Raw genomic sequence first — 57,671 nt, forward strand, 5'->3', positions numbered from 1 at the left:
TGTTTGCGGTGCAAAATGAAGTCTAAACAAGCTCTGAGTTTCAGGAGGGAGTACAACATGAAAGGAACCCTGGAAATGAAGAAAATCTATAAAATTGACATCTTCCTGATTGCGCTGGGATTGGCTACGTTAGTGGTGCAGCGGTTCTTCCTGAACCCAGATCCTGCCAAGGCCGAGTACCGGCAAGGACAAAGGGCCACCAAGGTCATGGCCTCGGCCCCCATCCGCGGCGAAGTACTTCCGGAACCGGAGTGGGAACTTACGTTCCCGGCCGGGTCTATTTACGAAAACCTCCCGCCTCCCGCCGGGCTAACCCCCAATCCGTTTCTGGAGGTGCAGCGCCTTGTAAAGGCCAATGGGCCGGTGCGGGACTACGCCGGTAAAGACACAGACATGCGGCAGTTGCTGTTGGCGCACGCGGGCAAAGACTACTTGTTTGTGCTGCAACAGCAGGCCGCCAATGAAATGCTTCGGCATGAACTGTTCCCGCATTTTTACATGGATCCTACGCAGCCCAATATGCTGGAGGCAATTGGCTTTTACACCGGGCAATTACTGGAGGCCAAGTCTGAAGACGCCAAGTTGCTATATATGTGCCTGCGGGCCCTCAAAGATTACTGGCCCAAGGAACAAATTGCCCAGGCGGCCCTCTCTACCGCCAAACGGGTGCAGAAAAGAAAAATACAATCTCCGGGAGATACGGCTACGGTCAGCGGGTATCACCGGCAGGTGTATGCGCGGGAGTTGAAAAAGATGGCTGGCCGCTTAGAAACGAAGAGCAACAAGCCTGCTGGAAAGCTGATAGACAGCTAAGGGGATAACGCGTTGACAAAAAATCTCGCCTATTTGCTTTCGGTAACTTATGTAAAGTATTACTTTAGGAGCGGAAGGTGCGTTTGCTGTATAGCCGCTGTCTTATTGTCATAGTTTAAAACCAATTCATGAATTTTTCATTTGCCAACCGTGCCGTGTGGGCACTAGTGATTTGTAGTGTGGTAAGCCTTGCGTCCTGTGAGAAGATGGGCCCCAAAACGTCATCTGACCAGCAGCAACAAGCCGCAGATTCATCGGCTACAACGGCTGACACTGCCAGCACCAAGGCCAAAGAGCCGGAATATGAGATGACCTTCCCGCAGGGATCTAAATACGTGGGGCTCACCCCGCCCGCGGGAGTTAAAAAGAATCCGTTTGAAGAGATTCCCGGCATTATAAAACTCCACGCAGATAAAGCCAACTGGGCAGACAAGCACGCCGATATAAAAGGGGTTTTGCTGCAAAACATGAAGAAGGACTATCTGTTTGTCTTGCAGCAGCAGGGAGCCAATGAAATGTTGCGCCATGAGTTGTTCCCGCATTATTACCAAGACATGGGCAACGCCAATGTGCTCAATACCATTGGCTATTATACAGAGCAGTTGATAGAAGCCAAATCTGAAGACTCTGAGTTGATCTACAAGTGCCTGCGCGCCTTGAAAGGGCATTGGAGTGACCAGCAGATTGCCCAGGTGGCACTTGCTACGGCCAAACGGGTACAGGCCCGTCCCGTTGTTTCCGCCGCAGACACCACCTCCCGCCACGGAAGCTACCGCCAGATATACGCCCGCGAGCTGAAGAAAATGGCGCAGAAGTTAACCGGCAACGCCTAACCATTCAAGGCAACTTTACTGGGTTGGTTTTTGTATTATAAGGGAGAATTGCTTTTTGCGAGCGGCTTATAACTGTTCAATAATCAGTAGCTTGCAGGAGCATTTTCTTTGGTGCTAATATGCTAGATAGAACATGACGGAGAATACAGAGCAAAAGAAAGTAGATAACTCTTTGTTTCAGGTGCGCTTGCCATTATTTCTGGGGTTGGCGGTGGCGGTAGGTATTTTGGTAGGGGCTACTCTGTTCCAGCCTAGTTCCAGCAATCCGCAGGGTACCGCGCGCGGATATCTTAAGTTCAGGGAAGTCCTGAGCTACATTGACCGCGAATACGTGGACACCGTGAACACCGAACAGCTTTCTGAGTTTGCCATCAATGAGATGCTGCAGAAGCTAGACCCGCACTCCTCCTACATTCCGGCCAAAGACCTGACCATGGCCCGCTCTTACCTGGAGAGTGATTTTGACGGCATTGGGGTGGAGTTCAACATCTTCCGTGATACGCTGTACGTGATTGCGCCGCTGAGCGGAGGGCCTTCTGAGCAAGTGGGCATTCAGGCGGGCGACAAAATCCTGAAAGTGAACGGCGAAGCCATTGCCGGGGTCAATATCTCCAATGAAACCGTGTTCAAGAAACTGCGCGGCCCCAGAGGCTCCAAGGTCAATCTTACCGTGTTGCGGCCGAAGGAAACGAAACCAATGCAGTTTACCGTAACCCGGCGTAAAATCCCGTCGGTGTCCGTAGATGCGGGGTACATGGTTGACAACAGAACAGGCTACATCAAAGTAAGCCGCTTCTCCAACGGTACCTATGAGGAGTTCAAAGACAAATTGACGGCCTTGAAAAAACAAGGTTTGCAGCGCCTGATTCTGGATTTACGCGATAACCCCGGCGGATATCTAGACCACGCCACCCGCATGGCCGACGAGTTTATCTCCGGAAACAAGAAACTGGTCTACACCGATGGCAAAGGCTCTAAGTACGATGCCAACTACTACGCCAAGGTGAAAGGCGACTTTGAAACCGGTGAGCTGATTGTGCTGATCAACGAAGGAAGCGCCTCGGCGTCTGAGATTCTGGCCGGGGCCTTGCAAGACCATGACCGCGCGCTTGTGGTGGGCCGTCGCTCCTTCGGGAAAGGTTTGGTGCAGGTGCCAATCTCCTTGTCAGATGGCGGTGAGCTTCGGTTGACTATCTCCCGGTACTACACCCCCAGCGGCCGTTCCATCCAGAAACCGTATGACCCTGAATCAACGGAGGAATACGAAATGGATTTGATGAACCGCTACAAGCACGGGGAGCTTTTCAGCCAGGACAGCATCAAGTTCAATGATTCGCTCAAGTATAAAACCAGCCGCGGGCGTATTGTGTACGGCGGCGGCGGTATTATGCCAGACGTATTTGTGCCGCGTGACACCACAGACAACACCAACCTGTTAACCGAACTGTACCGCAAGAACGTGCTGCGCGAATATGCCCTAACATACTTCCGGGAGCACAAGGCACAGTTAGAGAACACGACGCTGGCCCAGTTCCAGGAAAACTTTCAGGTAACGGATGCCATGTTGCAGGGATTGTTGAAAGAGGCCAGACGCGTTGACATCAAAGTAGACCCTAAAGAGCTGAAGCGCTCAGAGAAAACCATCCGGAACAACCTGAAAGCATTTGTGGCCCGCAGTCGGTTTGAAGCCGCAGGGTTCTACCCGGTATTGAACGAGATTGACCCAGATTTCCAGAAGGCGCTAGGGCTTTTTGACCGAGCCAAACAAATCAGTTTAGGGAGATAAACGCCTCTTTTTAGGAAAATAGGGCAAAAGCGCGGCTGGATTTTCCGGTCGCGCTTTTTGCTTTCTGGGGAGGATGTCTTAACTTAAAGACTGTTTGGAGTTTTTCATTAACCAGCCTTTAAAGCAATTCCTCTGGTGCAAGCATCCGCTTTGGCCATTGTTTTTAGTCTATTTTTATGAAAACAGGCCAAAAGCAAGAGGTTTATCTGTACACTGCCGCAAGCATCCGCTTGTAACCCGTTTGCGGGCTACTTTTAGGAAAACAGGCATAAAACAACAGCTCTTTATTCACTCCTTCATCAAATCACTCCTTCACTCATTGAACAGGCATGGCATACTATCACAGGTTAGGTTCTATTCCCCGCAAGCGGCACACGCAGTTTAGGCAACCAGACGGCAGTCTGTACCATGAGCAATTAGTGGGCACCCTGGGTTTCTCTGGTGTGTCTTCCTTGCTCTACCATCGGCACGCGCCCACCAGAATCACCAAAATAGGGGAGCCGGTGCCGTACGGGCCGGTAAGGTCAGACGTGCCGTTGGCGCCGTACCACATCCGGCCGTTCAAAGGGGAAGCCACCGGCGAAGATTACCTGAGTGCCCGCAAAACGCTCCTGATGAACAAAGACTGCACCATCTCCATCTGCCTTCCGCGGGAGCGCACCATGACCTACTTCTACAAAAATGCGCTGGCAGACGAGATTGTGTTCATCCATGCAGGCTCCGGCGAATTGCACTCGCAGATGGGACGGTTGGAAGTGGAGGCGGGTGATTACGTGGTCATTCCGCGCACCATCATCCACCAATGGAAATGGAACGAAGGGCCGGTGCGCCTGCTCATTACCGAAAGCTTCAGCCCCGTGGAGACCGTGCGCCGCTACCGCAACCACTTTGGGCAGTTGCTGGAGCATTCGCCCTACTGTGAGCGGGACATACGCCCGCCGCATGAGTTATTGGTGGATGATGCTCCCGGCAACTATCTGGTGCAGATTAAGAAAGAAGGTTTTCTGCACCAATACCATTATGACTTCTCGCCACTGGACGTGGTGGGCTGGGATGGCTACTTTTATCCGTACGCCTTCTCTATCCATGATTTTGAGCCCATTACCGGCCGCGTGCACCAGCCGCCGCCCGTACACCAGACCTTTGAGACGCAAGGCTTCGTGGTATGTTCCTTCGTTCCTAGGTTGTTTGATTACCACCCGCTGGCCATTCCGGCCCCGTACAACCACTCCAACGTAGATTCAGACGAGATTCTGTATTACGTGGCCGGTAACTTCATGAGCAGAAAAGGAATTGACATCGCTTCGTTTACCATCCACCCCAGCGGCCTTCCGCACGGGCCGCATCCCGGCACCGTGGAAGCCAGCATCGGCAAGAAAGAGACGCATGAACTGGCCGTGATGATAGACACCTTCAAGCCTCTGTATTTAACGGTTGATGCGCTGGAACTGGTAGACCAGAATTACCCCATGAGTTGGAACCCAGCCGCCGCGCCGCAAGCCCCACGTCCCGCAGACATGATGGATTGATATTCTGTGAGCCCAGGGGCATAGCAAGCCTTGGCTGCCGCATCGCTCTTCAAAAGGAGCGCATGTAGTGGCCAAGGCTTGTCTTTTGTAATGCAAATACCGGTGGGCTCAATCAAACAAATGACCAATGGCTCTTTTGCCGTTTAAAAGGCTGTAGTTTTAGCCTTTTAAAGGATGGATGTAATGTTTGATTATTACTATTAAAGATGAATTAAGAATCCTGTTAAAGCGCAGGCTTTAGGTTTTTAGCTAACAGACTTATGTAAAGCTGAAAATAAGTAATTGATATTATGTGTAATTGTTGAATTGTTGTATTTATCTTTGTGTATAGGTGGTATCTGGTGGGTAATTATTGGGTTTATCTTAGTTTTGTTGAGTAGTATTCTTCTTGTTAAAGAAAACCTTTGCCCGCCCCAATGCTAAACATTCCAAAAACGCAAAGATGATGCGGAAGATATTGGTGTTTCTGTGTATCTCTATAGTTTCATGCCTGTTTGCGCCGGTTCAGGCGCAGGTAAAGACGATGGGGAAAACACCGGTACCCCCGGCAACTGTAGAGGGCAGGGTTGACTCCTTGAACCAGCTTGGCTTTGAGGTAAAGCGCCAGGACATAGACCAGGCCCTGAATCTCCTGCATGGTGCGCTGTTGCTCGCCCAAAAGCACGCGTACAAAAAGGGTGAAGCCATTTCTTATCTGTATGAAGCCGGTATCTACCAGCAAAACGGCTACGCCAAAAGAGCGCTGTCCCTTTACTACAAATCGCTTCAGATCAGTCAGGTTGCCAAAGACACGTTCAACATAGCCCGCGCAAAGCAGCAGATTGCCACGGCCTTGAAAGATGCCCAGAAATTGGCAGAGGCTGAGGAACTGTATGAAGAAACGTTGGAGAACTACATCGCCCTTCAGCAATGGAATGATGTGGTGAATGTGAAGAATAACCTTGGGCTGGTAGAACTGGCCGAAAAGGAATTCGCGGATGCGGAGGCGTATTTTACCCAGGCCTTGCAGGAAAGCCAGAAAAGAAACTACCAGTACGGGTATAAGAAATCGCACTTTAACCTGGGTTTGCTGTATCTGGAGACGGGCAAGCTATCTAAAGCAAAGCAGCATTTCACCAAAGCCTTAGCACTAGACCAAGCGACAAACGACCGATACGGCATTTCCCTGGCCCAAAGTCAGCTTGCCTTGATCGCCAGCCACGAAGGAAAGCACCAAGAAGCCGTTTATCTAGCCATAACCGCATTACAGGCCGCCCGCTCCATCAATGCGTCGCAGCTTGAAATTGAGGCGATGGAAAATCTGGCCATTATCTACAAAGGGCAGAGAAACTACCTGCTGGTAGCCGCGTGGCAAGATACCCTCTTGCAGAAGCAGCGGCAACTGTTTGACCTGGAAAGAACCTACGCCATCAATTTCCTGGATATTCTCAAGGAGAAGCAGGACGAGCAATTAGCCTATGAGAAAGAGGCGGTGCTGGCCAGCCAGAAAGCTGAGATCACGTATTACGCGCTGGGCATGGCCCTTGTGATCTTGCTGGCGCTTTCCATTATCACCTACCTATGGTACCGGAATTACCTGAAGGCGCGTAACGCCAACAAAGAACTGGCCATCAAGAACGAAGTCATTGAAAAGCATTCTTTGGCAATGGAGGCCCTCAACAAAGCCATCACCCGGCAGAATGAGAGTTTGGAAGAGGCCAACCTGATGAAAGATAAGCTGCTCTCCATCCTGTCGCATGACCTGCGGGGCCCCTTGGCCAACACCAAAGGCATTCTGCAGCTAATCAACAACGGACTCTTAAGCGCAGAACAATATAAACCTCTGTTGAAGGAGCTGGAGAAGCAGTATGTAAGATCCCTGTCGCTGCTGGAGAACCTTCTTTTCTGGATTAAAAGCCAAATGAAAGGCGACCCCATTGTGCCCGAGGAAATCAACCTGAAATCATTGCTGGACAAACTCATAGACGAGCAGGAGGCTTCTTTGCAAAACAAGGGAATCACCGTGTCCAATGACGTAGCGCCAGAGCTAAGCGTAGTAGGCGACCATGAAATGCTGAAAGTGATTTTCCGTAATCTGCTGTCCAATTCGGTTAAGTTTACCAGAAAGGAAGGCAAGGTGGCCGTTTCTGCGGCAACAGAAAATGAGATCTTGGTGAAGATAAAAGACCAGGGCATAGGCATAAGTGAAGCGACCCTGAAGAAAATAAGACGCAAGAAATATTTCTCCACCAACGGCACCGAGAATGAGTCGGGGAGCGGCTTTGGGCTGATGATTTGCGAGGAGCTCATCAGCCGGCACGGCGGCGAGCTTATTGTGGAAAGCCAGGTAAATGAAGGCTCCCTGTTTGCGGTGAAGCTTCCGGCCCAGGTGGTTGCCTAAGATATAAAACGCGCGGGCCCAATGGTGGGGTTGCATCGTGTTCCTTGCGTTTTACGCCTCTTTTTCTGGAAGCAGGGGTAAAACAGAGGCAAGCTCATCGGCTTTGCCGTAAGCGGGAAAGATTGCCGTTGCCAACAACCTGTCTGCCGCTTTATCTTTGCCGCTTCACCTTACTTTACCCGTATGCGCCACAATGCACCCGCCAGTAAATTGCAGAAATTGATTGTAGTAGGAGACCGGTTGCTCATTAAGCCGAAGAGTACGAAAGAACAGACCAAAAGTGGGCTGTTCCTGCCGCCCGGCGTGCAGGAGAAAGAGAAAGTGCAGGAAGGGTACGTGATGCGCGTTGGCCCCGGGTACCCCATTCCGGCCGATTACGGGCTGGATGACGAAATCTGGAACCAGGACGAGAAAGAGCAGGTGCGTTACCTTCCGCTACAGGCCCGCGAAGGTGATCTGGCCATCTACCTCCAGCGCGATGCCGTTGAAATCAATTACCTGGGCGACAAATACTTCATCGTTCCGCAGTCATCAGTGCTGCTGTTGGAGCGGGAAGAGGAGTAGCCCATTCTTGGTAAGCCATTTTTTTATGTTTTTAGCCTGTTTTAGCTGAAATAAGCCAAAAACGGTTCCTGATAATGTCCGCTTCCGAATATTTGTTGTTCGGAAGCGGACAATTTTATTTTAAAGTGATTAAGTTAATTCTTTGGTAATCAGTGGATTGATTTATTGGCATGGCACTTGTCACTAGGAGGGAAGAAGACTTTTTCTGAGGCGTATGCAACCACCCAAAGCAAAGGTTGTCTTTAGCATAAGGAACAGGTTATCAGCACTAGTGAGACATTCCATTAAAAGGCTACACCATGCGTTCATTTGTACTTTCCTCTTTCCTGGTGCTGGGTTGCCTTCATCAAGTGTTGCCCGTCAGTGCCCATACGTCCAGCGACAGCACCGGGGCTGACTGCGGGAAAGCCAAACGGCTCTGCCAAGTAGTGCCCCAGCTATGCCAAGAAAATAAAAAAATAAAAGAAGCGTATTCCCTGGCGGCTAAAACCGAGGGTTCTAAATATGAATACGAAAAGATAATGGCGGCTTATTAAGAGCCGCTATCATGTTGGTTGTTTTAGTGAGCCGGCCCTTTTAGGGCCGTTTCCTTTTTAGGGCCGCGCGGGATCTTGTTTCTGGCTTGTTTTTAAGAAAAACGGGCAAAAACAAGATTCCGGCGGGGAGACCCAGGACAAGTAAACTGATGAAGATCATCCCCCGGTATGACCAAACTGCCTTCCAGAGAGCTGGTGGGTGCCTACTTTTGTGTCATGGAAACTAGCCTTACTACCAGCACTCCCCCGGCGCATTTAGTGAAGAAATACAACGTGCCGGTTCCGCGTTACACCAGCTACCCCACCGTGCCTTTCTGGGGGAACGATTTGCCCGCCGTGCCACAGTGGCAGGAGGCGCTGCTATCCACGTTTTCGGCCTCTAACCAGAAAGAAGGCATCAGCCTGTACCTTCACCTGCCGTTCTGCGAGAGCCTGTGCACTTACTGCGGTTGCAACAAACGCATCACCAAAAACCACGGCGTAGAGCCCATCTACCTGAAAGCCGTGCTGCAGGAGTGGAGCAAATACCTGGCGCTGTTTCCAGAGAAACCCATCATCCGTGAGATCCACTTAGGCGGCGGCACACCCACGTTCTTCAGCCCCGAGAATCTGCAATACCTCATCAACGGTCTCCTGGCCCAGGCCGAAGTGCATCCTGCGCACGAATTCAGCTTTGAGGGGCACCCTAACAATACCACCGCCCGGCACTTGCAGGCGCTGTATGACGTGGGGTTCAGGAGGGTAAGCTACGGCGTGCAAGACCTGTCTGAAAAAGTGCAGAAAGCCATTAACCGCATTCAGCCGCTGGAGAACCTGGTGCAGGCCACAGATCTGGCCCGGCAGATAGGCTACACCTCCGTCAACTATGACCTTATCTACGGCTTGCCTTTCCAGACCCAGGAAAGCATAGAAGCTACCTTCCGGCAAGTCATCGGCTTAAAGCCCGACCGGATTGCCTATTACTCCTACGCCCACGTGCCGTGGAAAGAAAAGTCCCAACGCCACTACTCAGACGCCGATTTACCCTCTGATTCTGAAAAACTGGCGCTTTACACCTTGGGCCAGGCCATGTTGCTGGAGGCCGGGTACGAAGACGTGGGAATGGATCATTTCGCGTTTCCGGAGGAAGAGCTTTGCGTGGCCCAGCGCGAAGGCCGTTTGCACCGCAACTTCATGGGGTACACCACCAACCAAACCCAGTTGATGATCGGGTTGGGCGTGTCTTCCATCAGTGATCTGTACCGGGGCTACCTGCAGAACGTGAAAACGGTAGAGGAATACTACGCCCTGCTGGCCATGGGCGAGTGGCCGCTGTTCAAGGGCTACTTGCTTTCCGAAACCGACGTGCAGATGCGCCGCCATATTCTGGACATCGCCTGCGGCGGAAAAACCAATTGGCAGAACAGCCCGGTGGCACCATTGATCCAGGAACAAGTGCAGCCCGCTTTGCAGGATCTGGCCGCCGATGGATTGATAGAACTGAAAGAAGAGCAACTGGCTTTAACCACCACCGGACGCCGCTTTCTGCGCTCTGTCTGCGCCGCCTTTGACTTGTACTTGAAAAAAGGGGCCGGTGATGCCACGGCAAAGCCGATGTTCAGCAAAGCAGTGTAGCGGTTGTTCTTTCCTATAAAGCGTTTGGGGCCTGGTTTTGGGAAATCAGGCCCCAAACGCTTTGTGCTTTCGTGTCTTCGGGGAAGGATCTGGGTTGCTTTCTGCGTTTTAGCTTCTGCCTGGTATTTGCTTCTCTTGGAGTGATTGGTAGGGACACGCAATCTGCTGTTCCCTCGGCTTGTCTGTTTTTTGCGTGGGTGCACGTGCTGTATTGTTTCATCTTTGCCGGTATGCGCTCACAGCCGCGAGGCCCCGTCTTCCCCTCTCGCACTGCCCTTTCGGCCTGGAAAGTCCTCTTTTCTTAGCTCATGTTTATCCAGGGCCAAAAGCGAGGCGCGCTCGGGGAAGACTGGAACTGGGGGAAATAGCTAATGTAGCAGCAGGTGGTTATACCAACTAGTATTTACCTACTCTCATCGGAGGGGCAGGTTCTGGCGCTCCGCCATCTTCTAAGGCGGGCCAATCATGCCATGGTGGTATAAGTGCTTTTCTGGTTTGCCCACAAGATACTTCTCGCATGAATTACGGGCGGTCTTAGGCTTTTCTGATCTTTCGGTAAACCATGATGGCGACCATTAAGAGGACGGATAACCCGATGAAGCCCAGAACGCCCCAGGTGGCATCCAGTCCGTTTTTAAGAACCACTAAGAACACAATGCTTACCAGGAAAAGCGTGGCTACCTCGTTCCAGATGCGGAGGGTGGTGGAGCTTTGCTTTATTTCGCCGCGCTGGTGCTGTTTGTAAATACGGTGGCAGTAGAGATGGTACGCCAGCAGGCCGGCCACAAAACCCAGCTTGATCCAGAGCCACGTAGGAATTGGCGTGTAATAGTGCAGCAAACTCAGGCCCATAAGAACCGTGATCACCGCCGAGGGCCACGTGATGCCGTACCACAGCCGTTTCTGCATGAGCGCGAACTGGGTCTGTAGAATGCTTTTTTCGGGCTCTGGTTTTTGGGCCGTTTCTGAATAATACACAAATAACCGCACAATGTAGAACAGGCCCGCAAACCAGGTAACCACGAAAATAATGTGCAATGATTTCAGGTAATTATAGTCCATAGCAAAATAGCAAGAGGAAAGCTGTAAAGGCGAAGCTGCTGCAAAAATGCGGGTTTGTGGCCTGTAAACCTAAACCCGCCCTTACAGAATAGTTTCCGTGGAGAGCCGGTTTTGGGGCTGTTTTGTGAAAACAGGCCTAAAACGGCGGTCATAGAGAAACGCGCGCACCAATAGCCAGGTTTAGAATATCGGGGATGGAGATGCCTTTGTTTCGGGATTCGTCTACAGTTATGGCCTCAGAAGGGTCTGTTTTCTATAAAGCTTGCCGCTAGTTACTTACAAGAACATGGCAGGTGGGTGGGATTCAGGAAGTCAGACAAACATAGAGAAAGCTTAATGGTTCTTCTATACCTAAAACAGAGCGCAGGGTGGTTGGTTTTGAGGATATGGCTCAGTTGTGAACGTTCTCTAGGGGTTTGTATGCATTCTGGCCCGCTTTTCAGAGCTTGTTTACATTCTGGCCGTGTAAGCGAAACGGCAAGAGTAAGGTTCTGCGGAAGCTTATTTCAGTGCCTGGTGGCAGTGCTACGCAGGGCATGAAAGCGTAAGCTTAGAGGTTCTGGCTAGGGGCATTTGCAGCACGTATCACAAAGTTCAACCCTGTGCTTAAGATATTGCCAGTAAGGTGCTAAAAGCCTGATCTTTGTAAGTATATTTGTTTCATGCGCCCGGCTTCTTTGAGAGGAAATACACTGCTTGTACTGCCAACACTTTTGCTGGTGATGGGGTTTGCCTGTAAACGAGTGCCTGAATCAGAATCTTCGGTTGAAAATGAAAAGCCAGTGTCTTCTTCAAAACTCAGTACCATCAAGGGAACACCCCCTGTTCCAGAGCGAAAGCCCCTTGCGCCCAGCCATGCCCGGGTGGTGTTGCAGGTGGTGAAGGTGTTTCCCAAGTTAGAGACTGCCGGTAACGGGCCTTGTAGCAAGGCCCCCTGCCAGACCGAAGTAAAGATATTGCAGGTGATGGGCTATGGTGCCGGCTTCATCCAGCCCTTAGCAGAAGGCCAGCAAGTGCAGGCTTATTTCCCCATGACCGTGCAAGCGGTTGGCGGAAGGCCGGGGGTGGCCGCCGGAAAGAGAATAACGGCCGAACTCCAAAGCTCCATAGGTGATACCGGTCGCCTGGTTGTCTATTCTTATGCCTTGTTAGATTAACCATCTTGCAGAGGCTCTTTTGCCGCCGGCCTTATAACTTTATAGTACTTCCCATTAAAAACTTAGCTAGATTTAGTACATGGAACGTGTAACCCCGCAACGCCACTTTTGGCTTTCTGGTGCCTTTTTACTGCTATTTGGGGCCTTGCTGCATTTCGCGTCTTTTATTCCGGTAGGGCGGTATGAGGGAACTCATTTTTCTGCCGAAGGAGTAGCCCAGATTGGCCGTATTGCAAAGGCTGAACGCCTGCACAAAAAGGGCTCGGCCGGAACCAAGGAAAATCCATTTGCCCGCTTTCAGTACGAGTTAGACCGGTTAAAAGACCCGGCTACCGGTCGTATCCCCGAAGGGATAAGAGCAAAAGAGCTCGCCTACGCCGCTACCATTCCCAGCGTGGAACAACTGCAGCACATGATGAACCCTTACGCCCAGTTGGTGACTTCGGCCTGGAGCAACCGGGGGCCTTATAACGTGGGGGGCCGTACCAGGGCTTTGGCGCTGGATGTTGCCAATGAGAACATTATTCTGGCGGGAGGGGTGTCTGGAGGCATGTGGCGCAGTACCAACGGCGGAGCTTCCTGGGCCAAAGTGACAGACCCCAACGTAACCCAGAGTGTTACAACTGTTGTACAGGATAAACGGCCGGGCAAACAAAATGTCTGGTACTATGGCACCGGTGAATTCCTGGGGAATTCCGCCTCAAAAGTGGGCGCTCCTTATTATGGCAACGGCATCTTCAAATCCATTGACAATGGAGTAACCTGGAATCCCTTGCCTAGTTCCCAAACTCCCGCCACCGCCGTGCTGTCAGACATACAGCAATACAATTACCGGGTGGCGGTCAATCCTGCCAACGCTGCGCAAGATGAAGTGTTCTCTGCTTCCCTGGGTGGTGTGCTTAGGTCTACAGACGGTGGGGCTACCTGGAGGTATTTACTGGGCTTCGGGGCCGATACAAACGATTTTAATGCCAGTCCCTTTTACACAGACATAGACGTTGGTACTACCGGCACCATGTATGTTACCTTGAGTCAGTTTGCCAATGGAGGCGAAACTTCGTCTAAAAAAGGAATTTACCGCTCTGTCAACGGCACCACCTGGACAGACATCACCCCGCCCGACTTTCCGGCCACCTATGAGCGCATTGTGTTGGACATTGCCCCGTCTAATGAGAATATAGTGTATTTTCTGGTGCACACCACTACCAATGAACCTTCCAGCGCAAATATCTGGAAGTATGAATACCGGTCGGGCGATGGCAGCGGGGCAGGCGGAGCCTGGACAAACCTTTCGGCTAATGTGCCCATGCTAGGCGGAAAATCTGGTGATTTGGATTTGCAAGGAGGCTACAACATGGTCATCAAAGTGAAGCCAGATAACCCCAATGTGGTGGTAGTGGGCGGCACCAACCTCTACATCTCTACCAGCGGATTTTCCAATACCACCGCAACCCGCAAAATAGGAGGGTATGTGGCCTCAAACGACAATTACGAGAACTACCCAACCCACCACCCAGACCAGCATGAATTTATCTTCTATCCGTCTACTCCCAACCGGGCGCTCTCTGCGCATGACGGGGGAGTTACCAGAAGCGAGAACATACTGGCCACTTCAGTTGCCTGGGAGTCTTTAAACAAAGGCTATTTGACCACGCAGTTTTATACCGTGGCCATAGATTTGAATACCCAAGATGATTTTGTGGTGGGTGGCTTGCAGGATAACGGCAGCTGGGCCGTAGGGGACATTGATGCGACTTCTAGCTGGGAGTCTTTGCTAGGCGGTGACGGGGCATTTACGGCAGTCACTACCCACTCCATCTTTGTTTCTTCGCAAGAGGGGACTGTCTACCGGTATATTTTTGATAATGCCGGTGAAAACACGGGTTATTCCCGCATTGATCCGCCGGGCGCGCAAGGGTACATTTTCATCAACCCATATTCTATTGACCCTAATAACGAGTACACAGTCTTCATTCCGGCCGGAGATACCTTGTGGCGGAATAAAAATGTAAGCTTACTTCCCACCGGTGGCAACCAGTCTGGCACAGGCTGGGAAGTGGTAGGAGATTTAGCCAACAGTGAAACCATCTCGGCGGTGGCGGTAAGTAAAACGCCGGCCAATGTGGTATACTTTGGAACACGCGCTGGCCAGCTTTACAAACTCACCAATTCTGCCGCCGCTACCCCAACCACCACAAACGTAACCGGCACAAACTTTCCGGCCGGGGCCAACATTGGCTGTATTGCCATAGATCCCAGAGATGCCAACAGGGCCGTTGTCGCGTTCACCAATTACCGGGTAGAAAGTTTGTTTTATACCACCGATGGCGGAACAACCTGGACGCCTATCTCCGGGAACTTAGAGGAGAACGGGAATGCGACTACCGGAAATGGCCCTTCTACCCGTTGGGTTTCTATTTTGCCGGAACAAAGCGGGGGAGCCAAATACTTTGTAGCCACCAGCACGGGGTTGTACGCAACCGCCAGCCTGGCCGGGAGCGCTACTACCTGGATACAGGAGGGGGCAAATTACATTGGGCAAGTGCCGGTAGACATGGTCATCAGCCGTACTACAGACAACCTGGTGCTGGTGGGTACCCACGGAAACGGGGTGTACAGCCGCCGCTACAATGGGCCACTGGCCTCAAAAGAGGAGATCGCCAACGCCTCAAAGTTTGGGCTGCAGCAAAACTATCCCAACCCTTTCCGGCAGGGGGCTGTTACCACGGTTCCGTTCACCCTGGAAAAGCCGGGCAACGTGAAACTAACCGTGTATGACCTGAGCGGAAGAACCATCGCTACCCTGGTAAACGCTAAAAAGCAAGCCGGTTCACACCAGGTCACCTGGGATGGGCGGACTGCCTCAGGAGGAACCGTGCCTTCCGGAACCTATCTGTATCAACTCACCATTGACGGCAAGCGCTATACCAAACGCATGACGTACTTGCGGTAAGCTTACAGGGTGAAAATAAGAAAGGCTGCCAGAGAAAACTCCGGCAGCCTTTTTATTGGACTGTTTCGCAGGGGGGCTTTTCTGTTTCAAGCCTGTTTTCCTGGAAACAAGGCTAAAACAGCTTAGCGCTTCACGTATTGGGCAAACTCCTTCGCGAAGTACGTTAAGATGATATCGGCACCGGCGCGCTTCATGCTGAGCAGTGTCTCCAGCATGATCTTCTCACCGTCTATCCAGCCGTTTTGGGCGGCGGCTTTCACCATGGCGTACTCGCCGCTCACGTTGTAGGCGGCAATGGGCAGGTTGGAGTTGTCGCGGAGCAGTTTGATGACATCCAGGTAAGAGAGGGCCGGTTTCACCATGAGGTAATCGGCGCCTTCCAGCGTGTCCAGTTCGGCCTCAATCAAGGCTTCGCGGGTGTTGGCGGGATTCATCTGGTACGTTTTCTTATCGCCGTGCTTAGGGGCCGACTCCAGCGCATCGCGGAAGGGGCCGTAGAAGCCGCTGGCGTACTTGGCGGTGTAGCTCATGATACTTACGTTGGAGAAAGCGTGCTTGTCCAGGATCTGGCGGATGTGCGCCACCCGGCCGTCCATCATGTCAGACGGGGCTACAATGTCGGCCCCGGCCTGGGCTTGCGCCAAAGCCATCTGGCCCAACACTTCCAAAGACGCATCATTAATGATTTGGCCGTTGTCCACGATGCCGTCATGGCCATCGGTGCTGTAGGGGTCCATGGCCACATCGGTCGCCAGTACAATGCCCGGGAACTGGCGCTTCAGTTCAGAGATGGTTTTCAGGAAAAGGCCCTCGGGGTTCTTGCTTTCCTGCGCGAAACGGTCTTTTTTGTCTTCAGAGATATTGGGGAACGGCGCGAACGCCTTAATGCCCAACTCTACGCATTCTCCTACTTCGTCTACCAGGCGGTCTAAACTGAACCGCGAAATGCCGGGCATAGACGCGATAGGCTGCGCCACATTCTGGCCTTCGGTGACAAATAGAGGGTAGATAAGATCGTGCAGGGTAAGATGGTTTTCCTGTACCAGATTGCGGATGACATCTGATTTGCGGTTCCGGCGGGGCCGGCGGGTTAAATGGTTCATAGCAGCTAAAGGGGTTAAGCAAGCGAATTCTACCAGAAAACGGGCTTGCTGCTGATACAACAAAAGCGCTTCCTGAAAAGTGTTCGGCAGAACTGAAATTTTCTGCCGGCCTTTCCCTGCGCCGCCGCAAAGGTACAGCGCATGTTGCTCAGATGCTATGTTTTGCGAAACCTCGTTTGGGAAAGGCTGTTTTGGGCTTGTTTTCAAAAAATAAGCCCAAAAGCAGATGGGGAAGTCAGAATGCGTACAGAGAGTTTTGCTGGTGCAAATCTCCGGGCTATCCTTGCTGCAATGCAGCGAAAGTAGGACTGCCCTTTCACCACCCCGCTTTCCTAGACTGGGAGAGGAGTCTTTTGTTTATAAACGCTAGGCCGGCCGCTCAAAAGACCTGGTAGCGTCTGTGCCAATGGCTTTACCCTCCTCGCCATAGTAGGTCATAGTAGCTGACCTGGTCTACTTTTCCGTTTTTAAGCCGTTTCCTAGAAAACAGCCTTAAAACAAAGAGGCTGTCCCGCTTACCGCAGCACAGCCCCTTGTTCTCAATTCTGATGGACTAAAACTCCTCCAGTGTCTTCTCAATAATGTCGCAGCAGGCATGTAGCTGTTCTTCGGTGATCACCAGCGGTGGCGCGAAGCGGATGATGTCGCCGTGGGTGGGCTTGGCCAGCAGGCCGTTCTCCATCAGTTTCACGCAGACATCCCAGGCGGTGCGGCCGTCTGGGGTGGGTTGGATGATGACGGCGTTCAAGAGGCCCCGGCCGCGCACCAAACTTACCAGCTCGGGGTGGCGGGCTTTCAGCTCATTCATCCGGGCCCGGAAAATCTCGCCCAACCGCATGGCGTTCTCGGTGAGTTGCTCATCTTTAATGACTTCTAGGGCGGCTACGGCCACGGCGCAGGCCAGCGGGTTGCCGCCAAACGTGGAGCCGTGCTCACCGGGTTGGATGCAGAGCATGATGTGGTCATCGGCGAGCGCCGCAGACACGGGAAGCACCCCACCGGACAGCGCTTTGCCTAAAACCAGAATATCGGCTTTCACGCCGTCATAATCAGAGGCCAGCAGTTTGCCGGTGCGGCCCACGCCGGTCTGGATTTCGTCAATGATCAGGAGCACGTTGTATTTCTCACACAGGGCTTTGGCCCCGCTCAGGTAGCCGTCTGAGGGAACCACCACGCCGGCCTCGCCCTGGATGGGCTCCACCATGAACGCGCAGATGTGGGCGTTTTCCTGCAGGGCGCGCTCCAGCGCCTCCAGGTTGTCATACGGCAGCACTTTGTAGCCCGGCATGTACGGCCCGAAACCCGCGGTGCTGCTGGGATCAGTGGAGAAGGAGATGATACCGGTGGTGCGGCCGTGGAAGTTGTGCTCCACCACCAGAATCTCGGCCTCGTGCGGCGGAATGCCTTTTTCTTTGTAGCCCCATTTGCGCGCCAGTTTCAGGGCGGTTTCCACGGCCTCGGCGCCGGAGTTCATGAGCAATGCTTTGTCATAGCCAAACAGCTCGGCCAGGTATTTTTCGGCGGGGCCGAGTTTGTCGTTGTAAAAGGCGCGGGAGGTGAGCGTGAGTTGCTGGGCCTGCTCCGTAAGCGCGCCAATGATGCGCGGGTGGCAATGCCCCTGGTTCACCGCGCTGTATGCACTCAGGAAATCATAATACCGGTTGCCTTCCATATCCCAAAGAAACACGCCTTCGCCGCGGTTCAGAACCACGGGCAGCGGGTGGTAGTTGTGGGCTCCGTATTTCTCTTCTAAGGCGATGGCCTCTTGGCTGAGGGAGGTATTGGTGGAAGTAGTCATAGTCAACAGTTTTGGTAAATTAGCACAAAAAACGCAGCCGAATGAGGCTCTAGAGCTTGTTTAAATTTGATGTTTGCAGCGCAAAGATGAAATTTAAACAAGCTCTAGGTAAATACGGAGGATTGGCTTGCAGAGATAAAAGTAAGCAAAAGTCTTTGTTCCCAAAGGCGGCACGAAATTGGAGAGGCGTTTACTATATATTTTTAACCCTATGAAACAGATATCCGCGTACTTCATCATCGCCGTGGCGGTGGTGGCCGCCGCATTCATCGCCGCAAGCGCCTACCGCTACAAGTTCAACGCCACAGAGTCCATCAGCGTGACCGGCTCCGCCGAAGTGGACTTCAGCAGCAACCTGGTGGTCTGGACTGGTTTCTACGCCCGCCGGTCTATGGAACTGAAAAGCGCCTACGCCGCCTTGAAACAGGACGAAAGCCTAATCAGGCAATATCTGCGCTCCAAAGGCATCCAGGACAGCAGCGTGGTCATCTCCTCGGTGGAGATTATGAAGGATTTCCAGCCGAGGTTCGACTTGCAGGGGAGGCAAATTGGCCAGGACTTCAGCGGCTATACCCTCACCCAGCAGGTAAAAGTGGAATCCAGTGATATTGGCCGGGTAGAGCGGCTGTCCCGGGAAGTGACCGAGTTGATTGAGAAGGGCGTGGAATTCAATTCCACCCCGCCCCAGTATTACTACACCAAGCTGAAAGACTTAAAGCACAACCTGCTGGCCAAGGCCTCAGAAGATGCCCGCCTGCGCGCCAAGGCCATCGCTGAAAACAGCGGCGGCGATTTAGGAAGCCTCCGGAAAGCCACCATGGGCGTCTTCCAGATTGTGGGCCAGAACAGCAACGAGAACTACAGCTACGGCGGTGTCTTCAACACCACAGACAAAGAGAAAACCGCCACCATCACGGTGCGGGTGGAGTACGCGGTAGATTGATGTTGTTGATTGCTAATTATCTTAAATCCTGCTCCCCTGCGTTTCGGGCCTGTTTTTGAGGAAAAAGGCCCGAAACGCATTTTTGTGGTCAAGAGCCTTCGGTTTCTTTGAGCCACTTTGCTGTTTGGGAATTCTACTCCCGAACCTGTCTGCTGCGGAGTTCCACTCCGCCGGGAACCACGGGCAAAGAAGGGGAGTTGAACTCCCCGCCAGTACGCTTCCGGAGTGGAACTCCGAAAGAGCGGTTTTCTGGTAGATTAGAACACAGGAAAGCGTTTCAGAGCCGATTTGGTGAAAACAGGCCTAAAACAGAGCCCAGAGGCAAAGAAATTTTCATCGGCAACCGCCACCCTGTATCTTTGCCCCATGAAACCAAAACCGCTGCCGCTGGAGCCCGGCGACTTCTATTTCAACGCGCAGGGGCGCATGGTTTTCACGGCGCAGTACCACCTTCGCCGGGGGTATTGCTGCGGGAGCGGCTGCAAGCACTGTCCTTACAATTACCGGGAAAACGGCGAAACGAAGGCGCAGAATGCAAGCAAAAACGACGGTACAACCGGGTAAATTGCTTTTTGAGAAGACGTTAAAGAAAAAAGTTGTAGGGTGGGGTTGACATTGCATAACTTTTTATGGATATTTGCATCCCTTTTGAAATAAACGATACTTAAGATAAAATGGCACGAGTTTGTGATTTAACCGGTAAAAGAGTGCAGGTGGGTAACCGCGTTTCGCACGCCAACAATAAAACCAAGCGTAAGTTCTTCCCTAACTTGCAGAAGAAGCGTTTCTACATCCCTGAGGAAGATGCTTGGGTTACGTTGAAAGTCTCTACGTCTGCCCTGCGTAATATTACCAAGAACGGTATTTCTGCCGTTTTGAAGAAAGCCAAAGAAGACGGTTACATCGTTTACTAAGCTTCTGCCATGAAGGCCCTGCGACACCTCTGCTTAACATTGCTTGTGTCGCTGCCGCTGGGGGTGACCGCGCAATCAGCCGGCCCCGGCAAACCTGCGGATTTCCTGGATAAAGAATTTCACCGGCAACGGAGAGAGGCCCTGCGGCAAAAGCTGCCGGCCCACTCCGTTGCCGTTTTGTTTTCCAACCCGCTCCGCAACCGCGCCAATGACGTGGACTTCCACTTCCACCAGCACCCAGATTTCTATTACCTCACCGGCTACCGCGAACCCAACGCCGTTTTGCTCCTGTTTTCAGAACAACAGGTCATAAACGGCGTGGCTACCCAGGAAGTGCTTTTCGCGCAGCCCCGCAACCCGCAGCGCGAGTCCTGGACGGGCAAGCGCCTGGGCGAAGAAGGCGTGAAGCAGCACTTGGGGTTAACGCACGCCCTACCCGCCACCGCCTTCGCGAACCTAAAACTGGATACCGCCGCCTTTGACCAAATCCTGTTCCTGGAACTGCCGCATGACCTCAGGAATGACCCAGGCGACAAAGCCGATCTGTATGATCTGGTGGCGCAGTTCCGGCAGAAGATTGGCTTAAAGCCAGGTCAGGATTTCGCCCATCAGGAGTTGTACCAGATCATCAGGATGTACGGAGGACAGGCAGGCGATAGGGTGCAGCAGGAGGTACGGCGGCAAATGGCGGCTAATCCAGACTTGGGCAGCAACGTTTTCCTGAAAAGTTATGCGGAAGCCAAAGATGCCTCGGCGCGGGCTGCCTTGGTGGCTAACATGCCTGCCGAGAAATTCGACCTTTCTGCCCTGGAGAAAATATTGGCGGAGTTGCGGGAAACCAAACTGCCCGAGGAGATGAAACTGCTCCGCAAAGCCATTGCCATGTCGGCGATTGGGCAGGTGGAGGTGATGAAAGCCATGCATCCCAACATGTCAGAGACCGAGGTGCAGGGCATCCATGAGTTCGTCTACAAGAAGTACGGGGCCGAGTACGAAGGCTACCCGTCCATTGTGGGTGCGGGCAACAACGGCTGCATCCTGCATTACATTGACAATGAAAAGCCCCGCCTGGGCAATGAGCTGGTGTTGATGGATCTGGGCGCCGAGTACCACGGCTACACTGCTGATGTTACCCGCACCATTCCGGCCAACGGGAAGTTCACCCCAGAGCAAAAGCAGATATACGAGCTGGTCTACGCCGCCCAGGAAGCCGGTTTCAAGGAATGCAAAGTAGGCAATGCGTTCAACGCCCCCAACACCGCGGCCCAAAAGCTCATGGCCGATGGTCTGGTGAAATTGGGCATCATCAAAAGCCCTGAAGAAGCCCGCCGCTACACCATGCACGGCGTGTCGCATTACCTGGGCCTGGACGTGCACGACAGGGGCACCTACGGGCCGTTCAAGCCCAATACGGTGATTACGGTAGAGCCCGGTATCTACATTCCCGAAGGCAGCCCCTGTGACAAGAAATGGTGGGGCATTGGCGTCCGGATTGAGGACGATGTGCTCATCACAGAGAACGGTTGGGAGAATCTGTCTGCCGCCGCGCCGCGCACCATCAAAGACATTGAGGCCACCATGGCCAAACCCAGTCCGCTGGATAACTTCAAGTTGCCGGAACTGAGATAGCGTATCAAGTATCAGGTAGCAAGACCAAGACTTTTGTTTTCGGCCTGTTTCTCAGAAAGTGAGCCGAAATCAGGATTTTAGAATTACTTTTGTCGCGCTACTTGCTACGTGCTGCCTGCGACGAACACAAAAAAGTGGCAACCTGTTTGTAATTCAATAACTAAGCTTGTATATTTGCAGTCCTAAATAAAAATCAACATCGCGATGGCAAAGAAAGCTAAAGGCAATAGAGTTCAGGTGATTTTGGAGTGCACTGAGCAGAAAAACTCCGGCGTACCTGGCATGTCCCGGTATATCACTACCAAAAACAGAAAGAACACTCCTGAGCGTTTGGAGATGAAGAAGTTCAATCCGTTCATGAAGAAAGTTACCGTACATAAAGAAATTAAATAACCATGGCTAAGAAAGTAGTAGCAACCCTGAAGACCGCCACTGGTAAAGACTGGGCAAAGGTGATCAAAGCTGTTAAGTCTCCTAAGACGGGCGCGTACACCTTCAGAGAAGAGATGGTGCCGATTGACCAAGTGCAAGACGCGCTCAAAAAATAATTGCCGATATCGCATTGATGATATACCTGTAAAAGTCCCTCATTTCGCGGGACTTTTTTGGTATATTCCTGTTTACACTAATTCTTACCTCCAATAGTACCCTAGAACGCTATGGCACTTTTCGGTTTCTTCAGCAAAGACAAAAAAGAATCTCTGGACAAAGGTCTGGAGAAAACCAAAACCAGTTTCTTTGACCAACTCAGCAAAGCCGTAGTAGGCAAGTCTAAGGTGGACGAAGAAGTATTGGATGAGCTGGAGACCGTACTGGTACACGCCGACGTGGGGATTGGCACCACCGTCAAAATCATTGACCGCATTGAGAAACGCGTGGCCCGTGACAAATACGTGGGTACCTCAGACCTGGACCGCATCCTGCGCGAAGAGATCATGGATCTCATGGAAGAAAACAAAGGCGGCGTGGCGGCAGATTTCACTCTTCCAGACACCGGCGGAAAGCCTTACGTGATCATGGTGGTGGGCGTGAACGGCGTGGGCAAGACCACCACTATTGGCAAGCTGGCCTCGCAGTTCCACAAAGCGGGCAAGAAAGTAGTCTTGGGGGCCGGTGACACGTTCAGGGCCGCCGCCGTAGACCAACTCAAAATCTGGGGCGACCGCGTGGGTATTCCGGTCATTGACCACGGCATGAACACAGACCCAGCCTCGGTGGCGTATGACGCCGTGAAGAAAGGCGTGGAGATGGGTGCCGATGTGGTCATTATTGACACCGCCGGACGCCTGCACACCAAAATAAACCTGATGAACGAGCTCTCCAAAATCAAACGCGTGATGCAGAAAGTGATTGAAGACGCACCGCAGGAGGTATTATTGGTCTTAGACGGCAGCACCGGCCAGAACGCCGTCATCCAGGCCCGCGAGTTCACCAAAGCCACCGAAGTAACCGCCCTGGCTGTGACCAAGCTGGACGGAACGGCCAAAGGCGGCGTGATCATCGGTATCTCAGACGAGTTCAAGATTCCGGTGAAATATATTGGCGTGGGCGAACGTGTAGAAGATTTACAGGTATTTGACAAGCGTGAGTTCGTGGATTCCCTGTTTTCCAAACGGTAGGGGCGTATCGCATACGCCCAATCGTTCCCGATTATCTGCAATGGGTAAATGCATACGTTGCAGAAATTGTATCGCATACGCCCAATCGTTCCCGATTATCGTAATGTAATGCGAATTACAATGGGGATAGAATGTGATCTGAAATGCGTAGTGCAATGCGTTGGGCGTATGCGATACGCCCCTACATAATATGGCGTTTAACCCAGAAATCCATCGTCGGCGGTCTGTTCGGTTAAAGGGGTATGACTACGGACAGGCGGGTGCATATTTTATCACCATCTGTACGCATGAACGTGACCCCCTCTTCGGGGAAATACGAAATGGCGAGATGCATCTGAATGCTTTCGGCCAAATCGCTTATCAAGAGTGGCTGAATACACCAGCGGTGCGGCCAAATGTTTCCCTTGACGTTTTCGTGGTAATGCCCAACCACCTGCACGGCATCCTCCTCATTACCGGTCCAGACGACCGTATGGACTCACTCCCTCCGGCGGCAGATGAGGGTGTATGCAATACGCCCCTACCATTCAAATCACCGTCCAACACCATAGGTTCTATTGTGCGCGGGTATAAAGCAGCCGTTACCAAACAGATAAATCTACTAAAGTCAGACGAGGTGGGAATTGATGTTTGGCAGCGCAGCTACCATGAGCACATTATTCGGAATGAACGATCTTATCAGCACATATCGGATTATATAATCAACAATCCCTTGCAATGGGAAGCAGATATGTTTCATAAACCGTAGGGGCGTATTGCATACGCCCAACGCATTGCACCACGCCTTCCAGATCAAATGCCTGATGGTAATACGTCTGACAGAAAACAGGGAATGGTCGTGCATGATTGGGCGTATGCCATACGCCCCTACGATTATCGGTAAATGAATTGTACCTTTGCCAAGCATTTTAAAACGAACCATTCTGTACTAGAGTGGGTTTTGCCTTAGATTAACCGTATTGCATTTCCGTGAAAGTAAGATCCCTTAAACAAGACAAATACAACGTGATCACGCTGGGTTGCTCCAAAAACCTGGTAGACTCTGAGGTGCTCATGGGCCAGTTGCAGGCCAACGACCGCCACGTGGTGCATGACTCAGAGAAAGACGACGCCAACATCATCATCGTGAATACCTGCGGCTTCATTGACAACGCCAAGCAGGAATCCATTGACACCATTCTGCGCTACGCCGATGCCAAAGAAGCGGGCGCGATTGATAAATTATACGTCACCGGTTGCCTTTCGCAGCGCTACAAAGACTCCCTGGAAGCCGAGATTCCGCAGGTAGATGCGTATTTCGGAACCCTGGAACTGCCAGCTTTGCTGAAAACCCTGGAGGCCGATTACAAGCACGAACTCATCGGGGAACGCCTAATTACTACGCCCAAGCACTACGCCTACTTCAAAATCGCCGAAGGCTGCAACCGTCCCTGCTCATTCTGCGCCATTCCGCTCATGCGCGGCAAGCACGTAGACCGGCCTATGGATAGCTTAGTGGCAGAAGCTACCCGCTTGGCGAACATGGGCACTAAAGAATTGATTCTGATTGCCCAGGACTTGACCTACTACGGCCTGCAACACTACGGTGAGCGCAAACTAGCTGAGCTATTGCAGCGCCTCTCAGACGTGAACGGCATTGAGTGGATCAGGATGCAATACGCTTACCCAAGCCAGTTCCCGATGGATGCGCTGGACGTAATGGTAGAACGCGAGAACATCTGCAAGTACCTGGACATGCCCTTGCAGCACATCTCAGACAACATGCTCAAAACCATGCGCCGCGGCATCTCCAAACGCCGTACGCTGGAGTTGGTAGACACCATCCGGCAGCGCGTGCCGGACATCGCCCTGCGGACTACGTTGATTGCCGGCCATCCCGGCGAGACGCAGCAGGATTTTGAGGAAATGTACCGCTGGGTAGAAGACACCAGGTTTGACCGTCTGGGCATCTTCACCTACAGCCATGAGGAAAACACTCACTCGCACACGCTGGTAGACAACGTGCCGGATGAAGTGAAACAGGAACGTGCCGATGCCATCATGGAGCTGCAACAGGGTATTTCCATGGAGATGAACGAGGAGAAAGTGGGCAATACCTACAAAGTACTCTTCGATCGCAAAGAAAGCGGCTATTTCGTGGGCCGTACCCAGTACGATTCTCCCGAAGTAGACAACGAAGTGCTGGTGCCCGCTGATTCCACCTACGTGCGCCTCGGCGATTTTGCCCACGTAAAAATCACTGATTCTTCTGACTTTGACCTGTATGGCGAGGTCGTTACCAATAACTACGCTCCAACAGAGAAAGAAACCGCTGCGCATTTACCGTCTGTTTTGTAAGAAACGGCGCTAAAACGAAAGGGTAATATTGTTAGATTAGACCTCACAGGTTTTTGAAACCTGTGAGGTCTTTTTGTTTTCTGAAATTTGGGGCAGTTGGCGCAGACACTCGTAGGATCTCCGGACGCTACGGGGCCTTTTGAGTTGGCGGTGTTACGGTTTGAGACAGCAATGCGTGTAATCGGCAGGTGTAAACATCCCCCTTCGCCCCCTTCAAAGGGGGAGTATCTGCTTTAGAAGGGTAAATACTAGAGGTAAAGTTCAGCCAATACTCTCTACAACTTTCCCCAGTTCCAGTCTTTCCCGAGCGCGCCTCGCTTTTGGCCCTGAATAGACACCAGCTAAGAGAGACAGGCAGTACAGGCCGAAAGGGCAGTGCGAGAGGGGAAGACGGGGCCTCGCGGCCGTGAGCGCTTAGCGGAAGCTATGAAAAGAGCCGCACTTGCACCCACGCAGTAAGCGGTCAAGCCAAGGGAACAGCATATTCCGTGCACCTGCACCCACGCACCATGCGGACAAGCCAAGGGAACAGCAAACTGCATGCACAAACTAATATCCAAACAAAGCAGACAAGCAAGGGAACAGCATATTCCGTGCAAACTATCTGAACTACAGAAGAAGGTTTCCTATACAACACCATCCATAGCGGGCGTAGAAACGTACTACGGATATTATTCTGAAAATAGAGTTTACCTTTGCACGGCAAGCAGGCTCAATGCCGCTGTACCCCAGATATGAAAGTTTCCTGTATTGACTATAGCGCCACCGGTGCCTTTTCTGCCCTTGTGCTGGACTATCTTCGGAAAGATGCCAGGCTTCAGCCGTTTTACGCCCATTTCCCGGAAATCAGCGCGTTTTCTACGCTAATCAAGGAGCGGAACTTTCCAGTGGAGCAGCGGCAGATTCTGGCGGAGGAACTGCACCGGCAGTACCAGGGCGTGGCGATGCCGGAGGCAGTGCAGGCTAATATTTCGGCTTTAGCCGAGGGGCAGACCTTCACCATTACTACCGGTCATCAGCTTAACCTCTTTACAGGGCCGCTTTACTTTATCTATAAGCTTGTCACGGCTATTAACACGGCCCGTGCACTGCAGAAAGCGTATCCAGACCAGAAGTTTGTGCCCGTGTACTGGATGGCCACCGAAGACCATGACTTTGCCGAGGTGAACCATTTCACGCTCTTCGGGAAGAAGTACGCCTGGGAGAGCGATGCCAAAGGGGCCGTGGGCCGATTCTCTACCGATGGGCTGAATGAACTGCTGGACGAGATGCCCGAAAGCTACCCGCTCTTTGAGCAAGCCTATACCGAGAGTACTACGCTGGCCGAGGCCATGCGCCACATTGTGAACGGCCTGTTTGGAGAATACGGCGTGGTCTGCGTAGACGGCGATACTCCAGCGTTGAAACGGGCGTTCAGCTCTGTCGCGCAGCGGGAATTGACCGAGCAGGTAGGGTTCTCTGCCGTGACCAAAACCAACGCGGCGCTGGAGAAGCATTACAAGCCGCAGGTAATGGTGCGGGAAATCAATCTCTTTTACTTAGATACTAACCTGCGCGAACGCATTGTGCGGGAAGGCAGCCAGTACCAGGTTCTGAACACCGGTCTGGTTTTCACACAGGAACAGATTCTGCAACTGGCCCAAGACCAACCCGAGAGATTCAGCCCCAACGTGGTGTTGCGGCCCTTGTACCAGGAGCTGGTGTTGCCTAATCTGGCCTACATTGGCGGCGGGGCCGAGGTGGCCTATTGGTTCCAGTTGAAAGGGCTGTTTGAGGTGTTTGGAGTGCCGTATCCGGCGGTGATGCTGCGCAACTCGGCCCTGTACATCACCAAAGCCAATGCCCAGCGTCTGGAGAAACTGGGCTTTACGGTAACCGAGATGTTCAAAGAACTGCCAGACCTGAAGAAGCGCCTCGCCGAGCTGTTGAACCAGCAGGAAGTGAATCTGGAGCAACAGCGCACTGCGCTGGAAGCGGTTTTCCGGCAGGCAGAGGACATAGCCCGGGCCATTGATCCTACGTTAGTGAAAGCCGTGGGGGCCGAGGCGCAAAAAGCCCAGAACAGCCTGCAGATGCTGGAAAAGAAGCTGACCAAGGCCGTTGAAAACAAAAATGATACGGCTTACAACCAGTTGGCTAACCTAAAGGAAAAGCTTTTCCCCGCGGGGGTATTGCAGGAGCGCGTAGACAATCTGCTTACCTACCAAACCAACAATCCGGGCTTTATTCAGGAATTGGTAGACGCCTTTGAGCCGTTTGCCTATCGCTTCACCGTGCTTCAGGAGGAATAACCATGGCCTTGAAAGCGGATCTCAGGAAGGAATATTCATGTAAACGGAAGCAGTACTCCGCTGAAGAGTTGGACGCCCGTAGCCAGAAGATTGCCGATCTTTTCGTTTCTGTCTACGCCCCCCAGGCAGGGCAGACCATCCATACTTTTCTGCCCATCCGCCAGCAACAGGAGATCAACACCTGGCTTATCATCCGGCGGCTATGGCAGCAACAGGTGCAGGTGGCGGTACCGGTGGCTAACCCGCTGGACTTTTCCATGACCCATTTCCTGTTTACCCCAGATACTCCGCTACAAGAAACCAAATGGGGAATTCCTGAGCCGGTAAATGCCTTGCCCCTTCCCGAGTCTGAGATAGATATGGTTCTGGTTCCTTTGCTGGTGTTTGATTTGCAAGGCCACCGGGTGGGGTACGGCAAAGGCTTTTATGACCGTTTTCTGGCTCTTTTACCCAAAGCAAGCCAAAAACTGGGCCTGTCCCTGGAGCCTCCCATTGAGGTGATTGATGATGTGCACGTCAATGACCTAACGTTGGATGCCGTTATTACCCCCTCCCAGGTTTTTAAGTTCTAGCCGTTGCCGCAAGGCAGTTAGGCAAAATTGACTTATCCACTCCTTTCCGCTGAGCTTTTTGCCTGGATTTCAAAATCCAGGTCAAAAAAGATCATGCGGGCCATGGGGGTAAACCCGATGGTGATTGTCTCTCAAAGACGAATTGCTCCGCCTTTCCCGTAGCAGATGCTTTCAAGCCATTGCTTTTGCTGAGAACGTCCTTCAAAGAGGTATAAGCTGGCAGGTGTACATGAGCGGCTTGCCCATGGTAACGCAACTTGCCCTCTACTGCTTCTTTTTTGCGAACTCCTGTGCCTTCACCGGCTCCCATCTGATTTCTAGTGTTTGATTCTGCCGGATTTTTCTGTCAATAAGATGTAAGGTCTCCCAGAGAGAAGGTCGTTTAGCTTTTCCTAAAAAGGACATGGCCCCGCAGCGTTTTTAAGGAACCTGTTTAGGGTTTTTCAGAAACCGGCATTTTAAAGTAATTTCTCTGGTGCAAGCGTTTGCCGGTACCGTCGTTTTTAGGCTACTTTTATGAAAACAGGTCAAAAACGAGAGGTTTAAGTAAGTAGACAGAAAGAAGTAGATATTTCCTTTTCCTTGTCATCCTGAAAGGAGCTTGGTGGCGAGCGGTAGTAGCGCCTAAACAAAGCTTCTCTAGTTCGCCCACAAGATCTTTCCAAGATGACAGAATGTATATTTTAATTTGTCCTGCTCCTTATCTGTACATGGCCGCAAGCATCCGCTCGGGTCGCCGTTTTCAGGGTATTTTTATGAAAATAGGCCAAAAACACTAGATAGTTTCAAGGAAGGCTTTAGTGCTCGGCAAAAAAAAAGAGTAATTTTTTGCGCCGTTTTTAGGAGATATTTAAAATTATGAATATAATCCGGTCTCAATCTCCCGCATACCAGATATATTTCCTATTGCTTTCATTATCTTACCCAACTAAACTGTAACAAAGCATGAAAAAAACATTACTCTTATTCCTGGTGCTACTTTCTTCGCTGAGCATGGCCTTTGCGCAGCAGCGGGAAATCACCGGCAAGGTAACTGCCTCAGATGACGGCACTGCCTTGCCGGGTGTTAGCGTGGTAGTCAAAGGCACCACCAACGGAACCTCTACCGATGCGAGCGGTAACTTCAGTATTCGCGTGGCAGACAATGCCGCCGTTCTGGTTCTGAGTTATTTGGGGTACGTTCCCAGAGAAGTGCCCGTGTTAAACCAATCCACTCTAAACCTTAGCCTCACCCCAGACAACCAGCAACTGGGGGAAGTAGTGGTGACCGCCCTCGGGATTTCCCGGGAGAAGCGGGCGCTGGGCTACGCCACCCAGGAAGTGAAAGCCGAGGACATCTCCCGCAGCCGCCAGCCCAACGTGCTCAATGCGTTGCAGGGGCAGGTAGCCGGGGCCCAGATCTCCAGTACCGGCGGTGCCCCCGGCCAGGGAACCAGCATCAGAATCAGGGGGGTGAACTCCATTGACGCGGGCAGGTCCAACGAGCCGCTGTTTGTGATAGATGGGGTCTTGATGGATAACTCTACCTCCACCTTCGGCGATGATGCTTCCCTGAGGGGCATGAGCAACCGCGCCGCCGACATCAACCCAGATGATATTGCCAGTATCAACATTCTGAAAGGTGGGGCCGCCACGGCTTTGTATGGCTTAAGAGGAGCCAACGGCGTGGTGGTCATCACTACCAAAAAAGGCCAGGAAGGCTCCTTTAGAGTGAATTTCACCAGTAGCTTTGGGGTGGAGAATGTGAACAAGTTCCCAGAAGTGCAGCGTACCTACACGCAAGGGTACATGGGGGTTTACGACCCCAACAGTTTCTGGCCGGCCTGGGGCCCAACCGTAGCCGAGGCGCGGGAAATTGACCCCACCCACCCAGAAGAACTCTATAATAACCTTGAAAACGGGTACCAAACCGGTAAGCAGTACAGAAACTCGCTTTCTTTCTCTGGTGGCACAGAAAAAGTAACCTTCCTTTCTTCCCTGTCTTACCTGGACCACGAAGGCGTATTGCCTTTCACCGACTACAAGAACTTCTCTGCCCGCCTGAACACCGAGGTGAAAATAAGTGAGAAGTTTAGGACGGGGGCCAATTTCAACTTCATCAACTCCGGCGGGTACCGCTACAACGCCGACTATTACGGCGAAAGCCTGGCCTATTTCACAGACCGTTGGGACGTTAAGGACTACCAGAATCCAGACGGAACCCAAAAGTCACCCGGTGGTAATGACAACCCCCTTTACGGAGCCGCCACCAACCGCATGAAGGATAACGTGAACCGTTTCATTGGGGGCTTAACGTTTGGGTACTCTCCGTACCAGTGGCTGGACTTCAACTACAGAGTAGGCCTGGACACGTACACCGACAACAGATTGTCTACCGCCCCCGGTCTGCGCGGTATACCCGGCGAGAACAACTCTCCTAATGGGATTACTGGGCTTGAGGGGAGAGGGTATGTGGGTGAGTACAATACAAGTTTCAGGGCCATCAACTCCACCTTCGTGGCCACGCTCACGCACAACTTCGGCAGCGACCTGAAAGCTACCCTGCGCTTAGGCCATGACCTGTATGACAGAAGCATCAAACAAGTGGGGGTAATGGGGGCAGATCTTACCGTTTTTGATTGGTTTAACCTCGGAAACGCCAAAAAAGTGACCGCCAGCCAAAGCGAGTCAGACTATCGCCTGATGGGGATCTTTGGGGAAGCAACCCTTGATTACAAAGACTTTCTTTACCTCACCTTGACCGGAAGGAATGACGTGACCTCCTCCCTTAGAAGTCCCAACAACTCTTTCTTCTATCCGTCGGTGAGTTTAGGGTACGTGTTCTCCGAGCAGTTTGAACTTCCTTCTTTCATTAAGTATGGTAAACTGCGGCTCTCCTACGCCAAAGTAGGGAAAGATGCCTTGCCTTACTCCACTTCTACCGGGTACTCTGCTTACACCAGCCTTGCCTCTGGTTTAACCGGTTTCACTAGAGCCGCGGTGTTGGGAGACCCTAACCTGAAGCCTGAATTCACGAACACCTATGAAGCAGGCCTGGAGATGAATTTCCTGAACAACCGCTTAGGGTTTGACTTAACCTATTACCATTCCCTCAGCGAAGACCAAATCATCAACATTGCCGTTTCCAACACTACCGGTTACACCAATGCCGCGGTGAACGCCGGCACTATGAAAAACAGGGGAATTGAGGTGGTTTTGAACGCCACCCCTATCCAGAAAGGCGACTTTAGATGGGACACCAAACTGATCTACTCTGCCAACAGAAATGAGGTAGTGAGCTTACGGGAGGGCCTTACGGAGATTGCGATGGGTTCCCATTTCGGCTACCTGAACGCAGGGGTCACCATGAAAATAGTACCGGGGCAACCTTACGGTAACCTGTACGGCACCCATTACCTGCGCTACTACGGCACTGATACCCCAGACCCCATGTTTACGGACACTTCCAGGCCAATGGTGATTGGAGCAAATGGTTTCCCGGTGCTTGCCCCTGCCAGAAGCCAGAAAATCCTGGGCAACACCCAGCCTGACTGGATTGGCGGTTTCACCAATACCTTCAGCTTCAAAGGCCTCAGTCTGTCGGCTGTGATTGACGCCCGCTATGGTCAGGAGAAATACAACCAGCTGGAGAACTTCTACTCCGCCTTCGGCAAGGCAGACTACACCGCCAACCGCAACGAGTTCCATGTGTTTGAGGGAGTGTTGGCAGACGGCACCCCTAACACCAAGCAAGTATGGTTAGGCCAAGGAAAGGGGCCAGATGGCGTAGATTATGGGGTTGGTTACTACCGTACTATTCATAGAGCAGTCTCTGAAGAATTTGTGCAGGATGCCTCCTGGATAAGGTTGCGTACGCTTACCCTCAACTACAGCCTGCCTACTGCCTGGCTTCCGCAGAAGTTTATCAAAAATGCCTCTCTTTCCGCCACCGGCAACAACCTGTGGCTGTCAACGGATTATTATGGCTATGACCCCGAGACAAGCTCTTTTAGCAGCGGAAGCAACGTAGATGGTTTCTCGGGCTTTACCTATCCGGCTGTCAGAAGCTTCTTTTTCACCCTTAATGTAGGTTTCTAACCTTTAAAGTATATGAAAAAAGTCTATAGATATATTCTCCCCTTTGTAGTGATAGGGGGCCTGGGGCTACAGAGCTGTGATGACTACTTTGACCTGAATGAAAACCCCAATCAGGTGTCCAATCCGTCGCTGGCTTCCTTGCTTTCCACCGCTACCCACAAATCTGGGGCTACCAACTACAGCGTAGCCAGCATCACCTCTTATTTTGCCCAACACCTGGCCAACCCGTCTCCCTCCGGGGCCACCGATACCTACGAGATAGCTAACTACTCCGGCACCTGGAATTCGCTTTACCTGGCCATGGCCGATATTTACGACCTGCGGAAAAAAGCGGTAGAATTGGGCAACAGTGAGTACCTGGGCGTGGCCAATGTATTGATGGCCTACAACCTGGCCATGGTCACTGATTTATTTGGCGATGCCCCTTACTCAGAGGCGTTCAACTTGAGCTCGCTTGCGCCTAAATATGACAGCCAGGAGCAACTGTACGCAGAAACCCTTACCTTGCTCAACGAGGCCATCACAGAACTGGCCAAAGCTGACGCGCCCGTTAAGCTAGATGCCGCCAGTGACTTGATCTATGCCGGCAACCGGGCCAAGTGGCTTAAACTGGCGTATGCCCTCAAGGCGCGGCAGTTAAACAAAGTAAGCAAAACCGCCTCGTACGCACCCGCACAGGTATTAACGGCCGTAGAAAATTCTTTCACCAGCAACGCCGATGATGCAGGGATGAATTCTTTCTTCAGCCGCAACTTTTGGGCGGGAGTGGCTTTGTCCAATTCAAACAACTTGTTGGGCGGGTGGCTGTCAGAACAACTGGTTGACCACTTGAACGGCACCACCTATGGGTTCGTAGACCCGCGGCTTTCCAAGATCGCCTCGGCTACGGTCACCAACACCTATATAGGCACTATCAACGGTGCTGGGAACCGAGGCACTGCCAGCACCACGTTGAAAGATGAAAGTTACATTTCCCTGACTTCCCCTTTCACCAGCGACACCTCGCCCATCTTTTTGGTGACCTACGCCGAGCTGAAATTCGTGGAGGCCGAGGCTGCTTTCCGGGCCAATGACAAAGCCCGGGCGTATACCGCCTACCTAGCGGGCATCAGTGCCAGCATGGACAAGCTTGGGGTCTCAGCCACCGACAAAGCCGCCTACCTGGCCAACCCGGCCGTGGGCGTAGGGGCCGCTAACCTTACCCTGGAGCTCATCTTCAAGGAGAAATACGTGACCACCTACCTCAATCCGGAAGCCTGGAACGATGCCCGCCGGTTTGACTACCAGTACAAGAACTTCACGCTGCCGGCCAATGCCGCCCTTACCACTTTCATTAGACGGGTATCCTACCCAACCGATGAAATCAGCCGGAACGGAGCCAACGTGCCAGCCGTAGGTTCATTAGCTGACAGATTGTGGTGGGATAAATAAGCTGTTTCCATCAATTATAAACAGAAGGGGCCGGTACACTACCGGCCTCTTCTGTTTTCATGCCGTCTTAAGAAAAACGGCATGAAAACGTTTTGCCTACTGCTCTTCAAAAAACGATAACAAAGCCCCGGCGTAACTGTCATTCCAGCCTTCTACCAGATCATCATAAGCTTCCTCTGGGATGTTGGTCTGCTTTACTTCCATGGAGCAGCCCTGCTTGTGCGGGTGCAGTTTGATGGTGACAATAGAATCTTCGGGTTCGCCTTCAAAATACCACTGCTGCACGATCTTCCTGTTTTCCTCGAAGGCCAGGTTCTTGCCCACAATGCTGCCCTCCCAGAGCGAGAACTCGGTACCGGGCTCCGTGGACATCTCGGCTGGCTCGCCCGTCCAGATTTCCAGCGTGATGGGGTTGGTTAGCGCTATATACACTTCTTCTGGGGTGGCGGGCAGGAGGTAATACTTCTTAAATTCTTTCATAGAGATAAACGTGTTGGGCGAAGGTAAAATGGCGGTGGGTAGTCTGCTGCTTCCTGCTCCTACTTTATTTCGGTGATGTCTCCCTGGGGCGAAATCTTGAACCGTTTGCGGGTGACGGTGAGTTTTCTGGTGTTGGGAACCTCATTGTACTCCGCGTCAAATTGCCAGCGGGTGGTGCTGTCTATGTGCACAATGGTGAAGTCTTTCTGAATGGTGTACTGCTCACTGTGCTTGATGCCGGGCTCCTCCCCGCAGGGCGTGAATTTCAGATCCTGCTCGTCTAGCTTGGTGCCGTCTGGATGGTAGGTTCTAATTCTGGGGATCGTTTCATCGGCGGGGAAAAGCAGCAATAAGGCAGTCACCTCTTTACTGACGGGAAAGCGGCGGTAAGGGAGTTCATGAGGTTTTAGGTAATGACTGGCCACCGTAGTGTCTAACCTGGGGCCGATGGCATAGTCAAAAGCGCACGTGGCTTTAAAGGGTAAAGGCAACACGGGCAGTTCAGCAGAAAAGCTGGCAAAGGAAACGGCAGGGGCAGCATCTACCACCTGTTCTACCGAAGGGTTGGTTTCATATTGAGCCGTGTTGTCTCTGGAGCAGGAAGTAAGTGCGCCTAAAAAGAGCAACAGCCCGAAAAGCATTTTTCTCATAGAAGCTTTATACGGAAAATTCTATATAAAAGGCTTGGTCTGGGGCCAGAAGCTACCTTCCAACCTGCTGCCGGGCGCTTTCCCTTTCTGTTTTTGCCTCATTTTCTGAAAAAGAGGCGAAAAACCGGAACAGCTCACAAGATGCCCTTGCCGTAAATCAGCGCCATAGCAGAACCAAAAAGGAGGAAATCTGATGCAGAAGAGTGCTCTCGGATTGGACTTTCGACATTTTATTTAAAAGGAATGTTTTCACTCGCTCGCGTCCCGCGAGTGTTCTGTTCTAGTTTATCATTACTTTGACTATCTAAATCTCTAACAATTCTACTGCAAGGGTTTCCCTCCAAGATAAGCTTGAAAGGGGTGAGCTTAGCGCTCCAGCGTCTCCTGCAAAGGCGTAAGAAAGCAAACCAACCAGGTTCTGTTGAAGTGACTGTATGATGAAAAAAGCCGCACCCCATTCAAGGGCTGCGGCTTTTGGGTGCTCCGTTCTGATGGGAGATTATTCCTCGTCTTCAGGAGTGGCTCTACGGGCAGCCTGAGGTCTCTTGTTGGTTTGTTCCGTCTCTTTATTGATCTCGGTAATGTCTACCGTTTGGGAGAAGTCGCCCAGCAGGTGTTTAGAGAAATAATCAGCGGTCATCCAGAAGGAATACTCGGTCATGTCACCGTAGCCGTGGCGTTGACCAGGCATGAGCACCAGATCAAAGCGTTTGTTGGCTTTAATCAGGGCATCGGCCATTCTAATGGTATTGGCGGGGTGCACGTTGTTGTCCACGTCGCCGTGGGTAAGGAGCAGGTGCCCTTTCAGGTTCTTGGCCAGGTCTGGGTTTTTGTCAATGGCGTACTGGAACGTGGTATCGCCTTTGGCGGTGATCACTTCTTTTACGCCGTGGTGTTTCTCAGACCACCAGCGGTTGTAAATGTTGTTCTCATGGTTACCAGCACCAGATACCGCCACCTTGAAGAAGTCGGGGTACACCAGCATAGCAGCGGTAGACATGAATCCGCCGCCGGAGTGACCGGTGATACCTACTTTATCCGCATCAATGAAGTCATATTTGTCTGCCAATTGCTCTACAGCGGCCTTCTTGTCTGCCAAGCCGTAATCACGCAGGTTGCCGTAACCGTAGGTGTGGTACCATTTGGAGCGGGCCGGGTGACCGCCGCGGTTTCCTACGGTAATCACAATGAACCCCAGTTGCGCCAGACGATCCATGCGGTCCATGCTTCTGCCGAAGGCTTTGTTCACGGCTTCGGTCTGGGGGCCTGGATAGATGTACTCAATGATGGGGTATTTCTTGGTAGAGTCAAAGTCAAAAGGTTTGTACATGACCCCGTACAAATCGGTCACGCCGTCATCTGCTTTCACTTTAAACGGCTCCGGGAATTTGTACCCGGCGGCCATTAGGCTAGACAAGTCGGCCGTTTCCAGATCCATCACTTTCTTGCCGTTGCTGTTATACAAGGCAGATTTGGGCACTGTATTCACGCGCGATGAGGTGTTCACGAAGAACTTGCGGCTGTCGTTCATGCTCACCTGGTGGTCAAAGTTGCCGCTGTTCAATAGTTTGAGGCCAGAACCGTCAAAGTTGATGCGGTACAGGTGCAGGTAATACGGGTCTTCCTTGGCTTCGCGGCCGTTGGCGGTGAAGTAAAGCACGCGGGCTTTGTCATCAATCCCTATAATCTCTTCGCAGTGGAAAGGGCCCTTGGTGATCTGGTTTTTCAGTTTGCCGTTGCCGTCGTACAGGTAGAAGTGTCCCCAACCGTCACGCTCAGACCAGTGGATCAGCTCGTTTCCGCCGTTCACCAGGCCTACGCGGCTTACCTCTACATAGGTGTTGAACCGCTCGTCAATCAAAGGTTTTACGGTGCCGGTAGGAACATCCAGAGAAAGTACGTCAATCTTCTTCAGGTCGCGGCTGGTGCGGGTAAAATAGACCTTGTCTCTGGTGCCGTGCCATAGGTTGGCGCGGAACTCGTCATCACGGGAGCTTTGCTTGGCGGGTGCCGGCCACACCGAGATCTCCTGGTCTTTGAAAGCGGCGGCGTTGATCTTCTTAGCGGTTTTGTCCGTGAAGTTGAACAAAAGCAATTCTCTGACGGGCGCTTCTTTCTCGCCGGGCATCTGGTACTTGTAGGTTTCCAAAGCCGGACGGCCAGCGGCGGTGTTGTGCAGTACCCACAGGTCTTTCACTTTGCGGGCATCGGTGCGGGTCATGATGAAGTACTTAGAATCTGGCGACCACATAAGGAAGGCGGGCTTCCGGTTCTTTCTGTTTTTCTCGCGCTCCACGTTGGTTTCGCCTTGAGAGTCGCCGTAGGAATAGTGCTCCACGCCATCGGTGGTGAACTTGGTTTCTACAATGGTAGAGTCTTTCTCGTTCTTGAGGGCTTTCTCATAGTTGGCGCGATCCATCCAGTACAGGTTATGCTCTTTGGCGAACACCACAAATTTCTGATCGGGCGAGATGGAGGCCCACGTAGGCTTGCGTTTCGGCTTATTGTAATCCTTTAGCTCGGTCAGTTTGCGGGTGGCCAGGTTATACTGAAAATAGTGGGTTTTCTTCTCCAGCGAATCGGCGGCCTTTTTATCAATCCGGTCTTTCTTTACCTGATCAATGGTGCTTTTGACCTCAAACTGAACGTTCTTCTCGTCATCGGTGAACTTGAGGTTCTCCAGCGGAAGGTGCTGCGCATCAAAGGGGTCACGTACCACCAGGGTGATGTCGGCGGCCAGCTGGTCGGTGTTGAAGATGGCTTGTTTTGACTTTTTAGCCGGGTCTACAAGGTACCAGTTCTTGCCGTTGGAAGTCTCGTACATGTACCAGAACCGGTCGGTTTGCTTGAGCCAGTGCGGGTCTAAGCTGGTGGTGAAGATAAGCTTTTCCAGTTTTTTAGGGGAGAAACGGGAGGCCAACTGGTAATTGGCTTTGGCAGGTTGCCCCGTTTGGGCGTGCCCTCCCAGGCTTACCAACAGAAAGGCAGCCAGAAAATAAAGGGTTCTCATGTAAAGGGTTTTGTATGGTACTGTTTGGAAGTTGGAAGATACGGAATTAAGGGTAGATTTTAACAAAGGGTTGGATGGATGGGGACGTCGTTCTCTTGTTGTGCATCATTTGCTGTGCGTGGAGTTAGCGCCAGCGCTCTACGCACTTGGTGGACAGCCAATCTCCTGATTGGCGAAACGGGTGAGCTGCTTACTTTCTACTTCCTTTCTTACTAGGCTCAGGCTACAGATGCGCTCTGCGCACGTTTGTCAGGTTGATCCTTGCTGTTCAACCTAACCACAAGAATGGAGAAGCCCTGAACCCGCTGCCGCTCAGACAGGCGGTACTTCAGGAAGGTACCACCCGGTAAAAGCCTTCCGTTCCATAGGGAGCTTGGGTTATTGCTGTCTGGACTGCCGCTGCTTGCGCTTCCCCTCGCTTCGGGCTACGCAGGCGGCCCTCCGATGGGGAAGGCGCAGGAGGCGGGTTGCTGCTTGTTCTGCTGCAATGCCCTCATCGTCCTGCAGACGGGTAGAAGTCAAGCGGTAGAAGAATGGCTTATAAGAATATTCCCCTCCTGAAGGCTTATCTTGTAGGGAAACTTTTGCTGATGCCGCTGTTCGGGCCTAACCTGCCTGCTTCCAGAGTTCCACCCCGAAAGAGCGGGGATGGTGTTTTGGGCCTGTTTTGCGGAAAACACCCTTAAAAAGCCGTTACAGAGATTTAACCCCGCGCGTCATTTCCCTTTTGCCCGGAGGGCCTGGCAACGCTTCTACGGTAAAGCCAGCGGCTTTCAGGCTTCTTTTGAAGCTGCCCTTGGCGCAATACGTGACCAGGGTGCCGCCGGGTGCCAGGCTGTCGTGCATTTTCTGGAAGATGGCATCTGTCCACAAGTGCGGCTGTTTTTCGGGGGCGAAGGCATCAAAATAGATGAGGTCATAGCTTTCCGGGGCCGGGGAGAAGGTTTCCAGATCGGTTTCCAGTTTGCGGAGGAGGAAGTGGGGGGTAATGGGTACGGGTTGCTCCCAAGGGGCGGCGTGCAGCGGCTTAAAGAAGTCCAGCAACTCTGGGTTGAGAATGAATCTGTCAAACTGCAGCTGCGCCACCACCTCCGGCGTGAGCGGATATTTCTCCAGGGTATCATAGTGGACGGTCGCCCCCGAAACCAAGGTGTGTTGCAAGGTGAGCAGGGCGTTAAGGCCGGTTCCAAAGCCAACTTCCAGCAAGCGAACGGCAGGCTGGCGTTCCAGCGTCGCTTCCAGCCCCATTTTGATAAACACGTGCAAAGATTCCTGCAACGCACCGTGTACCGAGTGGTAATGCTCATTCAGTTCGGGGACGAAAAGCGTGGTAGAACCGTCTCTGGTTTGTCTTACTTCAAGATTCATGGACGGAAATATAGTTAAGAATTAAGAATTAGGAATGGGGAGCGTGTGTTTTGGCCTCTTTCTTCAGAAAACGGGCTTAAAACGGGGCCAGACCTAAAAAGATAGCTAGCCTAAATCTTGAGGGGACACTGCTGGCAGCGGCCAGGATCAGATTATTCGTTTTAGCCCCATTTCCCTGAAAACAGGGCTAAAACAGAAAAACGCCCTCTGTAGAAAGACGCTTTATGAAGATTGTAATTAAAGACGGTTGGGAAAGAAGTTGCGCAATCCCGCCGGTGGTTCCCGGCGAGTCTGGAGTCTCGCTTCATCCCAAGTCACGAGATTGGAGTCTTGCGCCAGTTGGTTCTAAACCTATGAGGCCTTGGTTCGCGTTTTGGGTCTGCTTCCAAGATGCCGCAATACCGCCTGCTCCAAAGACCTCGTAGTGTGCGCCGCTCCTGCGAGTGTCTGGCGCCAAGGCCGTTTTCGGCCCGTTTTCCATAAACCAGCCTCAAAACGCATTAGCAAAACTACGGAGAGACCACTTTCTAGGAAGGCCAATTCCCAATTACTAATTATTCAGTCAATGTAGCCTTCATACTGGATGCTGCTCACTTTGCCTTTAGACAGGTGGAACCTGAGCCAGGAGGTGCGTTCCCAGTCGCAGACCTCAATCACGTTTTTCTGCTCTTTGATGAACAGCTTGTAGTCCAGTAATTTCTGCAGTAACTCCTGGCGGGAGCACCCTACCTTGATGCCGTTCCGCAAGGCCAGGTTGGGGCTTTTGATGTCGGCGTAGGAGAGCAGGAAGCGTTTGGTGTACATGGGGTAGTACAGCTCTACGGTGCTGGAATCAAAGTTGAGCTGGAAAAGGGTGTCAATGTACCGGGCTTTGTGCTGGTTGGTGACGGTGTCTTTCAGTACCTGGAGCTTGGTGCGGATCTGGGCCGCATAGTGCTGCAAAACCGGCTCTTCTACCGGCAAGAAAGGGTTGTTGATGAACGCCGCCGCCTTCATTACCTCGGGGTTTTCCTGAGATACCAGCTGCAGGCGTTCATAAAAGGCCTCCATGCGGGCAAGATTGTTGAAGTTAGGCGCGTAGGAGTTCTTGGGAGCAGTAGATTTGGGCTTCACCCCGGCTCTTGCTACCCGCGGACTGTCTGGTTCCTGATTTCCTTGGCAGGCGCCATGTACCCCCAGGGGGAGCCAACATAAGATCACTAACAGCCGCCACATACCCGTAATAGAAAATAAAAGAGAAATAGTAAGGAAGGTGTTCTGTATACGGAGAAACCCTCTGCAAAGCTACGTACAAGCCCTGCATTTCTGGTATATTTTTAAGACCCCTATCCTGCGGGATACCCCTACATGTTGAAGCCTGATTTCTCTGCTGCGCACGGGCGTTGCCCGAAAAGGAAAGCAGAACCCAACCGCTGCTTGAAAGCGGCACAGCAACGGAAGCAAACCCGCCGGAGGGGCCGTTTTGGGGTTGTTTTTGGTAAAACAACCCCAAAACGGCTATTTTCTGAAACGGCCTTCAGCGGGCGGGCGGCCAGCCATTTGGGCGTCTGTTGATTCTTCATGGGGCAATTCCCGTATCTCAATCCTGACGGAGTTATGGTTGGGCTTGACGGGTTGCCCGTAGGTGTCGGCGTATTCCTGGGTTATTTCGGCCCCGAAGAAAATGATGAGCGAAGAATAGTACACCCACGAAAGCAGAATGACCATGGAACCCGCCGCGCCGTAAGAACTGCTGAAATCACTTTGGCCCAGGTACCAGCCAATGAGGTATTTTCCCAGCAAGAAGAGGAAAGCCGTCACTAAAGCTCCCACCCACACATCGCGCCAGCGGATGATTGCATCTGGCAGGTATTTGAAAATCAGGGCAAAAAGGAGTGAAATAAAGCCCATGGACACGATGACATCCAGCAGGTAGATGAACACGATGGCTATATCAGGAAGTAGCCGCTGGAGGTAGTCTGTGAGGACGCCAATGACGGCACTTACCACTAAACTCACCAGCAGCAGAAACGCAATGCTGAGAATCATCCCGAAAGACAGAATCCGATCCATGACCAGTTTAAGGATGCCGTTCTTGGGCTTGGTCTGTAGGTTCCAAACATTGTTCAAGGACTCCTGCAGGGTCACAAAGATGGTGGTGCCGGCAAAAAACAGGGTGCCTAGCCCTATCCAGGTGGCAAGTGGGTTAGGGCCTTCCAGGTGCAATTTGGTAATCATGGTCTGGATCTCGGCGGCCGCTTCAGACCCTACCAAGCCTTTGATTTGGGCGTACAACTGTCCACTCACAGCTTCCTCCCCAAAGAAATAGCCCGCTGAGCGTATCACAATAAACAAGAGCGGCGGCAGCGAGAAAATAGTATTATAGGAGAGCGCCGCCGCCAGCCGCAGGGAGTTGTTCTTCATGAACTCCGATGCGGAATTCGTGATAAGCGCAAAAATGCCTTTTATAGTATATTTCGCCATTCGCGTTGAATCAGATAATAGATGTATTGAAACTACGGGAGAAACTCGCAATTGTTAACGGCACACCGCTTTTGAGCAGATGGGGAGATGGAATGATTGAGAGAATGAGAGAAGAAAGAACTTCAAGTATGTCTGGCAGAAGTAGAGGCATCATTTTGGAGCTGTTTTGCGGGAAACAGGCTTGAAACGGCATCGGCGCAGACACTCGTAGGAGCTGCGGGAGCAGGCGGCATTGCGGAAGGAGGCCCAAAACGCGAAAGCCTGTGAGGTCTCCAAGACCTCACAGGTTTAGAGCCTACTGGCGCCAGACTCTAGTCTCGGGACTTGGGAGGAAGCGAGTCTCCAGACTTGCCGGGAACCACAGTTTTGCGTAAGGCAACCCAATTCCTAACTCTCCCATTCTCCCAATCCTGCCATCTCTCACTGAAAAGAAAGCGTGAGTTGCCCCGAGGCCAGGAAACGCGTTTGTACGCCGGTGGGGGTCACATACAAAGTATCTGGGTCAAGGGTGAAGTTGGTGCCGCGCAAAAGAAACCGTTCCTGCAGTTTGTTTTCTTTGAGGCCGGTTTGTAGGGCTTCGCGCAGAGCGGTTAGGTGGCTTTTAACCGGAACCGTCATCTGCTTTTCCAGTTCTGTTCTGAAGCGGTTTTGGAGAAGCCACTGGGCCGTGTTAATCAGTTGGTCGCGGGTTTGCAGGGTGTATTCCAGGTTTTGCACCTTTATGCTTTGGGTGGCGGCCTCATAGAAAGGCGTGGCCTGCAACAACACTTTCCCGCTGAATTTCTTTTTGAGGAAAGCCGCTTTGGTCTGGCCGCTTACGTCCAGGGCCAGGAGCAGCTTGGTGCCTTTCCCGCTGATGGTAATGTCATGAATGGTAAGTTGGTGCTTGCCTCCCTCAAAGCTGAAGTCCTGGCCTTTGAGTTCTTTCTGCAGCACCTGCGTGAGATAGGAATAGGAAATATCGCTGGCAATGTTGAGTTGCGCCACCGGCGGAAGGGTGCGCGTAGGCGTGTAATTCGGCAGAGCCGCTGGTTTGGCTTGGGTTGGCTTTTGGCCCGAGAGCACTTTGATATAAGCGTCAATCCCTACTTGCAGGCTCAGTTGATTCTGCTGAAGCTCCAGTGGGGTAAGCCGAACGGCCTGCGGTTCAATGGAAAGCCAGGTATTGTATTGTTCATTGAGCTGCAGCGGTTCCTGCAGTTGTTCCCAGGCCAGGCTTAAGTAAGTTGGCAACGGAATGCGCTTTTGTAGTTCCTGGTCTAATAGCAGGAACATGGGAGCGAGTTGGGCTTTCAGCTTAGATTCTATAAAAGGGGCCAGATTCAGGTTCAAAGGGCCTAACGAGAGAGTGGGCTTCCGGTTTCCCCAGGCGAAATCTCCGTTGGTGTAGCTTTTTAAGGTATAATTGGGTTGGAGTTGCAGGCGGCTCTCGGTGCGGACGGTCACCTCAAATTCTGTTTCCTCGGTCTTCTGAATTCTTTTGCACAGTTCGCAGGCGTTCCATTGCCAGCGGCCTTTGGCCCAGATTCTGAGCGGAACCTCCATGGATAATTTGCTGAACTCGGCCTTTAATTTTAGAGGGCCTGCTTTGGTGACTTTGACCATGAGGTCATCGTCCTGCAGGTTGTCGTCCTGGTAAATGACGCCGGTTAGCTCCTGGTTCAGAATTCCCTCCAACGCAGTGACCGGAATAGAGATAGGCAAAGTAATGGTGGAAAGCTGGGGTTCTGGTAGCGGCTGGGCAGCCACCGTAACCTCCGGCTCCGTGGCCTTGAGGGTCGTGGACTTCTGGCAACCAGTGGGGAGGCACAGGCAAAACAGGACAGAAACGTAAAAAAGAAGAGAGTGCCCTCGCATGCTGTGGTTAGATTGGTGGCTCTTGCAGAAGCAGAAAGCAAATTTAAGCCCGTTTTATGAAAATAGTGCTAAAACAGGCTACTCTTTGGCCATGAGAAGTTGATCCAGAAACTCGCGCACGTCTTCTTCTGAAGACAGCAAGGCGCAGGCGCGCAGGGTGGCTTTGTAATAAATGGCGAAGAAGGGCGTGCCGGTCAGTTTCACCTCCTTGCTGGACACCGGGTTCTCGGCGGCATCCATCTGCAGGAAGGTAATGCCTTGGTACATGGGGTTCTCTGAGAATCGCTTGAACGAGGGAGCCAGCGCTTTGCAGATGAGGCAGTCTTCGTCTATGAATTTGACAATTACGCGCTCTTTGGCAAAAATGATGGAGCGAAGTTCAGTGTCAGAGGAGGTCTGGATGGCCATTGGTAAAAAGAATGTTCTGCTATAAAATAACGGGGAATACTGCCGTAGGTTAAAAAAGAACACGCTTTAAAGCAGAAAGAGTGGTTACTCTTTCTGCAGCAGCCATTCTTTTCTGGTAATGGGCGCCTGTTCTAATGCCGAAGACAATTCCTGGTCTGAGGAGAACTGCAGTTGGGTAAGGCAGCGGGCCTCTACGCTCAAGGCCACCTGTTTTTCCTGAAAGGGCCACGGCGAAACCCGCACCGTTCCGGTTTTCAGTTGGGTTGCCTCGTACCGTATCTGGTCTGGCCCGTTGCTTATCTCCAGCGCGCGCTCCATCTCGGGCAACTCATTGCGGCAGAGAATAAGCGAAAAGCGGTCGCACCACTGCATGAAGTCATACGCATACTGGGCCTGGGCTTTCTTGATTTTCAGGCCGTGCCGCCACTTTTTCTGCGAGGCGAGTTGTTCGTCCAGGAAATCGTCCCACAGTTTTTTCTGGCCGCGCAGTTCCTCGTACAGAAAAGAAAGGTGCATGCTGGTGAGCAAACTGCGCCACCGGCCTTGGAACCTAGCTTCCTGCATGACCTGTTGCGCCTGTTCCAGGCAGAAAGGCAGTTGGGTGAAATTAGCGGGTGCCCCGGCGGGCGTGAGGGCGTAACGGCCCGTGAGGTCTCGCTGGCCGTCATCATGCTGCGCAATGGCGGCCAGGGTTTGCAGGAAGTGGAGCGGCCTTTTTTCTGTCTGCCACGCAAAACCAATCTCCGCTGCCAGTAAAGCGTGCGCCTGCTGGTAAATAATCTCCCAGCCTTTCTCGTGTGGGTTTACAATCATCGCTTCTTTCTGCCGTGGGTGGTCATCTGCTAGAGAACAGAAAGGTGTACGGCTGCCGCCGAAGAGTGGCGTTCTGTTTAGACGCTGTTTTCTGAAAAAGAAGCTAAAAACCAAATGTACTGAACAGAATTTTGCCGCGAGCAAGAGCCATAAGAAAATTGGTTTATGCAGTTGTTCAATATAAGTACGCGGACAAAATTAGTTTGACCTACTTTTCTTGTTGTCCTCCTGGAAGGATCTTGGTGGCGAACGGCAATAGCGCTCCATCAAAGCTATTCTAGTTCGCCCACAAGACCCTGCCAGGAGGACAAATAGTATAAAGTAATGCTGTCTCCGTACTTAGAAGACAGTACATAAGTAAAAGCTAAGGTATAGAATGGGGCACCATATTTGATGGTTTGAGTATATTCAGATAATGTTGAAACTGGAATGAGCTGACTTCTGAAGAAATATATCTAAAATAAAGTTGGATGATGGACTTTTATGACTTTTAAATACTTTAAAGAATTATATATGACAACTTTGAGCAAATGCACTCTGTTAATCAATGAATACTTATTGATGAGAGTGAATTTGAAAGCTTTAAAAGCAAATTTATAGCCGTTTGAGAAGTTGTTTGAGTTAAAGGAGATGGTTGATTTGAATAGATATTGTAAATAATTAGTGAGTTTTCTAGTAATCTCAAGTTTGGTGTTAAATTGAAGGACAGAAAGTTGTAAGCCTATCTTAGATGCTAACCCACTAAGAGGTAAAGCTTTACTAGGCCAATAGTGCAGAATATAAGTATCGCTTGGGTGCACTTTAGTAACGGTTTGAAGTACCAAAGCAAAAGCAAGTTGCTCACTGACGTGGAAAGAGGTTGCTTTGAAAATTTCTTCAGTTAACCGGTAAACATCAGGAATGTACCTTGCTATCTCACTGGACATGCCTAGTACGCCAGCATTCCATGAGACATTGCGTTTGTCAAAACAGTAGGAGTCATCTCCAATCTGGAAGCTTTTGCCCTCCAACCATTTCATGAAATCAGCATTCTGCTTAGGGGTGGCATAGGGATACCCTTCCTGAAAGGTGAAATCCATTAAATGCATGAAACTGGTGCCCGGCATGATCCCTTGTACCAAAGGGGAAGGGTCAGCAATAAAAAAGGTATCTGAATCAAGAAACAATAAGTTGTCATTTGGGTAAGCGGTAAAGCTGTCTTCAATGACTGCAATTTTCCTGAAGAACTTAAATTGATTACCCTGCAACATATCCTCCCATCTTTCGGGAGTGATCAAATGATACCTAACTTCAATACCTTCAAAGTAAGGCTCAAAATGAGATGTGTTATCAGTGTAAAGCAGGAATCTGATATCTTCCTTTTTGCCACTGTACCAAGACCAAAAGCTTAGAATACAGAGTGCTGTTCTGCTGTGCTCCTTCTCGTCACCATAAGATAATAAAGTTATGTTTGTCATCGGTTTTACTAAGGTGAGCTAGAGATTGACTTGGGAGTAAAGGCTTATATAAATTCCTGTGTTTATCAGATGGTTGTAAAGATTCCTGCAGGAGGAATGAAGATAAAGAGCTTGCCGATATGGGTAGTCAATAAGTTCACGGAAGAATCTATCATAGGCTTAAACTCTTCCCTTGGTTAGGGTAGTATCAATTATTTATCCGCTTCAAGTGCAGCAGCATGTCATCGGTCATGGTGTGCAGGTCGTATTGCGGGTTCCAGCCCCAATCCTGTCGGGCCGCCAGGTCATTGATGCTCTGCGGCCACGAATCTGCTATCTGCTGCCGTGAATCTGGGGCATACGTGATGGTGAAAGCTGGGTAATGGCGCTGAATGCTGGCGGCAATCTCCTGGGGCGTAAAGCTCATGGCGGCCAGGTTGTAAGACGACCGCACCTTCACTTGCTCAATAGGGGCGTGCATCAAATCCAGCGTGGCTTTGAGGGCGTCTGGCATGTACATCATGGGCAGGCGGGTGTGCTCGCTCAGGAAGCATTTGTAAGTGCCGGTAGCCAGCGCCTGGTGATAAATATCCACGGCATAGTCAGTGGTGCCGCCGCCGGGCAGGGCCTTGTAGCCAATAAGGCCTGGGTAGCGGAGGCTGCGCACGTCTAAGCCATATTTCTGGAAGTAGTACTCGCACCACCGCTCACCGGCCTGCTTGCTGATGCCGTACACGGTATTAGGATCCATGATGGTGTCCTGCGGCGTATTCTCGCGGGGTGTGTTCGGGCCGAAAACCGCGATGGAAGACGGCCAGTACACTTTCTCCACCTTCTGCTCCAGGGCGAAGTCCAGCACGTTAAACAAACCGTCCATGTTCAGGCGCCAGGCAAACTTGGGGTTCTTCTCGCCGGTGGCAGAGAGGATGGCGGCCAAATGGTAAATCTGCTTGAATTTGTAGCGCGACGCCAGTTCGGTGAGGTGCTGCGGGGTGAGTACGTCCACAATCTCAAAAGGCCCGCTTTCGCGCAGGTCGGCTTGCTTGGGGTACTGGATATCAGCGGCCACCACGTTGGCATCGCCGTACATCTTTCTTAATTCAAGGGTGAGTTCAGAGCCCAACTGTCCGCAGGCGCCTATCACTAGAATGGCATTTTTTTGTTTTGTCATGCAGGTGCTGAATGAAAAAACAAATGTACGTTATTCAACTGGCTCCAAAAAATAGGGGGGAGTGCTGGGGTTTTGTATCTTTGAAAGTAAAATACGCGGCCCGGCCTGAAAGACTTAGTAGTTTCCATGCCTTTCCGTTTTTAGGGTGTTTTGGGCAAAAGAAGCCAGAAACCGCGTAAGTCTACGTAGAGTCCACTTTATCTATCTGATATGTACGAAACCTTAAAACCAGATTTAGAACAGCAGTTAGCCGACATCAAAGCCAACGGCTTATATAAAAGCGAGCGCATCATCACCACGCCGCAGCACGCCGAGATCATGACCCAGCAAACCGGCGAAGTCCTGAACTTCTGCGCGAACAACTATCTGGGCCTTTCCTCGCACCCGGCAGTACTTGAGGCGGCCAAACGCACCCTGGACACCCACGGCTACGGCATGAGTTCGGTGCGGTTTATCTGCGGAACCCAGGACATCCACAAACAACTGGAGCAGAAACTGGCCGAGTTCCTGGGCACCGAGGACACCATTCTGTACGCGGCGGCCTTTGACGCCAACGGCGGCGTGTTTGAGCCCCTGTTTGACGAGCAGTCCGCCATTATCTCAGACGCTTTGAATCATGCTTCCATTATTGACGGCATCCGGTTGTGCAAGGCGCAGCGCTACCGTTACGAGCACAACAACATGGCCGATCTGGAAGCCAAATTGCAGGAAGCCCAAGGCGCCAAGCACCGCATCATTGTCACCGATGGATCTTTCTCCATGGACGGCACCATCGCGCAACTGGACAAAATCTGTGATTTAGCTGATCAGTACAAAGCTCTGGTGTTGGTAGATGAGTCGCACTCCAGCGGTTTCATTGGCAAAACCGGCCGCGGCACGCACGAGTACCACAACGTGATGGGCCGGGTAGATATTATCACGGGTACCTTGGGCAAAGCCTTGGGCGGCGCAATGGGGGGCTTCACCACCGGCCGCAAAGAGATCATTGACATGCTGCGCCAGCGCTCGCGCCCGTACCTGTTCTCTAACTCGCTGGCCCCGGCTATTGTGGGTGGTTCTTTGGCCGTTCTGGAGCTGCTTAGCTCTACCACTGAACTACGCGACCGCCTGGAGTGGAATACCAAATACTTCCGGGAGAAGATGACCGCCGCCGGGTTTGACATCCGTCCGGGAGTACACCCCATTGTGCCAGTCATGCTGTATGAAGCCACTTTAGCGCAGGAGTTTGCGGCCAGAATGCTGGAGAAAGGCATCTATGTGATTGGGTTCTACTATCCGGTGGTAGCCAAAGGGGCCGCCCGCATCCGGGTACAGCTTTCCGCCGACCATACCCAGCAGCACCTGGATCAAGCCATCCAAGCTTTTACCGAAGTAGGCCGAGAATTGGGCGTTTTAAAAGGATAATTCCTAGAGGCTAAGTGCCGGAAGTAAAGCGAAATGGAGGCTCGTCAATGGTCAATTGGCGGCCTCTTTTGCTTTAGATAGATCAGTTTCCAGAAGTCTTAATAAAATAAGAGCCTGAGGATACTAAAATAACTAAACTGTTAGTTGTTAAACTAAGTAGATAGTTGAAATGGGAGGGAAATCGTAATCTACTGTTCCATAATGGGAAATATGAGGTTAGTTTTCCACAAAATATCTGTGCTGCGTTTTCGTGAATCACAGAATCAGATAAAATAATTATATTTTATTGAGCACATCTTACTTCTTATTCACTTAATATAGGGTATGTATGAAAATTAAAAGCTTGATAAAGATAATTGTTCCGGTGTTGCTGTTGTTTTTTACTTTAGGGGTTGGGGCAAGCACAGCGCAAAAAAGTATTCTGCCGCTGTTGTTTCTGAACAGGCAACCGGTGAATATAAGCCAGAGCTATTCAGTAGAAGAGCTGAAAACCGGCGTGGTGCTCAACCCAATTGTTGGCTTAAACATAGCTGCTATCTACCAGGTGCGGGAAAACAGGCCTGTCAGAGCATTAAGAATCAAAGACAAGGCAGACCTGGAAAACTTTGAACTGTATGCCTGGGGCATGGGAAAAGACCCCTCCGGCAGAACTCTTTCCTCTGCCCCGCCGCAAATTGGCCTTCAGCCGGGAGACCGTTTCGCCTTTGACGCCACCTGGCAGGGCCAACAGATGTCTTTTATGCTAAAAGTAAAATAAACGGCCTTAAAACCAGCAGAATTCTTGCCCAGCGGGCTGAAAGAAACTTCTTGTTTTTAGCTTCTTTTTCTAAAAATAAACCTAAAACGTCCTTAGAGCGGGTACTAGACCAGGCTTTGAGGACGTTTACATTATGTAGAAATTAGGTTGTCAGCAAAGCAATCATTCCCTACTTTTGCCCGATATTCCTTTGAAAAAGATGTTCTTTGCTTTCAGGGGAAACAAAAAAGCACTGTCTGTAGTATCAGGGAGTGCCCATGCCCCAAGTGGTTGACCACTGCCTGGGCAGAAGAAGATCAAAGTGGAGAGTAGTCCCCAAACAAGATAAATGAAGGTGTTTTTTAGATATAGCAGCTATACTTCCCAAAGGTTCTATACAGCATTCAATAGAGAGTTATTCCCTGCTTCCTCCCCAAAAATCCCATCTCTTTTTATCGCTTTCTCCCGTTTATTTCCCCTGCATATATAAGTGAAAGATACATTCAGAAAAGATACAGACAGATTAAATAACAAAAGATGAGAACAGTTAAAAAAACAAAAACAACATGCAGGATAAACTAGTGAGAATTGGCGTCTTCTATGATGGTAATTATTTCCTGCAGGTCAGCAATTATTACGCCTACGGTCACCAGCGCAAGCGCAGGATCAGCATTTCTGGCCTCCATGAATTTATTAGAGAGCAGGTAGCCGAAGAAGAAGGCGTAGATGCCCGTTTCTGTAGAATTGTAGATGCCCACTATTTCAGGGGCCGTCTCAATGCCTATGAAGCCAGCCAGCGCGGCGACACCCTGTACTGGGATCGCGTGTTTGACGATATTCTGATGTCTGAGGGCGTGACTACCCATTACCTGCCGGTGCGGACTACGCCGGAAGGATATAAGCAGGAACGCGGGATAGACGTCTGGTTAGCCCTGGAGGCTTTTGAGCAAGCCTTCTACAAGCGGTTTGATGTGCTGGTGCTGATCTCTTCAGACGGAGATTACGTGCCGATGGTGCGCAAAGTGAACACCCTGGGAACGCGCGTGATGGCCTTGACCTGGGAATTTGAGTACACCACAGACAACGGCCAGCGCATGACCACGCGCCCGTCACAAGACCTGTTGGCCGAAGTAACCTACCCCATGGCCATGCACGGCATTATTGACCAGCGCATAGCCCGCAATGATACCGCCATTCAGCGGTTGTTTGTACAGCCAGACCACAAGCGAAGCACGGTGGTGCAGGAAGAGCGTTATGATGAAGAGGCAGTGGTAGAAGGACACGGCGAAGGTGAAATCATGAGCCTGAAAAACGGGTACGGTTTCATTAAATTCCCGCCCAACAACCTGTTCTTCCACTTCACCAACGTGTTGGACACCGACTTCAATGAACTGCGCGTGGGAGACCGCGTGGAGTTTGAGATTGAGAAAGACGATGAAGGCAATGATGTGGCCAAAAGCGTGAAACTCCTGTAACAGCCCGACTACCTGTTGCCGCAGAATTTCAAGGAAGCAGCCTGACTCACTGCTCCCGCAGAACTCCTTCAATAGCCTGACTACCTATTGCCGGGGAACGCTTGAAAGCCAGAAAGTACAACTGAAACAGAAAAAGGGGAGCCGGACAGGCTCCCCTTTTTTATTGGAAACTGGTTGGTTCCGTGGACGGGTGATGGGTTTGAAAAGTAATCCCCAATTACCCCAAGAGTCTTTTTCGAATTGCAGAGAAAGGGGGTTGTCTTGCGGTATGAATTTTCCGTGCCCTTCCGTGTCATTGTTGGTATTATCACCATAGCCGTCAGGCTAAGGGAGGCCCCCCCCCATTTTTGCAATACCTTAAAGGCTTCTACCATACCCAAAACCATCTTGCTTGTTGGTGAAAACACGCAACAAGGGCGGACGGTAAAGTTTTTGTATAGGTAGACTCTTGGTATTATCCCCTTAGAGCTTGAACCTGTTTAGTATTTTTCATTAACCGGCATTTAGCGCCGTTTCTCTGCGGCAAGTGCTCGCTGGTGCCGTCGTTTTTAGGCTATTTTCATGAAAACAGCCTAAAAACAAGTGGTTTATCTGTGCATTATTGCATACATCCGCTGGCACCCCGTTTATAGGCTTCTTTTATGAAAACAGGCCAAAAACTCTAAACAGCTTCCTTGTTTAAATTTCAGGTTTGCCGGCGAAAATGGCCAGAGAAAGGTTCTGCGGAAGCGTTTTTTGAGCCGCGTAGCAGCGCTACGGTGCGAGAAAAAGGCGAACGCAGGTTCTTTTTATGGCCGTTTGTAGCGCAAAAATGAAATTTAAACATGCTCTAAGCCTGACGGCTATGGTGAGAACACCAACATCGGCGAAAAAAACGGCCAAAAGACATTTTAGGGTAATTTGGTATAAGTAAGCCGTTCACTCTGCATGTCTTACAGCGGAGACAAAGCCGTAGTTTGGTCTATGAACAGGAAGGCATCATACCTGCGGGGCAAAATAGTGGGTACGTAGTTTCCTCTTTCAGCAGCGGGGTTGTAGGTAACCCCAATGGCCCTGTGGCCCCGGCTCTGCATTGCTTCCGGAATATCCTGTAGTTCGCGCATCAGCAGCAGTTTGTTTTCTGGGCTGTACCGGTGCAGCATGTCTTCCCAGCTGTTGGTCATGGCGGCCGGCACATTCATGACCCTTGTGGCTTCGGCTTCGCCCCATGCATTAGCCGCAATCACCTGGCCTTGGTAAGACCCGAAGCCCACCAGATACACCCCTTTCTGGGCGTGCTGCTCCCGCAGCAGTTGGCCAATGTTCACCATTCCGGCGGTAGCCATATCGGTGTAGCGGGCATCGCCCACGTGGGTGTTATGGGCCCAGACAATGATTTTAGCGCCATTGCCGCGGTGCGCCACCAGACGGTTCACCGTTTCCTGCATGTGCCTGTCCCGCACGTTCCAGGAACCAGCGCTGCTCCTGATCATTTGGTAATAATAACGCTCAGCGTTTACGGCCACCAACGCGTTTTGCTCAGCATGGAAAGCGGCTTCATTGTTGGCGGGTTGCCTGGCTCTGTGGGCTTGAACGGCCTCCAGCAAGGTTTGGAGTTGCGCCGCGCACGATGTTCCTCCCGCGGTGGCTTGGGCGTATTGTTGCTCGTCCCGGTTATATGGGGCCAGGCAGGATTGGGCATTACGTACTAACTGCGCAATGGCCGGGTCTGCCTGTTCCATGTAAGCCCGTATTTCATCCAGTGATTCCCACAGACTATACACATCCATGCCATAAAAGCCTACTTTCTGGTTCTGCGGCAAGGCTTGGTTGTGTTGCCGAAGCCACTCAGAGAAATTGGCTACTTCCCGGTTCGCCCACATCCAGGTAGGCCACCGCTGGAAAGACTGTACCGCTTGCTGGGCGGTTGCGCTACCCTGCCCCTGAATGTACTGGGTTAAAGAGTAGGCAGCGGGCCAGTCTCCTTCCACCGCAATCAGGCTAAAGCCTTTCTCCTGGATGAGCCTTCGGGTAAGATCGGCACGCCAGGTGTAGAACTCAGACGTTCCGTGTGAGGCTTCGCCCATCAGCACGTATTGGCTGTTGCCGATTTCATTCACCAGCAGATCCAGATCGCCGGTGTTCACCAATGGGTATACCCCCTTGGTGAGGAAACCTGTTTCCTGTCTTGCTTGATCTAAGGTGTCGTCATTAGACGAGCAGGAGTATAGCCAGCCGCTTAATACCAGCACCCAGATAAATCTTATCTTTCCCATTTTCTTCTCCGTCTTTAAACATGCTCTTAGCTGATCTGATGATGTTCTGTGAAGGAAATAGTCCTAAATGAGCATACTTGTTTCCGTTCCCAGATTAACCTTTAACGGCTGAAGAAAAGCTTTGTATTCTGAATTTGTACGGGTTTTAGGGGTAGAAATACCAAAAGTGCTTTAAACCAGCAGAGCCGATGAGCTGGGTATTATTTCATTACGGGCAAGAAGGCGCGTCTTTGGGCATGGGGCTCACTCCTCAGAGACAAGGGAAGAAACTTCCTGCGCCGAGGCCCCGGGCGAAGGCAACAGTTCCGCCAGCGGCGGAAGCCAGTAAGGGGGGCCGTACTTGGGGTTCAAGACCAGTTTGTTCCGCATGTCGTCCAGCGGACTTTCTTCGTGCAGCCGGTGGAGCAGGTGCCAGGTGGCCGTGGCATCGGGCAACGCGCGGTGCCATCTGGTAAGCGGAATACCATAGGCTTTGCACATATCCGGCAAATTGCGCGGAGACGGCCGCCGCAACCGGCACACCGACAACGTATCAATGAACGGATGCTGCACCGGGCCCAATTTAAGCCGGCGGTAAGTGCTGTACAGAAAGCCCAGATCAAACGGGGCATTATGCGCCACCACGGTACTGTCACCAATAAACTCTTTCAGAATGCTGAACGCGGTGCGTTCTTCCATGGCGTTGACCAGGTCTTCGGGCGTGATGCCGGTAATCTGGGTAATCTTTTGGGGTAACTCTCCTTTCAGCTTCACCAGCGTATGAAACCGCCCGGTAATTTGCCCATGTGTGCTTTTCACGGCCGCAATCTCAATCACCCGGCCTTTGCCGCCGCTTACGCCGGTTGTTTCAAAGTCAAGGGCCGTCACATTGCTAAGAATGGGCGTGAGGTGCGGGAAAAGCGGGAGAAAAGGAGCATCGGGCATGGAAAATTTGAGTAGCTTGTAGCCCGTATACGCAAGAACCGCAATCTGTTTTAGGGCCGTTTTGCGAAAAACGGCCCTAAAACAGATTCTAAGCGGCGTGGTTATAGGAATTATTCAGGACACTTAACAGGAGCAAGCGTGGGTACTACTCAATATGATGCGGTGGTGGTGGGTTCAGGGCCCAACGGATTGTCGGCGGCCATTGTGTTGCAGCAGGCGGGGCTGGAGGTATTATTGATAGAGGGCAAAGACCAGTTGGGCGGCGGCTTGCGCTCGCAGGAACTGACCTTGCCCGGTTTTGTGCATGATGTGTGCTCGGCCATCCATCCGCTGGCGGCGGGCTCGCCTTTTTTCAAGACGCTTCCGCTGCAGGAGCACGGGCTGGAGTTCGTGTACCCGCAAGTGTCGGCGGCGCACCCGTTTGACAACGGCCGGGCGGCGGCGTTGACCATGTCGTTGAGAGAAACCGCGCAGGCCCTGGGGGCCGATGAACAAGCGTACCTGAACCTCATGCAACCGCTGGTGAAAAGCTGGCCGAAACTTGCGACGGATGTGCTGGGCCCTTTGCGCATTCCCAAGCATCCCATTGACATGGCCGCGTTTGGGCTGAATGCGTTGACTTCGGCTACGTTTCTGGCCAATCGGTTCAAAACGCCGGAGGCCCGGGGTTTGTGGGCCGGTATGGCGGCGCATTCCATTCAGCCCTTGTCAAATCTCACCACCTCGGCCATAGGCCTGGTCTTGATGGCGGTGGGACATTTGCAGGGTTGGCCGGTACCCAAGGGCGGTTCCCAGCAGATTGCGAACGCGCTGGTTTCTTATTTCACCAGCCTGGGCGGGAAGATTGAAACGGGCCGGTACGTGACTTCGCTCGCGCAACTGCCTTCCCATAAGGCCCTGCTGTTAGATGTCACACCCAGGCAACTGTTGGAGATGGCTGGTGAGAAACTGTCGCCTTTCTACCGAAGCCAATTACAGCGTTACCGCTACGGCATGGGCGTCTTTAAAATTGACTGGGCGCTGGACGGGCCTATTCCGTTTACCGCGCCAGAATGCCGCCAGGCCGGAACCATCCATTTGGGGAATACACTGGAGGAGATCGCCGCTTCTGAACGGGCATCTGCGGGCGGAGGGCATCCTGAGAAACCGTTTGTGCTTTTGGCCCAGCAAAGCCTCTTTGACCCCACCCGCGCCCCGGCCGGAAAACACACCGCCTGGGCGTACTGCCACGTACCCAACGGCTCTACGGTAGACATGACCAATGCCATTGAACGCCAGGTAGAGCGTTTCGCGCCCGGTTTCAGGGATTTGATTCTAAAACGGCACACCCTAAACACGGCGCAGATGCAGGCCCACAACCCCAATTACATAGGCGGCGACATCAACGGTGGCATTATTGATCTAAGGCAGTTGTACACCCGTCCGGTGGTGACCTTGTCGCCTTACCAGACCTCGGCCGAGGGGATTTACATCTGTTCCTCATCTACGCCCCCGGGCGGAGGGGTACACGGCATGTGCGGTTTCCACGCGGCCCGGCGGGCTCTGAAAGATGTGTTCCATTTATCGGCCCCCACGTTAACGTAAATTAACCACAGGAATAGGGGGGAAGCCGAGTTGGACGGTCTTACTATCTCATGAAGGGAAAAAGCCCACCCGAAACACTTAGTGCGGAAGGTGGGCTTTATTCTTTAGTAGTTATGGAAAAGGAAGTAACAAACACACTCGCCAGAGGCGAGCGAGTGAAATCATTTCTTTTCTAGGGTTAGCAATTCTTTTAAACGCCGTTTCAGGGCTGTTTTTCCAAAACCAGGCCCGAAACGAGCGTTGCTGATTTACCTCTAATATTTCTCCATGCCTTGGGCAGGCTGCCAGTCTGATTTGGGTTCAAAGTGGTTCCACAGCGTTTTGGAAACGGCCCTGATGAGCGCATACCCCGCGTTGTTGTATTCCCAGCTTTCGTCTTTCTGGTTTTTGGTGATGATGCAGAACACGTAATCACCGTGCGGCGCGTTCACCAACACCACCTCAGAACGGGATTGGTTCACCGCCCCTTGCTTGGAGGCCGTGTGCACGTACGGCGGAATTTGGGAGAGGGCCACGTCGTCTACGTAAATGCGGCCCAGGTTGCGGTACATGCGCTCACTGGCCGAAGGGCTAACCGCCCGGCCTTCCCTGATCATGGTCACCAACGTCGCCATCTCGCGGGGCGTGGTCTGGCCCCAGCCGTACTTCACCCAATTAGGGCGGCGGCCCGGCGTGCGGGAATTCATCTTGGTGTGTTGAAAACCGTTCTTCTCCAGCCAGGCATTAATGGCCGTGCCGGTACCAGCCAGGTGCTGGAGCCAAAGGCTGGCGGTATTGTCTGAAGTGGTGATGCTGAGCATCTGTATTTTGCCCAAAGCCACCGTGGAACTGTCCTTGAAATTACCCACAATGTCTTCGCCGGCATAATACAAAGAGTCGCGGTAGCGGAGAATGGTTTTGGGGTTGATTTCGCCTTTCTCTATCTTGTCAAACATAGCCACCATGATAGGCACCTTAATCATGCTGGCGGTGGGGAAGAGCGTGTCGGCATTGAGGGCCACCGTTTTTCCGGTTTTCAAATGCCGCACATAGATGCCCACGTCCCCCTGAAAGTCTTTGGTGAGTGCCTGTAGTTTCTGGGTGAGTTTGGCGTCTGTCTTCTCCTTTTCAGCGGTTTGGCCGAAGGAAGGAAAACTGAGCAGCAGGAGCGTGCAAGCAAACAGGGAAATAAAGCGCATATAGACCAAGATCAGATTAACGCCCAAAAGATACATATTTTCTGAATGTGTAGCATCAGTAGCACGAATAGGATAAGGCTACTGCTGTTTTTAGCCTGTTTTTTGTAAAATGGGCCCAAAACGCACTGGCTGGCTTATAGAAGCATTGTTGTGCGTAGAGTTAGCGGAGCGCTCTACGCACCATTTGAAAGCCAATCTCCTGATTGGCGAGAAGGGCAAGTTAATTGGCACAGACGCCCGCAGATCCTCCAGACGCTACGAGGCCTTTTGAGTAAACGGTATGGTGACGGCAAGCCTTACTGTAAACTCCCCTCCTGATTCAGGAGGGGTGCCCGGAGGGCGGGGTGGTGGAAAGCGTTGAAGATCAGCAAGGCGTGGTTTCGCTGCCTTACAGCGAGGCTAGTCAGAGACTACCCACCATGCGTGGGCACGAGTCAGAGACTTGCGCCAGCTAAAAAAATAAAATCGGCTGAAAGGAAAATGGCGAGGGGAGTGCAAGTGTAAGTTTGGAATGAAGC

General features: G+C 51.8%; 45 protein-coding genes. 28 read left to right on the plus strand and 17 right to left on the minus strand.

Annotated elements, in window-relative coordinates; genetic code table 11:
• The first annotated feature begins 15 nt into the window (after positions 1–15).
• From HHO50_RS06235 to hemN, 8 genes are all read left to right on the plus strand, one after another.
• Positions 16–813, plus strand: coding sequence for a hypothetical protein (locus tag HHO50_RS06235; RefSeq protein ID WP_181305127.1), 798 nt, complete (start codon positions 16–18; stop codon positions 811–813).
• 128 nt (positions 814–941) lie between these two features.
• Complete coding sequence (locus HHO50_RS06240; RefSeq protein WP_181305128.1) at positions 942–1,646, plus strand: hypothetical protein; 705 nt, start codon at positions 942–944, stop codon at positions 1,644–1,646.
• A gap of 133 nt (positions 1,647–1,779) precedes the next feature.
• Entirely contained in the window at positions 1,780–3,432 is a 1,653-nt protein-coding gene (locus HHO50_RS06245) for a S41 family peptidase (protein ID WP_181305129.1), read from the plus strand.
• A gap of 329 nt (positions 3,433–3,761) precedes the next feature.
• A complete protein-coding gene (locus tag HHO50_RS06250) occupies positions 3,762–4,961 on the plus strand; it encodes a homogentisate 1,2-dioxygenase (RefSeq protein ID WP_181305130.1) in 1,200 nt (399 codons plus the stop codon).
• Between the two features lie 442 nt (positions 4,962–5,403).
• A complete protein-coding gene (locus HHO50_RS06255) occupies positions 5,404–7,341 on the plus strand; it encodes a tetratricopeptide repeat-containing sensor histidine kinase (protein ID WP_181305131.1) in 1,938 nt (645 codons plus the stop codon).
• Positions 7,342–7,524: 183 nt separating this feature from the next.
• A complete protein-coding gene (locus HHO50_RS06260) occupies positions 7,525–7,905 on the plus strand; it encodes a co-chaperone GroES family protein (RefSeq protein ID WP_181305132.1) in 381 nt (126 codons plus the stop codon).
• A gap of 299 nt (positions 7,906–8,204) precedes the next feature.
• A complete protein-coding gene (locus HHO50_RS06265) occupies positions 8,205–8,441 on the plus strand; it encodes a hypothetical protein (RefSeq protein ID WP_181305133.1) in 237 nt (78 codons plus the stop codon).
• Between the two features lie 216 nt (positions 8,442–8,657).
• Complete coding sequence (gene hemN / locus HHO50_RS06270) at positions 8,658–10,055, plus strand: oxygen-independent coproporphyrinogen III oxidase (RefSeq protein ID WP_181305134.1); 1,398 nt, start codon at positions 8,658–8,660, stop codon at positions 10,053–10,055.
• A gap of 534 nt (positions 10,056–10,589) precedes the next feature.
• On the opposite strand, the gene HHO50_RS06275 is transcribed toward hemN, so the two are convergent.
• Positions 10,590–11,117 carry a CopD family protein gene (locus HHO50_RS06275; RefSeq protein WP_181305135.1) on the minus strand — a complete coding sequence of 176 codons (528 nt, stop codon included), beginning with the start codon at positions 11,115–11,117 and terminating at the stop codon, positions 10,590–10,592.
• Positions 11,118–11,860: 743 nt separating this feature from the next.
• On the opposite strand from HHO50_RS06275, the gene HHO50_RS06280 reads away from it, so the two are divergent.
• Positions 11,861–12,274, plus strand: coding sequence for a hypothetical protein (locus HHO50_RS06280; RefSeq protein WP_181305136.1), 414 nt, complete (start codon positions 11,861–11,863; stop codon positions 12,272–12,274).
• A gap of 79 nt (positions 12,275–12,353) precedes the next feature.
• Positions 12,354–15,227, plus strand: a complete 2,874-nt coding sequence (locus HHO50_RS06285) for a FlgD immunoglobulin-like domain containing protein (RefSeq protein WP_181305137.1) — start codon at positions 12,354–12,356, stop codon at positions 15,225–15,227.
• A gap of 122 nt (positions 15,228–15,349) precedes the next feature.
• Here HHO50_RS06285 and hemB read toward each other — a convergent pair whose 3' ends face one another.
• On the minus strand, positions 15,350–16,330 hold the full coding sequence (gene hemB, locus HHO50_RS06290) for a porphobilinogen synthase (protein ID WP_181305138.1): 981 nt from the start codon (positions 16,328–16,330) through the stop codon (positions 15,350–15,352).
• A gap of 553 nt (positions 16,331–16,883) precedes the next feature.
• Positions 16,884–18,128, minus strand: coding sequence for an ornithine--oxo-acid transaminase (rocD, locus tag HHO50_RS06295; protein ID WP_181305139.1), 1,245 nt, complete (start codon positions 18,126–18,128; stop codon positions 16,884–16,886).
• A gap of 211 nt (positions 18,129–18,339) precedes the next feature.
• Here rocD and HHO50_RS06300 point away from each other — a divergent pair, with 211 nt between their 5' ends.
• From HHO50_RS06300 to HHO50_RS06360, 13 genes are all read left to right on the plus strand, one after another.
• Positions 18,340–19,071 (plus strand): SIMPL domain-containing protein, encoded by a 732-nt coding sequence (locus tag HHO50_RS06300; protein WP_181305140.1) that lies wholly within the window; start codon positions 18,340–18,342, stop codon positions 19,069–19,071.
• Positions 19,072–19,437: 366 nt separating this feature from the next.
• Positions 19,438–19,635, plus strand: coding sequence for a DUF5522 domain-containing protein (locus tag HHO50_RS06305; protein ID WP_181305141.1), 198 nt, complete (start codon positions 19,438–19,440; stop codon positions 19,633–19,635).
• Between the two features lie 110 nt (positions 19,636–19,745).
• Positions 19,746–19,985 (plus strand): 50S ribosomal protein L28, encoded by a 240-nt coding sequence (rpmB, locus tag HHO50_RS06310; RefSeq protein ID WP_181305142.1) that lies wholly within the window; start codon positions 19,746–19,748, stop codon positions 19,983–19,985.
• A gap of 9 nt (positions 19,986–19,994) precedes the next feature.
• On the plus strand, positions 19,995–21,614 hold the full coding sequence (locus HHO50_RS06315) for an aminopeptidase P N-terminal domain-containing protein (protein WP_181305143.1): 1,620 nt from the start codon (positions 19,995–19,997) through the stop codon (positions 21,612–21,614).
• A 204-nt stretch (positions 21,615–21,818) separates the two neighbouring features.
• Positions 21,819–22,007, plus strand: coding sequence for a 50S ribosomal protein L33 (gene rpmG / locus HHO50_RS06320; RefSeq protein WP_062543030.1), 189 nt, complete (start codon positions 21,819–21,821; stop codon positions 22,005–22,007).
• Between the two features lie 2 nt (positions 22,008–22,009).
• Positions 22,010–22,162: a DUF4295 domain-containing protein gene (locus tag HHO50_RS06325; protein WP_071887815.1), complete on the plus strand. Its 153-nt coding sequence runs from the start codon at positions 22,010–22,012 to the stop codon at positions 22,160–22,162.
• Positions 22,163–22,273: 111 nt separating this feature from the next.
• Positions 22,274–23,233: a signal recognition particle-docking protein FtsY gene (gene ftsY, locus HHO50_RS06330; protein ID WP_181305144.1), complete on the plus strand. Its 960-nt coding sequence runs from the start codon at positions 22,274–22,276 to the stop codon at positions 23,231–23,233.
• Between the two features lie 190 nt (positions 23,234–23,423).
• Positions 23,424–23,981: a transposase gene (locus HHO50_RS06335; RefSeq protein ID WP_181305145.1), complete on the plus strand. Its 558-nt coding sequence runs from the start codon at positions 23,424–23,426 to the stop codon at positions 23,979–23,981.
• A 221-nt stretch (positions 23,982–24,202) separates the two neighbouring features.
• Positions 24,203–25,570 carry a 30S ribosomal protein S12 methylthiotransferase RimO gene (gene rimO, locus HHO50_RS06340; protein WP_181305146.1) on the plus strand — a complete coding sequence of 456 codons (1,368 nt, stop codon included), beginning with the start codon at positions 24,203–24,205 and terminating at the stop codon, positions 25,568–25,570.
• Positions 25,571–26,304: 734 nt separating this feature from the next.
• A complete protein-coding gene (gene bshC, locus HHO50_RS06345; protein ID WP_181305147.1) occupies positions 26,305–27,861 on the plus strand; it encodes a bacillithiol biosynthesis cysteine-adding enzyme BshC in 1,557 nt (518 codons plus the stop codon).
• Positions 27,862–27,863: 2 nt separating this feature from the next.
• The gene (locus tag HHO50_RS06350) at positions 27,864–28,433 is read left to right on the plus strand and encodes a 5-formyltetrahydrofolate cyclo-ligase (protein WP_181305148.1); all 570 of its coding nucleotides are present in this window, start codon (positions 27,864–27,866) and stop codon (positions 28,431–28,433) included.
• Between the two features lie 945 nt (positions 28,434–29,378).
• Positions 29,379–32,510 carry a SusC/RagA family TonB-linked outer membrane protein gene (locus HHO50_RS06355; protein WP_181305149.1) on the plus strand — a complete coding sequence of 1,044 codons (3,132 nt, stop codon included), beginning with the start codon at positions 29,379–29,381 and terminating at the stop codon, positions 32,508–32,510.
• A gap of 12 nt (positions 32,511–32,522) precedes the next feature.
• Positions 32,523–33,941, plus strand: coding sequence for a SusD/RagB family nutrient-binding outer membrane lipoprotein (locus HHO50_RS06360; protein WP_181305150.1), 1,419 nt, complete (start codon positions 32,523–32,525; stop codon positions 33,939–33,941).
• A gap of 96 nt (positions 33,942–34,037) precedes the next feature.
• Here the strand turns inward: HHO50_RS06360 and HHO50_RS06365 are convergent, their stop codons facing one another.
• The 11 genes from HHO50_RS06365 to HHO50_RS06415 all read right to left on the minus strand — a co-directional run bounded on the left by HHO50_RS06365 (position 34,038) and on the right by HHO50_RS06415 (position 47,597).
• Entirely contained in the window at positions 34,038–34,421 is a 384-nt protein-coding gene (locus tag HHO50_RS06365) for an SRPBCC domain-containing protein (protein ID WP_181305151.1), read from the minus strand.
• Positions 34,422–34,480: 59 nt separating this feature from the next.
• Entirely contained in the window at positions 34,481–35,071 is a 591-nt protein-coding gene (locus HHO50_RS06370; protein ID WP_181305152.1) for a hypothetical protein, read from the minus strand.
• A gap of 499 nt (positions 35,072–35,570) precedes the next feature.
• Positions 35,571–38,081 (minus strand): DPP IV N-terminal domain-containing protein, encoded by a 2,511-nt coding sequence (locus HHO50_RS06375; RefSeq protein ID WP_181305153.1) that lies wholly within the window; start codon positions 38,079–38,081, stop codon positions 35,571–35,573.
• Positions 38,082–38,774: 693 nt separating this feature from the next.
• Positions 38,775–39,449 carry a tRNA (5-methylaminomethyl-2-thiouridine)(34)-methyltransferase MnmD gene (mnmD, locus tag HHO50_RS06380; protein ID WP_181305154.1) on the minus strand — a complete coding sequence of 225 codons (675 nt, stop codon included), beginning with the start codon at positions 39,447–39,449 and terminating at the stop codon, positions 38,775–38,777.
• Between the two features lie 558 nt (positions 39,450–40,007).
• Positions 40,008–40,562, minus strand: coding sequence for a hypothetical protein (locus tag HHO50_RS06385; protein WP_181305155.1), 555 nt, complete (start codon positions 40,560–40,562; stop codon positions 40,008–40,010).
• A 384-nt stretch (positions 40,563–40,946) separates the two neighbouring features.
• The gene (locus tag HHO50_RS06390) at positions 40,947–41,912 is read right to left on the minus strand and encodes a YihY/virulence factor BrkB family protein (protein WP_181305156.1); all 966 of its coding nucleotides are present in this window, start codon (positions 41,910–41,912) and stop codon (positions 40,947–40,949) included.
• A 420-nt stretch (positions 41,913–42,332) separates the two neighbouring features.
• Complete coding sequence (locus HHO50_RS06395) at positions 42,333–43,769, minus strand: DUF4403 family protein (RefSeq protein ID WP_255478618.1); 1,437 nt, start codon at positions 43,767–43,769, stop codon at positions 42,333–42,335.
• A 78-nt stretch (positions 43,770–43,847) separates the two neighbouring features.
• The gene (locus HHO50_RS06400; protein ID WP_181305158.1) at positions 43,848–44,177 is read right to left on the minus strand and encodes a thioredoxin family protein; all 330 of its coding nucleotides are present in this window, start codon (positions 44,175–44,177) and stop codon (positions 43,848–43,850) included.
• An 84-nt stretch (positions 44,178–44,261) separates the two neighbouring features.
• Positions 44,262–44,990 carry a DUF3891 family protein gene (locus tag HHO50_RS06405; RefSeq protein ID WP_181305159.1) on the minus strand — a complete coding sequence of 243 codons (729 nt, stop codon included), beginning with the start codon at positions 44,988–44,990 and terminating at the stop codon, positions 44,262–44,264.
• A 455-nt stretch (positions 44,991–45,445) separates the two neighbouring features.
• Positions 45,446–46,447 (minus strand): hypothetical protein, encoded by a 1,002-nt coding sequence (locus HHO50_RS06410; RefSeq protein ID WP_181305160.1) that lies wholly within the window; start codon positions 46,445–46,447, stop codon positions 45,446–45,448.
• A gap of 187 nt (positions 46,448–46,634) precedes the next feature.
• The gene (locus HHO50_RS06415) at positions 46,635–47,597 is read right to left on the minus strand and encodes an NAD-dependent epimerase/dehydratase family protein (RefSeq protein WP_181305161.1); all 963 of its coding nucleotides are present in this window, start codon (positions 47,595–47,597) and stop codon (positions 46,635–46,637) included.
• 210 nt (positions 47,598–47,807) lie between these two features.
• Between HHO50_RS06415 and kbl the strand changes: the two genes are divergently transcribed.
• From kbl to HHO50_RS06430, 3 genes are all read left to right on the plus strand, one after another.
• Positions 47,808–49,001, plus strand: coding sequence for a glycine C-acetyltransferase (gene kbl, locus HHO50_RS06420; protein ID WP_181305162.1), 1,194 nt, complete (start codon positions 47,808–47,810; stop codon positions 48,999–49,001).
• A 343-nt stretch (positions 49,002–49,344) separates the two neighbouring features.
• Positions 49,345–49,758, plus strand: coding sequence for a hypothetical protein (locus HHO50_RS06425; protein WP_181305163.1), 414 nt, complete (start codon positions 49,345–49,347; stop codon positions 49,756–49,758).
• Between the two features lie 545 nt (positions 49,759–50,303).
• Entirely contained in the window at positions 50,304–51,212 is a 909-nt protein-coding gene (locus HHO50_RS06430; protein ID WP_181305164.1) for an NYN domain-containing protein, read from the plus strand.
• A gap of 932 nt (positions 51,213–52,144) precedes the next feature.
• Here the strand turns inward: HHO50_RS06430 and HHO50_RS06435 are convergent.
• Both HHO50_RS06435 and HHO50_RS06440 read right to left on the minus strand, forming a co-directional pair.
• Positions 52,145–53,467: an erythromycin esterase family protein gene (locus tag HHO50_RS06435; RefSeq protein WP_181305165.1), complete on the minus strand. Its 1,323-nt coding sequence runs from the start codon at positions 53,465–53,467 to the stop codon at positions 52,145–52,147.
• A 243-nt stretch (positions 53,468–53,710) separates the two neighbouring features.
• Positions 53,711–54,391: a PolC-type DNA polymerase III gene (locus tag HHO50_RS06440; protein WP_181305166.1), complete on the minus strand. Its 681-nt coding sequence runs from the start codon at positions 54,389–54,391 to the stop codon at positions 53,711–53,713.
• A gap of 138 nt (positions 54,392–54,529) precedes the next feature.
• Between HHO50_RS06440 and HHO50_RS06445 the strand changes: the two genes are divergently transcribed.
• Positions 54,530–55,975, plus strand: a complete 1,446-nt coding sequence (locus HHO50_RS06445) for an NAD(P)/FAD-dependent oxidoreductase (RefSeq protein ID WP_181305167.1) — start codon at positions 54,530–54,532, stop codon at positions 55,973–55,975.
• A gap of 254 nt (positions 55,976–56,229) precedes the next feature.
• Here the strand turns inward: HHO50_RS06445 and HHO50_RS06450 are convergent, their stop codons facing one another.
• The gene (locus HHO50_RS06450; protein ID WP_181305168.1) at positions 56,230–57,153 is read right to left on the minus strand and encodes a serine hydrolase; all 924 of its coding nucleotides are present in this window, start codon (positions 57,151–57,153) and stop codon (positions 56,230–56,232) included.
• Between the two features lie 109 nt (positions 57,154–57,262).
• Here HHO50_RS06450 and HHO50_RS06455 point away from each other — a divergent pair, with 109 nt between their 5' ends.
• A complete protein-coding gene (locus HHO50_RS06455; RefSeq protein ID WP_181305169.1) occupies positions 57,263–57,424 on the plus strand; it encodes a hypothetical protein in 162 nt (53 codons plus the stop codon).
• The last annotated feature ends 247 nt before the right edge of the window (positions 57,425–57,671 follow it).

It is taken from the genome of Rufibacter sp. XAAS-G3-1, from assembly GCF_013623775.1.
GTDB lineage: Bacteria > Bacteroidota > Bacteroidia > Cytophagales > Hymenobacteraceae > Nibribacter.

Excerpts from the sequence above, each read along its gene's own strand:
- HHO50_RS06275 (WP_181305135.1), bottom strand. The coding sequence starts at position 11,117 with ATGGACTATAATTACCTGAAATCATTGCACATTATTTTCGTGGTTACC.
- hemB (WP_181305138.1), bottom strand. The coding sequence starts at position 16,330 with ATGAACCATTTAACCCGCCGGCCCCGCCGGAACCGCAAATCAGATGTC.
- HHO50_RS06395 (WP_255478618.1), bottom strand. The coding sequence starts at position 43,769 with ATGCGAGGGCACTCTCTTCTTTTTTACGTTTCTGTCCTGTTTTGCCTG.
- HHO50_RS06300 (WP_181305140.1), top strand. The coding sequence starts at position 18,340 with ATGAAACAGATATCCGCGTACTTCATCATCGCCGTGGCGGTGGTGGCC.
- HHO50_RS06235 (WP_181305127.1), top strand. The coding sequence starts at position 16 with ATGAAGTCTAAACAAGCTCTGAGTTTCAGGAGGGAGTACAACATGAAA.
- HHO50_RS06360 (WP_181305150.1), top strand. The coding sequence starts at position 32,523 with ATGAAAAAAGTCTATAGATATATTCTCCCCTTTGTAGTGATAGGGGGC.
- HHO50_RS06325 (WP_071887815.1), top strand. The coding sequence starts at position 22,010 with ATGGCTAAGAAAGTAGTAGCAACCCTGAAGACCGCCACTGGTAAAGAC.
- kbl (WP_181305162.1), top strand. The coding sequence starts at position 47,808 with ATGTACGAAACCTTAAAACCAGATTTAGAACAGCAGTTAGCCGACATC.
- HHO50_RS06245 (WP_181305129.1), top strand. The coding sequence starts at position 1,780 with ATGACGGAGAATACAGAGCAAAAGAAAGTAGATAACTCTTTGTTTCAG.
- hemN (WP_181305134.1), top strand. The coding sequence starts at position 8,658 with ATGGAAACTAGCCTTACTACCAGCACTCCCCCGGCGCATTTAGTGAAG.
- HHO50_RS06335 (WP_181305145.1), top strand. The coding sequence starts at position 23,424 with ATGGCGTTTAACCCAGAAATCCATCGTCGGCGGTCTGTTCGGTTAAAG.
- mnmD (WP_181305154.1), bottom strand. The coding sequence starts at position 39,449 with ATGAATCTTGAAGTAAGACAAACCAGAGACGGTTCTACCACGCTTTTC.
- HHO50_RS06355 (WP_181305149.1), top strand. The coding sequence starts at position 29,379 with ATGAAAAAAACATTACTCTTATTCCTGGTGCTACTTTCTTCGCTGAGC.
- bshC (WP_181305147.1), top strand. The coding sequence starts at position 26,305 with ATGAAAGTTTCCTGTATTGACTATAGCGCCACCGGTGCCTTTTCTGCC.
- HHO50_RS06400 (WP_181305158.1), bottom strand. The coding sequence starts at position 44,177 with ATGGCCATCCAGACCTCCTCTGACACTGAACTTCGCTCCATCATTTTT.
- HHO50_RS06285 (WP_181305137.1), top strand. The coding sequence starts at position 12,354 with ATGGAACGTGTAACCCCGCAACGCCACTTTTGGCTTTCTGGTGCCTTT.
- HHO50_RS06250 (WP_181305130.1), top strand. The coding sequence starts at position 3,762 with ATGGCATACTATCACAGGTTAGGTTCTATTCCCCGCAAGCGGCACACG.
- HHO50_RS06375 (WP_181305153.1), bottom strand. The coding sequence starts at position 38,081 with ATGAGAACCCTTTATTTTCTGGCTGCCTTTCTGTTGGTAAGCCTGGGA.
- ftsY (WP_181305144.1), top strand. The coding sequence starts at position 22,274 with ATGGCACTTTTCGGTTTCTTCAGCAAAGACAAAAAAGAATCTCTGGAC.
- HHO50_RS06410 (WP_181305160.1), bottom strand. The coding sequence starts at position 46,447 with ATGACAAACATAACTTTATTATCTTATGGTGACGAGAAGGAGCACAGC.
- HHO50_RS06415 (WP_181305161.1), bottom strand. The coding sequence starts at position 47,597 with ATGACAAAACAAAAAAATGCCATTCTAGTGATAGGCGCCTGCGGACAG.
- HHO50_RS06260 (WP_181305132.1), top strand. The coding sequence starts at position 7,525 with ATGCGCCACAATGCACCCGCCAGTAAATTGCAGAAATTGATTGTAGTA.
- HHO50_RS06405 (WP_181305159.1), bottom strand. The coding sequence starts at position 44,990 with ATGATTGTAAACCCACACGAGAAAGGCTGGGAGATTATTTACCAGCAG.
- HHO50_RS06255 (WP_181305131.1), top strand. The coding sequence starts at position 5,404 with ATGATGCGGAAGATATTGGTGTTTCTGTGTATCTCTATAGTTTCATGC.
- HHO50_RS06370 (WP_181305152.1), bottom strand. The coding sequence starts at position 35,071 with ATGAGAAAAATGCTTTTCGGGCTGTTGCTCTTTTTAGGCGCACTTACT.
- HHO50_RS06430 (WP_181305164.1), top strand. The coding sequence starts at position 50,304 with ATGCAGGATAAACTAGTGAGAATTGGCGTCTTCTATGATGGTAATTAT.
- HHO50_RS06265 (WP_181305133.1), top strand. The coding sequence starts at position 8,205 with ATGCGTTCATTTGTACTTTCCTCTTTCCTGGTGCTGGGTTGCCTTCAT.
- HHO50_RS06440 (WP_181305166.1), bottom strand. The coding sequence starts at position 54,391 with ATGCCCGATGCTCCTTTTCTCCCGCTTTTCCCGCACCTCACGCCCATT.
- rpmB (WP_181305142.1), top strand. The coding sequence starts at position 19,746 with ATGGCACGAGTTTGTGATTTAACCGGTAAAAGAGTGCAGGTGGGTAAC.
- HHO50_RS06450 (WP_181305168.1), bottom strand. The coding sequence starts at position 57,153 with ATGCGCTTTATTTCCCTGTTTGCTTGCACGCTCCTGCTGCTCAGTTTT.
- HHO50_RS06390 (WP_181305156.1), bottom strand. The coding sequence starts at position 41,912 with ATGGCGAAATATACTATAAAAGGCATTTTTGCGCTTATCACGAATTCC.
- HHO50_RS06315 (WP_181305143.1), top strand. The coding sequence starts at position 19,995 with ATGAAGGCCCTGCGACACCTCTGCTTAACATTGCTTGTGTCGCTGCCG.
- rocD (WP_181305139.1), bottom strand. The coding sequence starts at position 18,128 with ATGACTACTTCCACCAATACCTCCCTCAGCCAAGAGGCCATCGCCTTA.
- HHO50_RS06240 (WP_181305128.1), top strand. The coding sequence starts at position 942 with ATGAATTTTTCATTTGCCAACCGTGCCGTGTGGGCACTAGTGATTTGT.
- HHO50_RS06435 (WP_181305165.1), bottom strand. The coding sequence starts at position 53,467 with ATGGGAAAGATAAGATTTATCTGGGTGCTGGTATTAAGCGGCTGGCTA.
- HHO50_RS06350 (WP_181305148.1), top strand. The coding sequence starts at position 27,864 with ATGGCCTTGAAAGCGGATCTCAGGAAGGAATATTCATGTAAACGGAAG.
- HHO50_RS06305 (WP_181305141.1), top strand. The coding sequence starts at position 19,438 with ATGAAACCAAAACCGCTGCCGCTGGAGCCCGGCGACTTCTATTTCAAC.
- HHO50_RS06365 (WP_181305151.1), bottom strand. The coding sequence starts at position 34,421 with ATGAAAGAATTTAAGAAGTATTACCTCCTGCCCGCCACCCCAGAAGAA.
- rpmG (WP_062543030.1), top strand. The coding sequence starts at position 21,819 with ATGGCAAAGAAAGCTAAAGGCAATAGAGTTCAGGTGATTTTGGAGTGC.
- HHO50_RS06455 (WP_181305169.1), top strand. The coding sequence starts at position 57,263 with ATGGGCCCAAAACGCACTGGCTGGCTTATAGAAGCATTGTTGTGCGTA.